This is a genomic window from Sphingobacterium sp. UBA7038 (assembly GCF_002494055.1).
GTDB lineage: Bacteria > Bacteroidota > Bacteroidia > Sphingobacteriales > Sphingobacteriaceae > Sphingobacterium > Sphingobacterium multivorum.
Map to the genome: position 1 here is coordinate 1 of NZ_DLAV01000015.1, position 57,671 is coordinate 57,671.

Consider the following 57,671-nt stretch of genomic DNA (forward strand, 5'->3'; position numbering starts at 1 on the left):
AACGTTTAGGACGCAAGTGATTAAAACAATACATTTGCACCATCTTAATAGGTGGTAGCACTTATGAGTCTTGTCTACGAAACCTGAGAAATTTCAAATGGAACAAGGCGATAAGTGGATCAAAACGCCCGTCGGTGATGGCGCGGCGTCCGCTTACTCGTTCCATAGGCTTCTCAGGGCCGCGTAGACAGTAGGTTGGATGCCGCGCCATTGTTGGTTTCTACACTTGCCACAAGACTCGTTTCAATAAACAAACGAGTTATGAACAGAAAACAAATTACTAAAAACAAAATCAGGCCAGCGGAGTAGCTCTGCAAGCAAAGTCATATGATGACTTCCTCTAATCTTGAAGAGCGTAGCGACCCTATTATTTACCTAGAAAATCTCAATCAAACGCTCTTAGGTTACAATTTATCAATCATTTTTTTATTTGTGACCTAAGCAAGGCTTGGGAGCAAAAGCGATGCGTTTGTAAGTATCAAAAGGAATTCTAATCCAAGCAGGTCACAGCCCTATTAATACCTTTAAAAATGACTCATTTTTACAAGGGTGGGAGTGAACTGCCTATTGGTACACAATGCTCTTGCCTACAACAGACTAAATCGAATTGCTTAAAATTGTCAATCCTTATCTGGGGGATTGTAATGTTTTCTATGTTTAGTTTATCAGCTCAGACGCCCCGCAAGGACAGCGGGGCCGATGGGCTTCAACTGATTAAACCACTTAAGATCGGGGATAGCATTCCCCAATGGCTATGGAACCATCCAGTGGGGGTAGCCAATCATGCTACTGCTAAAACCACGATCTCCCTTCAAGAATATAGAACTAAAAAACTAATCATTCTTGATTTTTGGGCGACATGGTGTGCTCCATGTATCGCGATGATGGATAAAACGGAACCACTCCAACAGGCAAATAAGGAGGATATTCAGATCATTCCTGTTACTTATGAGCCTTTGTCAAAGGTAAATCAGTTTGTAGATAGACGTATCCAAAATGATAAGAGTAAAACCAAACTCTTTACTGTCTACAATGAGACAACCTTGCAAAAGGCATTCCCCCATAAATTGTTGCCGCATTATGTGTGGATCAGTACCTCAGGTATATTTCTGGGGGCTTCAAATGGGGATCAGCTTACCCAAGCAAATATTGACAATGCGATAAATGGTATCGTCTCTTTTAGTCAGAAAAAAGATTTTAGAATCCCTTATCAATCTAAAAGAAGCATGCTGCAGGCAAACAATGGCTTAGAGGACGATGACCTGACAAGTTATAGCTTATTTGGGACATATAAAGCCGGGATGCCTGCCGGAAGGGCGGCTGGTCAATTGGATGATGGTAGGAGTAGGCTCACCTATATTAATGGTACGCTGTCTTCTCTTTTGGGAACAGCCTATTCTCGTCCCGATCGCTACTTTGGCCGAAATAGGATCAAATTTATAACAGGGGATAGCACAATGTATGCTATTCCGAAGAATGAAGACACCTTAAAGCAGTGGCGTAAAGATCATCTTTTCTGTTATGAAAGTGTAGGCAGAGGCTCGGTCAATGAGCTACGAAAAACAATGCAACAGGATCTAAAACGGCAATTCCCTTATTTGGATATCGATACCCAATCCGTCCATCACCTCTGCTGGGTGATGAAAGGCAATTCTACCAACCCCAAATTGCGGTCGAAAGGTGGTAAGCGTCGGAATATCGTCGATAGGAATGGATGCTCATTAAGGAATGCTTCACTTTTCGATCTGTTCTTTTCAATGAATTTCTACCTCCATCAAAACTCCAAAATCCCGTTTGAATATGAGATTGAAGGTGATGAAGCTGTGGATCTCGAATTCTTTACAGATATGAGGGATATGGATGCCGTTAACAAAAAACTAAAACCCTATGGGATCAGCTTTGTATTGGAACGACGCCCTGTAGAAATGGTAGTAGTGACTGACCTGAGAGAGAAAGGAGCAAACCATGAATAATGTATATAAAATAATTTGTCTCCTTCTCCTGAACTTGTATGCTGCCTGTGGAGTTTTTGCACAGGAGGGGAATCCATTTAAGCTTGTCGTCAGAGATAAGGAAAACGGAAAACCTTTACAGGGGGCGACGGTACGGTCATCCTCGGGCTGGCAGGTAAGTTCTGATGGCAATGGTGAGGCAACCGTAATATTGAGGCCGCAGGATAAGGCTGTCTATGTACGCTTATTGGGATACGAACCGGATACCATTTTATTGCCTGTCACCGGGAATAATTATACGGTCAGACTCGTGTCCAAAATAAATGCAATAGAAGAGGTACAGATCAATACGGGCTATCAGAGGCTTTCAAAGGAAAGATTGACAGGGACTGTAAACAAAGTGGATGAAGCTATTTTGAAAACTGTCGTTTCCACTTCCATTATAGATCGCCTAGCCAATAATGTCCCTGGACTGGTATTTAATAAAACGGGGGGTAATCCGTCCGATCAGACGCAGATAAGCATTCGTGGGCAGAGTACATTGTTTTCGCGACCTGATCCATTGATCGTACTCGATAATTTTCCGTACGATGGTGATCTGTCGAGCATCAATCCCGATGATATCGAATCCATCAGTATCTTGAAAGATGCAGGGGCTGCATCTGTCTGGGGCGCCCGGGCTGCAAACGGCGTGATTGTGCTGACCTCCAAAAAAGGCAGTGCAGCGTCTGGGCTGAAAATAGACTTGACTGCACAGGCAACAATCGGTGACAGACCGAACCTTAAATATGAACCGCGCATTTCATCTGCTGATTATATTCAGATCGAACGGGAGCTGTTTGATAAAGGATTATATAAAACGCAAGAGACGAACGCCAATAAAACTGTATTGACGCCTGTGGTAGAATTACTGATCGCCAATCGGGATGGCTTACTCGCTAAGGAAGACCTCGAGTCGCAGCTGCAAAGTCTTGGTCAGATTGATCTCGATAGGGAAATGAGCAAATATTTTCAGCAGCAGTCGCTCAATCAGCATTATGCGTTGAGTATAAATAAGGCAACCGCAGGGGGAAACTGGTTATTATCGCTGGGCGTAGATAAGAATAGGGACAACTTGGTCAAAAATGGCTTTGAAAGATTAAATGGGCGACTATTTATAGAGCAAAAATTTTGGAAAGATCGATTGACTTTTTCTGCCAATATCGCCCGAAATAATACAAATCTTTTTACGCCGAATCCGGGGACGCTCTATATGACAAATCTAAAGCAGTTATACCCCTATGCGAGATTAAAAGATGATCAGGGATATAATGCTGTGGTCAACAAGGATTTCAGAGCCACTTATTTAAATAGCGTGATGGAGCAAAATATTGGCCTGTTGGATTGGTATTACCGACCGCTGGATGAAGTGGATCTCTGGGACAAAAAGCGTCAGGATAGGGAGTACCGTATAGATTTTAATCTTGGCGTGAAGCTGATCGATGGGCTGCTGCTCAATACTTCCTATCAGTACGTAGACAGAGACCTCGAGGACCGGGACAATCAAAGCCTGAACTCTTATGGCGTCAGGAGCCTGATCAACCAGTTTACTACGGTATTGGATGACGGAAAAATCCTCCGGAATATTCCATTGGGCAATATATTGGATGTAGAGCGTCAATCCGTGGCCACCCACCGACTTAGGATGCAGGCGACTATTGACAAAACGATCTCAAATATATTTAATATCCAATCGGTGGTCGGAGCAGAGGTAAACAGGGCAGCAACCAGTGGCTTGCAAAATAGATTGTATGGCTACAATGCAGAGCGGGCAGGGATTAGCAGTGTGGACTATCTCACGCTTTTCCCAAGCTTTGTGAACCCCGCGGGTACCAATCTGATTCCATTCAAAGATGATGTCTCGAAGTTAACGGACCGTTTTGTTTCTTATTATCAAAATTCAAGCATATCCATTGCATCCAAATATGTGCTCACCGCAAGTACCCGATTTGATCAGAGTAATATTTTTGGTGTGCGTACCAATCAAAAGGGTGTACCGCTATGGTCTGTTGGCCTGGCTTGGTCAATTAACAAAGAAAACTTTTTCAAGGCTGATCTATTCTCGCAATTGAAGCTTAGGACAACGTATGGTCTCAGTGGTAATGTGAATAGGAACTTGAGTGCTTTCACGACAGCATCCTATATGGGCTTGGCTCCTTTTTCAAGATTGCCTTATGCGACGATCCAAAATCCCCCGAATGCTGAACTGCGATGGGAGAGGACGAAGGTATTTAATGTGGGGATAGATTTTGGTCTGCTCAAAAATAGGATCAATGGTTCATTCGATTATTTTCAGAAACGCGGGGTTGACCTGATCGGAGATGCGCCTTATCCCGCATCAAGCGGTGTGACCCGATATCGTGGCAATGTAGCGGCATCAAAAGGCCATGGCTATGAACTCTTGCTCAATGGACTTATCGTGGATGAAGCTTTTCGATGGAATAGTACTTTGATGTTGAGCCAGGCTAAAGATATCGTTAGTGATTATATGGATCTGACCATATCCGGTTTAAATATGATTCAAGGTACCAGCATAAATCCTCGTGTAGGTAAACCGCTGTATAGTATGTATAGTTTCGATACAGAGGGTTTGGATCCAGTGACAGGAGATCCCATCGGGATACTAAATGGCGAACAAAGTACTGACTGGAATGCGGTCATATCGAAAACTAAAATTGAGGATCTGCTCTATTATGGATCATCAAGGCCAACGACAAATGCTTCATTCCGAAATACCTTTAACTGGCGGAATTGGAACCTGACCACCAACATCAGTTACCGGGCGAACTATTTCTATCGTTTAAACTCAATTCGGTACACTTATAATAATGTATTGGATAACGGTCTCGAATCAAGGCATGCCGATTATTTGCGACGTTGGATAAATCCAGGGGACGAACAGCATACGACTATCCCGAGTGTTCCTACTACCGCAAATGGGAATCGTGATAACCTGTATCTCTATGGTGAATCTCTGATCCGGCGTGCCGACCATATCCGTTGGGAAGATTTGGCCGTATCCTATCGTCTGGCTGTTGCTAAGGATTGGTTAAAGTCAGTTGAATTCTCATTTTATGTCAATAATCTCGGTCTGATCTGGCGGAAATCAAAGGAGAAGATAGACCCAGATTTTGCTGGAATCGGACAGCGTCCTATGCCACGGACATATTCTTTTGGCGTTCGGTTAGGTTTTTAAAATAGAAATATACACAATGAAAAAGATAACAACCTTAATGCTTTCCTTACTTGTCTTTTGCGCTTGTTCGAAGGATTTTTTAGAAGAAAAGAGTAATCAAAAACTGCTGGTGCCCAATACGCTGGAAGATTTCCAGCTACTCTTGGATAATAATGGGATCATGAATAGGACTCCCGGACTGGGACAGATCGCGAGTGACGATTTTTATATTACAGCAGCTGGTTTTACAGGTTTGGACGAATTGAACAGATTAGCCTGTACCTGGCAATTACATAACACTAATGCGCTGGTCAGTTCGGATTGGAAAATACCCTATGAGCAGATTTTTTATAGCAATATTGTTCTTGATGGTTTGGCAACATTGGGCGATAACTCGGAGGCTGCATCACAGATCAGAGGACAGGCTTTGTTCTTTAGGGCATATGCGCTGTTTGGCCTGTTGCAGGAATTTGCCCCGATTTACGCGGAGGAAAATAGGACCAAGGATGCGATCCCCATACCACTTCAAAGTGATATAACCGCAGTTAGGCCTGTTTATAAGCTTGAGGATGCTTATGGTCAAGTTATTAATGATCTATTGGAAGCTGAAAAGAAACTGCCTAGGAGCCAAGATATAAAAACAAGGCCTTCGGCGCTAGCTGCTTTATCTATGTTGGGACGAGTTTACCTCGTTATGGGGGACTATGCTCAAGCTGAAATTTATCTGGGAAAGGCAAATGCAATATACAGTAAACTGATCGACTACAATTCGCTTTCAGCTACTTCTAAAAGACCATTTCCAACAGATTATCCGTCGGGTACGGGCAATGAAGAATGGATTTTTTATAGCCCATTGATCAACTATTTATTTCTATCCTATAGTAATACTGAAATAAGGGTGAACAGAGAATTTATTGATTCATACATTCCAAATGATTTACGTAAAGCACTTTACTACCAGGACAACGGCAATAATGGGTATAGCTTTAAAGGGTCTTACAGCGGGTCTAAGTTAACGACAATGTTTGCCGGTCTGTCTACGGATGAAAACTATTTGAATTATGCGGAGGTGCTGTTGCGAAATGGCAAAAGGAAGGAAGCGGTCGGAGTCATGAACAGGCTGCTCAAAACGAGGTTTAAAACTGGTACTTACGTGGATATAGAAGCGGATGATGCCGCATTTACATTGGATTATTTACTATCTGAACGACGTAAAAGTTTAATCGGGAAAGGACTGCGATGGATAGATATGCGACGGCTGAATAATGATAAACAATATTTTATCAATGCTAGGAAGGAGATAAATGGTGAAATCTATGAATTGAAATTGAATGATGAGCGGTTGCAGTTTCAACTTCCATATAATGAGTAAAGCGAACGATCTGGTAACAATAAAATAGAAGGGGCTGTCCAGTTGGATAGCCCCTCTCTATTAATTTGAAGAATGATCTTCATACTGGCCCTCTCGGATATTGCCATCCGGAGTTTGATTGGATGGCGATGGAGGTGTACTGAATTGACCAGAACAGATTTGTTCTTCTTGTTCGATACAATCCCAGCCATCTTCCAGATCCCCTTCTTTTAAAGGATCCAAAGGTGTTGATTGATACACCCCAGCAACCATAGGATAATAGGGATCAGTTTGTTTTTCTGATTTGTCTATACCTGCCGATGTTAATGATGACACAGTTAGACCCGCTGCGATACCTAATCCTAGGATCGACATAACGTTAACTTTGAAAATTTTTAATAGGTTCATAACCTTAATTTTAAATGGTAAATAATTTGTTTTTAACCGCCTGTAGCTGCCAATTTTTTCTGTCCGTAGCCCTCAGCAGGAATACAGGGTAATTCATGTCTTTTGGCAGACGCGCCCTTCACTCGGATAGCCTTGCATCAGAGATCCGCTGTTGCTTTTGGTGCTATTCTTTCGTATGCGTATGCTTACATTTCAGCCTATGCAGGGTTTCCCTTTTTTCATTTCTCCATATTGGGATCGACCAGGTGATTTTACTGCTATCTATTTTATTTCCTTTATCAGGGTTAAGTTTGGATTTTAATATCCACCATTGGAGTACAAAAGCCCAGCTGCTGATCAATAGCAGGAATACATTGAATACGAAATGCTTTTTCCAGCCGATCTGAATGATTAGACCGCAGTTGCACGGAAGCTTGTCACTCCACACATGTAATATAGCTAGGCCAACATAGGCTGTGAAAGCAGTCATTAATAATGCTGAAAATCCCAGCCCAAATAACCGGGTGCGATGATAGCCAATCAATAGTGCGGCAATAAGCTCACTGCCTGGTATAGCGTATGCCAAGAACACGGCAAAAGGTCTTGGGAATGGCTGACGTAGCATCCCTTCCATATTTTGTTCAAAACCTGTAAGCTTGTTGTAAGCGACGAAAATCCAGAGGCCCATCATCAGTGAGCCATAACAAGTCACCGCGATTTCTTTCCAATAAGCTAAGCAAAAGCGAATGACCAGCATCGCAAATCGCGACAATAATCGGATTCCCGCTTTCGCCAGCGAAGGGGTCTTTCCAATTTGAAAATCTTGTTGGCTGATCTGCCTATTTGTATTGTTCATCTGCTTACTAAGTTTACAACGCTAAATTAGCTTCTTATACCGCCCTAGTGTTAGGCCAAATTTGATCGAGCGATATGCCAAGTTTGATATCGATCTTCATTAGCCTTCATAATCTGAAAGCAGATAGGGGTAGCCTTTGGGGAACTCATCATAGACATGAAGGTAGGCCAATACAAATGGGCATACCCAGCGTCGGTTGAGTAGGTCGACAATTGACGATAGGTTAAGCGGATCAATGTAGGAGCTGTCATAACGCTCGAGGATTTCGCTGATATCAGATTTGATCTGCTGGCGCCGGCTATCTTTTTCTTCGTAGTCTAGATCCCCATACAAAATAGCCCAATACATATCTTGCAATTCTACAATGTAAAGTAATTCACCATGCCAATAATCCAGCTTAAAGCCATGCTTTTTTAGAATTGTAAACAAAAGTTCCAGACAGTGATGTACGTCCATCTCATCGAGATAGGGTGGCGGAAAGGCCGTGAAAGCGATATTAGCCCATTCTTTGTCGACCTGGTTATTGACATACGCCAACTGGATCATGATGCCTTCACATTGCATTTCGTCAAAATAGTAAACATCGAACTCATGGTCTCGATAGAGAGCAGAGCTAAAGGTAATTTCGATCAATATGCTGGATAGGATATAGAAGAGCTCCAGGTGATCATTGCCCAATGGAGGAAAGGTGAGGTAGAGGTATTCATCAAAACTTAGTGGTGGTTCGGAGCTGATTTCCTGATCCGTTTCCGATCGCCTGACGTCGATCCGGGGGGATAAATAGTCATCCATTTGGAGAAATTCATGGTAGAACTCATAGCGACAGACCATAAGCTCCTGATGGAAGGAACTTTCTCGCCAGCCTTGCGGAGCCAACAAGGTCATCAGTTGCGGTACGGCCTCATAAGCATCCTGAAGAATCTCTTGGGTGATTTTAGTGCCTAGTTTTTTGTTGTTGTTAAATTTCATGTTTAAGTTTATCGGTTATTTTTAGCGTTTGAGATTTTTTTCAATTTCGGCCTTAAACTGCGATGCAGTTTTGCCGGTCAACTTCTTTATAAACCGGTTGAGTTCGCTCGGACCGCTAAATCCGGTCTCATCTGCAGTAGCACCAAGTTTATCATGCTCCACGATGGTTAATTGTACGAAGGCCAGCAAGCGCATATTGCGTTCGTCTTGCATGCTAATACCGTAAAATTGATGGTATTGGCGGCTTAGAATCACTGGATCGACACCTAGGACCTGAGCAATCTCATGGATGCGCGTCTTTGCGCCTTCATGAAAGACTATCAAGTCGAGCAGTTCTTTCGCTTTCTGTGGGAGAGGTAGGATCGGATCCTCTACCTCGATAAGCTTAAAACGGCTGAGATGAACCAGGAAAATTAAATATCTGAGCAGGATATGCTCGTTGTTGAGCGTATTGGGGTTAAGCTTGCTAAATAGAATGCGCAAATATTTGATGGTTAGCGGGCCTACCCTAAAGTCTGCACTTTTAAGTGTTGCCGCAGACTGTTCCTTCTTAGCTTGAATAAGATGTCTGATAAAAGAAAATTGCTGTAGAACAGGTGGTCTGAACATGCCCGCATCGACAATAAAGCCAATCAAAATGTGATGGCCGACTGGCAGATGTAAGTTGTAAAAGCCTTTAGCGAGGTAAAAATATGCACCCTTTGCTTCTGACAGTTCGAAGGTAAAGGATTGATCCATACGTTTGCCGTAAATATGGCCTGTACTTAATTGAGGATAGATGAGATGCAGGTCGTTCATCGTGATCTCAACCTGCAGGTTCATGGCCTTTTGGATCCGGTACTCGTAGTAATAAAGATAAGCATACCGCCCATCGAAGATCTGCTCGCTGATCTGGTTGTCGGTAGATTGCCAGTGCATTTGCTCTGCATTGCGGATGGGGTAACTAAATGTTTGCTGAGGTTGGTTGACTGCGCTAAAATCCTCATTTAAAGAAAATTTGTAAGTTCTTTTCATCTCGGTTATATAAATAGTTAAAAGATGATTTTATGAAGTTTAATTAGAAGGAGCCAAATAAAATTGTACATAACTGATTTTTGCCTGTGACTGACTACCACGATTGGCTGACTGTATTTTACGCACTGTAAATAGCATATCGCTGTGGTAAATGGATTGCAACTGTCTATTTCCCGTGTATGTACATTTTTTTTTCAGATAGTTTTGTTTAACCAACATATTTGCGCCATTGGATCCAATATGGACTAGTTAATTTCTGGCGGAGGGAGGGTACAACCCGGCGACAGAAAATGGTGTAACATGTAGATACTATGAAATGGAATCAAAAAATGATCAAATTTTAAAAAGTATGGAACTGATTGAAGACAATGTTCAGACATTGACCTGGGAACAGTTGTTGCCGTTTATCGCTGAGGAAGCGTCTACCGGCGACAGATGTCCGATCTTTACCATCTAAAAAATGCAGCCTTATACCCGATAGGGAGCGGAGTTTTACCAAAGCATCGCTCCTTTTATTAACCAATTTAAATCATTCATGTTAAAAAAATACAATACCTGGGATTTCGCGCTATTTTCCGCACACCTCCATTATTATATGCCCTCTATAGCCTGGCATGATCATTACCAATTATATGACCAATGGAAATCTTATCATATTGCCAGGCCTTTCCGCCCAGTAGCACAATGGAGTGCTTTAGATCCAAACGTGTTAAAAGACGGAGGCCCTAAGATTATCTGCCTGTACCATTTAGGTTTTCATGCACAATTACCATGGGTGCTGGCCGATCAGGGGATTCAATTCGATATATTGATGGATAAAAAGGTATACCTGGCCCAAAATGGCGAGATGCAGGAAATGCAAACAGAAATGCGGTTAAGGGGATTAAAATTCCGTTACCTGATTAGTGATGATCCATCAGTACTATTAAAGGCCAGGAGTACTATTCAAGAGGGAAGGCATCTATTGATTTTTGCAGATGGAAACAGTGGCGTATCTGAGTCGAGGCATAAAAAAGTAGCCATTGATTTTTTGGCCAATCGGATCTATGTCCGTACCGGAATTGGCCTATTGGCTTACCTACTAAAGGTACCCGTTGTACCACTTTCCCATAGGATCATGGATGAGCGATATCGGCTCAGCTATGGAGCGCCTATTGTTCGTGATAAAAATGAGCAGCGAGAATTTTTTATCAGCCGCTGTATGCAAGGCCTCTATAATTTTCTGGCTATTGAAATAGACGACCAGCCCTGGAAATGGGAATGCTGGGGATATCTGCATGAAATGAATTGCTATGATATAGTTGCTTATACAGCGGAGCTAGCTCATAAAGATAAGGAGCAGACCTGCATTAAACTGAAATTAAATGGAAGGAAAGGTTGTTTTAATAGGAAATATTTTTGTTACAAATTCCTGTAAAAATAAAATGTAAGTAAATTCAGGTAGTTATACTGTATTTTTCATCATGAAAAACGTTTATATTTTACCGTCTTTGCATTTCTTTTGCTTCGTAGTTCTGTTTACGATCATAGGCGGACTAAATTACTTTCGTGATGACTATCATATTCCTTTGGTTCAAATTAGTATTGTCATTTCGCTGTATTTGGGTTATAGTATATTGATTTCCTATTTGATCCTGCAAGCTTGGAGTAGAAGCTTGTTTAAAATTGTGGTAAACGCGATAATCTATCTTTTCCTCACGTTCACGTTTATTCCCTTCATAGATTTTTTGGTGCATAGTTTTCTTCCACGGTTGGGTGTTGTTTTCTTTGAAGTTGGCTTACCTGAAAATTATGTTGCATTTCGCGCGCGACTCATTTCTGGTTATATGACGGCTAATTTATTTGCGATATTCGCCTGTCTGACTTATGGCGCAATCTATTTGGTAAGAAGCAAGCGCCAGCTCAACAAAGATCTAAAACAATACCGCGACCGCGCCGTGGCAATAAAATATACCTCGCATTTTCTGACCTCGGTTTTCGCCAATAAATTTGGTGAAATGCTGATTAACGACGTCCCTAAAGACAAAACGGCAAAACGTGATATTATTCAATTTTTAGCTTACTTGTTAGAAGTGGAACAGCTCAAGAAAACGGCTACAGTGGTGGATGAAGTGGATCATCTGGAATGCTTTGTGCGGCTGTTAAAAATGTATTATGGGGAGGGAACTGTATTATATAGCCGTGAGAGCGACGACAATATCCGCTATCCGGATATTCCGACAGGTGTGCTCTTCTTTCCGCTGGAGAATTGCCTAAAGCATGCCAATATTTCGGTCGAATATCCTGTTTCCTATAAAATTAGCTATACGGCAGCCGGCCTCGTTGTAAACTGTCACAACAGTTGGTCGCCAAAAGAAGGACTCGTTCATTCGGGGACAGGTTTTGCGCTGTTGGAGGCCAAGTTAGCCCTCGTAGATTATACCTCATCGATGGAAGCGAAGCAGGATGACGGCATTTTTTCTGTGCACTTGAAACTAAACTTTTTGAACTAATATGAACAAACTAAATTACCGCCTATTAATTGTTGACGATATGCCACAGTCTTTGGTGTATGTATTGATGTCGCTTAAAGAACTTCCTTTTATCAACGATGAGATTAAGATTATCGAAAATCCGATAGAGGCCATCACTTATTTAAAAGAAAATGAGGTCGATATTTTGATGCTTGATATGGATCTCAGCGATAGAGAAATAGATGGTATAAAATTGTCGAAACTCATCCCCAACCCACCGGTAATGGTGGCCTGTTCGGCACACACAGATTATGTTTTTAAAGCTAACGAAGCGGGGTTCTGCACCTATTTCAGTAAGAAGATTAGTTTCAATGCGTTAAAATCCAAAATGGAAGATGTAATTGAAATTGTGGATAGGAAATCGGATAGAAAAAATAGGGATGTAAAAAGTTTGAAAATAAAGAGTCTGGAAGGCGAAATGATTGACATCGCAGTGGAGCAAATTTATTATGCTAGTGTGGAGAATAATACAATTGATATTTTTTTGGAAAAAGAAGAATATCAATTTAGGGGAACTCTGAACGATCTGCAATCGGAACTTCCGTCAGACCGGTTTGCCCGGCCACGGAATAATACATTGGTGAATTTGGCCATGGTTGATCTTGTGCGTCCGGATGAATTGTATCTGGTAAAACCAAGGAATGGCTTCCGCATTGTTATGACAAGATACTTTAAAGATAATTTTAGGCATCAATATGAGGCCTATAAACAGAACAATAGATAAAAGGGTAGGGCTGCCCTCATTTCATGGTATTGACCAATGAAATTATGTATGAAACAATTAGACAAAATTGTTGACTTGTTGACTGAAATCAACGAAAGATTGTCCTTTACGGCCCATCATCTACTTCCCAAGGGGAAGCAAGATAAAGGTTGGAATGTGGACGAATTGATGACCCGCATGGCTGTGGTGTCAAGATTAGGCATCTCCGAACGAACCTACAACCGCTGGGTGAAATCAGGTGTCCTTAAGCCCATTTATCTGGGTAACAAACATTACTACCGCGAAGAGGATCTACAGGATGCGATCAAGCGGAGTATCGCTAAGGGACTAATTTGAGTTCTGGTCTTTAGAAGGCTGATCTTTTATGAAAAGGTTGGCCTTTTTTTATTCTCTTTTTTCATTGCTGATTTATGGCCAATTCTTTACTTGTTGTGGCGTATTGATTTGGTATTGCTAGTATACTGACCTGCTGTTTCCTTACTGATAGCTTACCTATACTAGGCTACTTTATTGCTTATCCTTTAGTCTTTCTTTGATATTTCTTTGCTTATCCGTTGGTATTTATTTGCCTGTTCTTTGGTGTTTCTTTGCCATTTCTCTGCCTATTCTTTGCTGTTTATCTGCTTAGACCTTGTCATATTGGCAATGCAGCAGCCTTTGGACGGCCTAAAAATAGCCACAAACTGACAAAGAATGTCGAAGCGAGAAGCACGTGAGTCTGTATCGACACCCCCCGAAAATACGGTATTTTCCGACCTATAGCTCGGTTTTTATGTCGCCATAAATGGCATTTTCAGACAAATGGCGCAAGATGGCGCCATTTGGCCAACCGCGCTTCTAAAGCACTTTACCTTAGTGTCATGATATCGATATCGTGGCTGCCTGCAGCGCCACATGATGGTTAAATATTTTAAAAAAATAATAGTATGGCAAGATTTATAAAAGGAATTCACGGATCATACCAGGGTAAAGTGGGTAACATCGTAGGTTCTTCCTGGCGGGGTATAGACTATGTACGCTCGCTTCCAAAGAAAAGTTCAAAGGCCGCATCGGAAGACCAGCTGGCACAGCGCATGAAATTTGGGATGACAACCAGTTTTCTCAAATCCATTAAAGATATCCTGATGCTGGGTTTTTCGGACAGCAAACAAAGAAACAAAACGGGCTACAATGTAGCTTTCCAAGAATTTATCAATAATGCGTTTCAAGGGGCTTATCCCAATTTTACGGTCGACTATAGTGTCGTAAAAATCGCAAGCGGCGGTTTGGCCGCTCTGGTAGGGTTGCAGACAGTTGAATCTTTTCCGAAGGTATTGTCTTTGACCTGGGATCCGATCGGAAACCGCTTCAATGCGTTTGATGATGATCAGGTCCTTGTGATTCTGTACGACGTAATAGAAAACCTCTTTTTTGCATTTGAAGGTGCAACACGACTTGATGCCGCAATGGATATTACGCTGCCAGACAGCTATACCGGTAAGACAATAGTCGGCTGGACATTTAACATCCATCGGGACGGAGTGATGACATCTAGCAGCCAGTATTTAGGTGAATTTGTGCTCACCTAGCTGTGTGGATTTATGGAGACTGCTCTTTCGGGAGCAGCTCTTTTTTTAAACGAATTGATTCGATTAGGTAAAATTTAAAATCAAACAAATGAAAATAGTACAACAACAATTGGTCGCAGATATCGAGGATATCTATTGGCCTTTGACAGGGAGATGGGTACTGGGCATTAGTCTGGTCTGTCTTATGGTATTTTTTATTGCTGCAGGCTTTCTGTTGCAAGCGATAGATCCCACGGCAGGGGTATTGGATATTGGTATTCTTTCGGTATTGTTCTTTGCCGTTTTGGCGGCACTATTGATTATCTACTGCTGCTTTTGGCTACAGGAGATCCTCTGGCAGCCTTTTAAGCTCTTTCGTCAGCAATTTAGTGTTCACTTTAATCAATTGACATCATGGCAACAATGCGTTATTTATTTTTCGGTTTTCTTTCTGTCGCTGTTTTCTTTCTTGGCGGTGCTGGCAATGCTGCTATAGCCGATAAGGAGCAGTCAGGCAGTTATGCTGAGCTCCCAAATACCAGCTCTGGGCTGGAGCAGGTGCATGACCCATCAGTGAAACGCTACGCCTGTTCGGGTGTACGCGAACGCATTGTCGATATTGCGGTACACGAAATTGGTGTGCAGGAAGCCAGAGGCAATAACGATGGCAAGCGGGTCGAGGAATACCTAGCGTATACTGGTCTTGGAAAGGGCCATGCCTGGTGTGCGGCTTTTGTCTCCTGGTGTTATGGCCAGGCGGGCCTTGCTGTTCCGCGCAATGCCTGGAGTCCGGCACTTTTTCCGTTGGCGCGTCGGTATAAAGCTGCACAGATCGCGCAGGGTAGCATCCGACAGGCAGATCTCTTTGCGATCTATAGCTCCAGTCTCCAGCGTATCAATCATGTAGGGATTGTGCGCAAAAAGGAGGGTAATTGGATCCTGACTGTGGAAGGAAATGTGGATAATCGTGTATTGTCCAAGCGGCGTCCCTTGACTACTATTTATGCGTTTTCAAATTGGCTGGACTGAAAGGAGGAAGGATGAAAACAAGGCTATGCCAGGTGATATTTTATGGGGGACTCTTATCCTTGCTGGTCTCCTGTAAGATCTACGAAAATAAAAAATATCAGAAACAACAAGAAACGGATACGCGGCGGCAGTATACCGAGCAACTCCGAAGGCTTTATTCTGACCATCAGGATACGCTTTCCCGCCTTTGGTACTTTTGGACGGACAGTGCTTTTCGTTTCTATCCCGATAGTGGTCTGTCTGCCCGGTCGGGAGGTTTAGTATTGCATGAGTCAGCCAAAAGAGTCAGTAAACAGGTACTGGAGCTGGCTGAAAAAAGGCAACAGGAAAAACAAAAGCAGGTCAGCCATGAAAAAAGCGGCATCCAAATGCGCTCTGCCCAGCAGGTTTGGATCATGGGCTTCGCCTTGCTCCTGTTTCTTCTTTGGCGATGGGGCCGATCTCACCTATTGCCCTAGTAAGCGTGGGAAGGAGGTCTGAAGAAAAGCTTCGACAGGTACTGTTGGGCTATGAAGGAGACACGAAGTAAAATCGTAGTCTCCTTTTTATGTGCCGGATGAATTCCTGCTATGCATGTTTGAGAAAAATCAAAATTTGTTAATCGTTTTAAATTTTTATTAAAAAAAGCAAAACCGTTTTAGTTTTATTATATTTGTTCGTAACCAGATTAAGGGAGTAATCCACAAATTACTAGACACAGTGCGTGAAAGACCAACTTATAAAATATTCCTGCATCATGTAATTGTTTTTTGTGACGCTTATTAGCTTGTAAGCAAATGTTAAGATTGGAGATCAATAACCGGATATTATAAACAAATAGCAATCTTTGCTAGTAATGAAAGGGTAAAACGTGACAATGTACGCACAAAAATACGACGATACTGAAGAGAAGTCTGTCTTGATCTCCCTGCGTTCTGGCTGCCAGAGTGCTTTTCGGCAGGTCTACAGTAGGTATAGCGGGCGTATTTATCTCAACATCCGTAAGATGGTCAAGTCCGAAGAAGACGCAGTCGAACTATTACAAGAAGTATTTATTAAAGTATGGGATAAACGGGAGTTGATTGATCCCGAGCAGTCTTTTCGATCTTATCTATTCCAGATCGCCAAATATACTGTCTATAATTTTATCCGGCGAAATAACCTCGAAAAACAAGTTCAGGCATATCTTAGCCTTCACAATACAGCCTTATACAGTCACGTCGAAGAAGAACTCTATGAAAAGCAATATGAAGAATGGTTGTCTCAGACCATTGACCAGCTGCCGCCACAACGCAAATTGATCTACAAACTTTGTAAAATTGAGGGCAAAACCTACGCCGAAGTAAGCGACTTATTGAGTATATCGACATCCACCATCAACGACCACATCGTAAAAGCTACAAAATATATCAAAGAGAAGCATGGGATCCTGGATAAATCCACATTGCTCATTATTTCTTTTATACTTCTCCAACAGCATTAACGCATCTAATTTTCATTGCACAGAAAAAAAGTAAAATAAATTTGCAGGTAGAGCAGATGACGTTTACCGCTGAAGTGTATTAGCTGAAAAGAGGATAACCAATTGTGGAAAAGAAAACACTTCGATATACGTTAAGGCGATATATACAGGGAAAACTTAGCGAAGAAAATTCCCGTGCGTTTTTGTCCTATGTAAAATCAGGCAGGGATAAAATATTACTTCAAGAACTCATCCAGGAGGTTTTGGACGATCCCGCCGATCAACATCTGTTGGACGATCCAACTTTATTGGCCGTACTGGATAATACCTGGGACCAATTGCATCTCCAGATCAATAAACCAAAAACAAAATCGCTATGGACTTGGAAACGTATTGGCGCAAGCGCAGCTGCTGTTATCGGACTATTATTTATTGGTCGCTGGTTTCTTACCATTGAAACTAAAAACGTATCTCCGCAAGCTGCACAACATGTGATATCACCCGGAAAACAATCGGCGACCTTAACGCTGGCCAACGGCAAGCAGATTCATCTACATGAAACACAAAACGGTCGGATTGCGGAAGAATCGGGTATAAGAATCTCTAAAACAACAGATGGCCAATTGATTTACGAAGTCAGCGATAATTCGCAGGGCGAAATCGAGCAAAATACCTTATCGACAACCAAAGGAGAAACCTATCGGATTAAGCTACCTGACGGTACACAAGTATGGCTCAATGCGGCTTCTTCGCTCAGCTATCCGGTTCGTTTTGCAAATCAAAAAAACAGAACTGTCACACTGACCGGTGAAGCTTATTTTGAAGTAGCGAAGGATTCCAAACACCCCTTTATTGTGCAGGCAGCAGATCAGCAGGTCGAAGTGCTCGGTACCCATTTCAATGTAAATAGTTATGCCGACGAATCGGCGGTACAGACCACCCTACTGGAAGGTCGTGTACAGGTCAGTTCCCACAGTCAAAAATTGTTATTAGCACCGGGTGAGCAGTCGAGCCTTACAGCTCATGGGGTGCTAAGATCCCGTCCAATAGATACTGCGCCGGTTATTGCCTGGACAAACAACGAATTTATGTTCGAGCGAGATGATATCGAAAGTGTCATGCGCAAGGTGGCACGCTGGTATAATGTGGAGGTCATCTATCAAGGTAAAAAAACGACCGAGAAATTTGGTGGCGGAATATCGCGTTTTGATGATGTTCAAAAAGTCTTAAGCCTGCTCGAAAAAACGGGTGCCGTTCATTTCAGAATCGACGGAAAAAAAATACATGTACTGCCGTAATAATCCGCTAAATAATTAATGACACAATAACCTAAATAAACGAACCGATGAACAAAAAACGACAAAACGAATAGCCACGAAGGGGGGTATAAAAAAGCAACCAAGATCCTGAAGGAGCTCGGTTGCCGTTTGGGACAATTAAATTTTAACTATCCAATCTGCAGTATGTTTCTGTTTTGGACGACTCGAATACACTGCAAATAAACCTTACAAATGTATCAAAATTATATCAGAAAAAAGGAGATAGCGTATCTGCTATTCCGTAAACTATGGCTTATTATGCGATTGACAACCATAATTATCTTGGTTACTTTTATGCAGGTTAGCGCTACCACCTTTGCACAAAAGGTAACATTAGAATACTCCAACATGAGCCTTAAGAAAATATTTAGGGAACTCAAATCTCAGACGGGATACAATTTTCTGTACACTGAACGGCAGATGGTAAACGCGAAGCCTGTTGACATAAAAGTTAGGGACCGTCAATTGTCGGATGTATTAGACCAGATCTTTAAAGATCAGCCCTTGTCCTACCAGTTGGATAATAAGACTGTGGTCATTTATGATAAGCCAAAAGCTTCCATAACGTCCGTACCGATGGAGTTTACGATTACCCCAAATCAAGTCCCCGTAAAAGGACGTGTGACCAATGAACGTGGCGAACCGCTCGCAAATGTCTCTGTGCGGGTCAAAGGAAATGAATCTATAGGTACTACCACCAATAGTGATGGTCTATTTACCCTCACAAATCTTTCACCCAAAGCAACCTTGGTATTCTCCTCTGTTGGTTATGATGCATTGAGCGGAGAACTGTCTTCCCTGGGGACCGATGGATCGGGGCAGCTCAATGTGATCATGAAAAATAGCAACAGTCAGCTCGAAGAAGTTATCGTAATCGGCTATGGTACCACGACACGTCAGCGTGTTGTTGGGGCCGTTGACCAGATCAGTGCGAAGACTTTCGAAAACCGACCTGTAGGCAATGTAACGCAAGCCCTTCAAGGAGCCTCACCCAGTTTGACCATCCAACAGAAAAGCATGGACCCCAATGATAATTCGATGAATATCAATATTCGTGGAATATCTACCATAAACAGTAATGCGCCGCTGGTGGTGATCGATGGAATTATTACAGAAGGCGGAACACTCAATAAGATCAATCCGGATGACATCGAAACGGTGTCGGTATTGAAAGACGCCGGTTCTACGGCTATATACGGTTCGAGGTCTGCAAATGGCGTTATTTTGGTAACCACCAAAAGAGGACGCCAAAATCAGCGGCCTGCGGTGACTGTCGGCACCCAGTGGGGCGTGCAAGAACCTAAGATTTTATTTTCACCTGTTGCAGGATATGAAAATGCGACCCTTCGTAATCTTGCACTGACCAACTCAGGAATGGATCCGCAGTTTTCACCAAAGGCTATTGCAGACTTATATGCCCATCAGGATATCGAGCGGTGGAACTTGCCGGAAATCATGAAAAACTCTTTCCAGCAAAAATATAATATCAGTGTGGCCGGGGGTGGAGATAAAAGTTCCTATTTATTTTCCGGCGGCTTTTACAATCAGCCCAGCAACTTTGTCGGACAGGACTTTGGCATTAAGCGGTACAATTTGCGGAGCAACCTCAGTACAGAGATCGGACGTTTTAAATTGACCTCAATCTTAGCCTATACCCGCAACAACAACATGAGCAACACGGCCGGAAGTGCCATTATCAATGCTTCCAGACTTCCGCCTTATTACTACTATCGCATGCAGGCTGATAATGGAAAATATCTTGTCAACAATGCACTTACAGATCAAAATCCTCTGGCCGAACTGAATGAAGGCGGCTATATTAAAAATGATAACGACTATTTTAATATCAACCTGAATCTCGAAGCAAAACTGTTCGAAGGTTTAAAACTGCGTGGTATCTTCGGAGCGGACATCTATGCCGATCACCGTTCTATCCGTAGAATCCAGGTGCCATTATATTCCAGTCCAGATGCCACGCAACCTCAGGTCTACGTCAATTCAGACCGCAATACCGAAGATTTTAACGAAAAAGCCTCGTTGTTAAACTTTCAACTCCTTCTGGATTATGACCGAAATTTTGGCAGCCATCATGTATCAGGTCTGTTTGGAGCATCCAACGAATCCTATACACGCCGACAAAACGAACTGAAAATGAAATTTACTGATCCTGTCCTCGGCACACCTACGACAGGGACAGTTATCGATCCCGTGAGTGCCCGTGTGACACCAAATGGGACACTGCAAAATAGTATCAATTCGATCTTCGGTCGTGCCGGATACGACTTTGCAAGTAAGTATTTTGCCGAATTTAGCTTTCGCTACGATGGATCTTCTAAGTTCTCGAAAGCTAATCGCTGGGGCTTCTTTCCTTCGGGATCCCTCGGATGGCGGGCATCCGACGAAGTATTTATGAATTGGTATAAACAACATGTCGGTAGCCTAAAAATCAGATCTACCTATGGTGTTCTTGGCAATCAGGCCGTAGACGACTATGCGTATTATTTTACCTATGAATCCTATCAGAACAGTTATGGATTTAACAACAAACCTGTTTCTGCTGCGGGATTTAATTATGCCAGCCTGGATCTACGCTGGGAGAAAACCTATAATTTCAATGTTGGGTTGGACGCCACCTTCTTTCATGATAAATTAACGGCCAGTTTCGATTATTTTAAAAAGCGTACAGTTGATATCTTGATGTCGCCTCAAATACCTTCCACATTCGGAACCTCCCTAAAAAATCAGAATTTAGGTGAAATGAACAATGAGGGCTGGGAAATCAACCTTAGCTACCGGGCTACAACAGGCGATTTCCACCATACGATCAATGCGAATATGGGCGATAGTCACAATAAGATTATTGCGATGCCCGGCGATGACCGTATTTCGACAGTCGATAACATTACTAAATTAACGCGTGTTGGGCTACCCTATAATTCCTATTATGGGTACAAGATGGCCAGATTCTTTCAAAATATAACGGATATTGAAACTTCGGCCTTGCCGAGCGGTATTACGGCAGCAGATCTGCGCCCCGGAGATGTAAAGTATGTCGACCGCAATAACGATGGAATTATCGATGCACGGGACCGCTTTGTGTTGGGCAATGGTTTCCCCCGCTTTACATTTGGTCTAACCTATAACCTGAATTATAAAGATTTTGATTTTAGTATGTTCTGGCAAGGGGTAGGCAAGCGCGATATGATGATCCGGGGAGAATTGATCGAACCATTTCATCAGAATTATTCATATACCATTTATCAGCATCAACTCGATTACTGGACGCCGACCAATATTGATGGACGCTGGCCCCGACTGACTGCAAATGGATCAACAGCATCGACCAACAACTTTGGGAAAGATTCTGATCTCTATCTTTTCAACGGGAAATACGCTCGATTGAAAAATATACAGGTAGGTTATTCGTTACCCAAAGAAGTCGTGTCGAAATTGGGATTGCAGCGTGTTCGCTTTTTCATCAATGCCCAAAACCTGCTGACTTTGAGCAAAAACTCCTGGATAGATCCCGAATCCTCCGAATTTGATTCTAACATGGGTGGTTCGGCCAATAGTGCCCGCAATTATCCGACGTTGAAATACTATGGCGGTGGATTAAATATTCAATTCTAACCTTTTATGTAATGAAACTATATAAGATACTTATTGGAGGCTTGAGTTTAATGGCAATTCTCCAATTAACATCCTGTAATAAGTTGGATACGCTGCCAACAGATCGCTTTACCGATGAAAATTTTTGGGACTATCCAGACAACGCCGAAAAAATGGTCAATATGGCCTATAATCAGCTGTATTCAGCAGATCGTATGTGGAATGATGAAGCCCTGAGTGATAATATTTTTGAGGGGCGCTCAAACACAGACCAGCGCGCAATTCGTAATGGAACCGCCGATCCAACACTGGGCCGTTTTGGGGCAGAGTGGTCCGATCTTTACGGTGGTATTAAGACCTGCCATGTCTATCTAGAGAATGTAGAGCGTGTACCCGGAATGGATGCGGCGCTCAAAAAACGCCGTATCGCCGAGGTACGCTTTATCCGTGCATTTCTCTATTTTAGACTTGTTAATTTCTATGGCGCTGTGCCTTTCTTCACGAAAGATATCTCACTGGAAGAGTCTAAGACTCTTCCTCGGACAGAAAAAGCGACTATTATGGCATTTATCCATCAGGAGTTGGATCAATGTATGGCCGATCTACCGAACAGAGATGCTTTACCGGTAGACGACCGTGGCCGGATTACCAAGGGGGCCGCTTCAGCCTTTCAAGCCCGGGCCTATCTCTATGAAAGCAACTGGAATAAAGTATTGGAATACTGTGAAAATCTGATGAAAAAACAAACGGAATTTGGCACTTACGCTTTATTCCGCAGTTATCCGGAGTTGTTTACTGCAGCCAATGAATATAATTCAGAGGTTATTCTGGATTATGCCTATGTACCTTTATTAAAAACCTGGAATAAGTTATATGATGCAGCACCAATCTCTGCTCAAGCACGTTTAAATGGTTATGCACCATTACAAAGTCTGGTCGATAATTATTTGACACTGGGCGGAAATACCATTGCTACGGATCCGCAATATAACGACAATAATCCCTATGTCAACCGCGATCCACGTATGGCCGCAACCATCGTTTTTCATGGTGGGCAATGGACTGATTTTGACGGTACAACACGTAAGATCTTTATCAAACCCGGCTCTGGTACAACAGATAAGGAACGGCTCGACGAATATCAGGGTGCAAGTGCCAACGCTTCCGCCACAGGGTATTACGTAAAGAAATACTACGATGTAACAGCAACGGTAAAATACGATGCAGGATTGAACATCATCATGTTTAGGTACGCCGATATCTTATTGATGTATGCAGAAGCAAAAGAAGCACTGGGACAACTGAATGCCGCAGTATGGGACATGACGATCAGACCTATTCGTCAGCGGGCTGGTTTTGAAGCTTCAAAAGCGTTAGACTTTCCGACTACCGGGGATCTGAAAACAATTGTCCGAAATGAGCGGCGAAGTGAGCTTGCTCTTGAGGGATTGCGTTACTATGATATCATGCGCTGGAAAGCTGGTAAAACCTATTTGGACGGCCAGGTATTGGGTGCTAAATATGGTGGTAACAATAGTAATATCAAACTGGATATCCGCCGATTTGATGAAAGTAGAGATTATCTCTGGTCGATACCACGAACTCAGATCGATCTAAATAAAAATTTATTGCCTAACAATCTGGGCTACTCAAACTAAATTTAATTCAAAAACTAGCGCAAACGACGCATTAAAAAATGTACGTTTCGAACCATAAATTAATGATATAGACATGAAATGGTATTTTAAAGTTATAGCAATGGTCGCATTGGCTGCGAGCATCGTTTCCTGTAAAAAAGACGATATGAAATACGCCGACGCAGAGGTGTCGGCTGTTGAGAACCTATATGCCCCTGCAGATGGAAAAGCTGTCAAATTATTAAGTTCCAGCTCAGCAGCGCTGTATTTTGAATGGGAGTCGGCATTGGTGGCCGATGGTGGGGCAGCTCAATATGAAGTTGTTTTTGATAAGCTCGATGGCGATTTTAGCAAGCCTCTTTATACAGTCACGTCGGATAATAATGGAAACTCAAACGGCGCCAATATTAGTCACAAAATATTGAATCAGGTAGCAACGAAAGCTGGGATTAACCCTGGTGAGAGTGGCGATGTGATCTGGTCCGTATATGCTATCCGTGGAATGAAACGGGTATTGAGCAAAGCAAAGAAAGTATTGAATATCAAAACACTGGAAGGCTTTGCAGAGATCCCCGATGAATTATTTATCACTGGAGAGGCGACTGAGGGTGGGACGGATGTTGCCGCATCTTTACCTTTTAAATTGGTAGGTAATGGTGAATATGAGATCTTTACAAAATTGGAAGCCGGAAAAAAATACACCTTTACGGATCGCAAGTCTGCTGAGGGACGTGTTTTCTATTCGGAAGATCAAACCAAAATAAAAGAAGGTGAAACCGGAAGTAACAGCATTGCCAAGACAGCAGTATATCGTATTCGAATTGATTTCAATGTGGCAGCAGTTACTTACACAGAGATCAAAAACATGGGCGTTTATTTTTCTCCATCCGGAGCTGTGGTGTTGGATCTACCTTATCAAGGTAAGGGAATTTGGTCTGCAACAGGTATCATCAATTTTAAACAGGAAAGTTGGGGCCGTGACCAACGTTATAAGTTCCAAATGGAAACCGTCAAGGCCGGAAAGGCTGAAACCTTACAGTTGGGAACTCAAAACGGGACGGACAGTCCGCCCAATAGTTCATCAGCTCCTTCTTATTATTTCGTCCGAATATTGCCCAATCTTTCACAATGGGACGATAAATGGAAATTTGCGGATGCAGTAGACGGCCATCCAACAAAAATAGCGATGATTTTACAAGGCGACAAAGACTATACGCATACTGTCGTACCAAATTAAAGGAGGAGACCCGATGAATAAAATGATTATACTGTCATCCCTATTGTTTCTACTCTTAGGATGCACCAAGATTGAGGACAGCTACCCCTATGACGACACTGTACAGGAAAGCTGGACAACTATTGCAACGCAGGTTTCCGATAAGATGATTGCCGGATTCTGGAATGAGTCCGGGTATTTTAACAATGCGATCAATCAATCCGATCTGGGATTTCAATATTGGCCCAATGCACATGCGATGGATGTTGTTATCGATGCCTATCTACGAACGAAGGACAGCAGATATAGTGCCTATTTCAGCAAATGGTTTGAAGGTGTGAAGATCAAAAATGGGAATACCTATTATAACGTATTCTATGATGACATGGAATGGAATGCACTGACCATATTGCGCTTATATGAAATTACCAAGGATCAAAAATACCTCGACACGGTATTGCTTTTATGGACAGATATTGCTGGCGCATGGGATGAGCAATATGCAGGCGGTGGATTGGCTTGGAAGAAAGATATGCGCTATAGCAAAAATGCTTGCTCGAATGGGCCAGCTAGTATTCTGGCAGCTAGACTATATCGTTTGACAAAAGATGAAAACTATCTGACCTGGGCCAAGAAGATCTACGAATGGCAAAAAGCAACACTGTACAATCCATCAACGGGCGCCGTTTATGACAATATTAATGGTCAGACAGGTAATGTGGATATGACAACACTGACTTATAATCAGGGGACGTTCCTTGGTACCGCAGTGGAGCTTTTTAAGATTACTAAAGATCAGCTTTATCTGGTTGATGCGCAAAAAATTAGTTATTACACAATCACACGTTGTATCGATGGCGGGAATAATATTTTGCGCGACGAGGGAAGCGGCGACGGCGCATTGTTTAAAGGGATATTTATACGATATTTTGTAGACTATTTAAATCAGGAAGGAATTGATGCAGCCTACCGCAGTAAGTTTGAGAAATTTCTGGTCAATAATGGTAAAATTGCCTGGACCAAGGGAACAAGTCTACCGACGCTGTTCTTTGGTCCATCCTGGGCGCAACCACCTATTGGCAATAGTGAAATTACTGCCTATGCAAGTGCTGCGATGCTTTTTGAAGGATTGGCAAGCTATGAAAATAAATTAAAATAATGGAATGAACACAAAGAAACCTTCGTGACCCAAAAGGTTCCGGGGGCTTCTTAAAATACATATGCTGATGAGACAAATCACTAAGATAACGACAACTGTGCTGCTGTCGGGTCTATGCTATTTAACAGGCTATGGACAATTCAATAAAGGACAGTCTGCCGAACGTGCCCAAAGAACGTTAGCTATTGTTTACGCTAAGTATGGAAATACCAAAAATCAACTGTTGACCGAGAAATATCCCTTCGACGAGACCTTTAAAGCGGATTATCTTGATAATTCCGAACAGGCGACCGTGCAAAAGAAATATGCCTACCTATGGCCATTCTCGGGGAGCTTTTCCGCTGTAAATACATTGATGGAGCTCCCAAAGAACAAAGCCCTTTATCAAAAGATCCTTGACCAGCGCGTGCTACCAGGATTAATGGAATATAGGGATCATTCCAGGGAGCCCGTTGGTTATGCTTCCTATATCAATTCTGCTCCGGCATCAGACCGGTTTTATGATGATAACGTCTGGTTGGGTATTGACTTTACCGATAGTTATCTGCAGACAAAAAAGGTCGATTATCTCAAGCATGCGAAAGAGATCTGGGCTTTTGTAAAAAGCGGTGCGGACGACAAGCTCGGTGGTGGAATCTATTGGTGTGAACAGAAAAAGGAATCTAAAAATACCTGTTCCAATGCTCCTGCGGCAGTGTTTGCACTAAAGCTATTTGAAGCTACTCAGGAGAAAGACTATCTGAATGAAGCGCGACATTTATATGAATGGACAAAGGCAGGACTGCAAGATCCTGCGGACAAGCTGTATTGGGATAATATTCAGCTCAATGGAAATATTGGTAAAGCCAAGTATTCCTATAATGCTGGACAGATGTTGCAAGCAGCAGCGTTGCTTTACAAATTTACCAAGGAAAAAAAATATCTGGTCGATGCCCAAGAGCTGGCAAAAGCTTGTCTAGCGTATTTTTTTCAGTCCATGGACCAAGATACTTTTCCAGTGTTAAAGAATAGTAATGTATGGTTTCATGCTGTAATGATGAGAGGATATATCAGTTTATTTGAACAGGATGGAAATAGAAAGTATCTGGACATTTTTGCGAAAAACCTAGACCGCGCATGGTATAAAATGAGGGATCACGACGGGCTGTTTGATGTCGACTGGACTTTGGAGAAAAAGCAAAAATCCAAGTGGCTGTTAGATCAATGCGCTTTTGTGGAGATGTACGGACGTTTGGCGCGAATAGGAAATTAAATTTCGAAAAATTTTTAAAACATTCTTGCGCTGACAGTGGTTTTTTTGGATAACTTAGGCAAGTTAGATTATTGTATTTATATAGGCTAGGGATTGGTTCCCTAGCCTATTTTTTTTCTTACTATTTTTGCATTGACTCATTGATGCAGAAAAATCTAGATCCCGCACAGAATTTTAATGTTTTCATGGGCTTCCCGCTGCTGGCTCAGCTGAATCTGGATCAAGTTTTTGGCCCCGATAGACAGCTTGTTTTCCTCCGCCAGCGCTTTTTCGTAAACCTCTCGGAACGCTGCCTCGCCGCGCTCACAATGCTCCAATAAATCTTGCATATTACCGCCCGATAATTTTGATTTGATCACCATCCACAGCCGAAAAAGCTCACCGCTTAATTTTGTCCGGTCAGTCGCGTATTGGCCAGCAAGCTCAACCAGTGGACTGAGTTCGGCAATAAACTTTTCAGACTGCCCGATCATCTTTCTGAACACAGCTTCCCGGGCACCTTCGCCCTGCTCGTTGGCCAGATCAATAGCCAGCTCGTATCCTTCGATGCGGTCATTGTTGATTTTAATAAGGTCATTTAATATATTCGGGTCGTTCTGATTACTTTTCATCTTTTCGTTATACTATTTTTTAATCTTGTATGCTGTTTAAATTTTATATGCTGTTTGTAGAGGAACAAGGAAGATTAATCATTAGTTTGCTTTATTTCTTTTATGATAATTTGTGGCGGCTTACTGCCTGATTTTGAGCGGACTTATTTCGTGTTTCCTCGCATAGGCTATGCTACTATGCAGGCAGAAAATGTATAACGCGAACTATATTTTCCTAAAAAAAACAAACGTTCTGGCCTATTTAAGAGTTTCTTTCTTATAAGACAAGACAGAATTTGAAAAATAAAGATTAAAAACACGACAGCAATGGATGTAAAAAAGGAAAAGACAAGCAAGCTACAGACCTATTGGACCATACTGAAAAATACGGTATCGGGATTTATCAATGAAGACTCCATGAAATACAGCGCTTCATTATCGTATTATACCGTTTTTTCCATTGGTCCAATATTGGTTTTAATGATCGCATTGGCCGGAATATTTTATGGTGCCGAAGCCATTCAGGGAAAGGTTTTTACCGAACTGAACGGTTTAGTGGGCAATAGCGCCGCCAAACAGATTGAAGAGGTTATTCAGAACCTTCAGCTGTCGGGCAAATCCAATATGGCGCTGGTGATCAGTATAGTGACCCTGATTATCGGGGCAACCACGGTTTTTGGCGATATGCAAAACTCCATCAATAAAATATGGCATGTACGCCCAAAACCAAAAAAGGGTTGGTTAAAACTAATTCAGGACCGATTGCTATCGTCTTCGCTCGTAATCGGCCTGGGCTTTCTGTTGGTGGTTACCTTGATCGTCAACGGCATTATTTTGGCCCTAACCGGGCAGCTGCAGCGCTATTTTCCGGAAATAACGGTCGTGCTGATGAACGTCATCAATTTTGTCATTTCCTTTGTGGTTATTGTCATCCTTTTTAGCGTGATCTTTAAAACCTTGCCCGATGTCAATATTCAATGGAAGACTGTTCGTGCCGGTGCCCTGTTTACGGCTATATTATTTGTTATCGGTCGTTACCTGATAGGCATCTACCTCGAACGTTCGGCCACGCAGGATACCTACGGGGCGGCAGGTTCATTTGTACTTATTTTGCTTTGGGTATATTATACTGCAGCGATTCTTTATTTCGGTGCGATTTTTACACGGGAGTATGCTACGGAAATGGAAATACCAATTGAACCGTCTGAATTTGCGGTCCATGTAGAGACACATGAAATCGAACGCAATGTCGATAAAATCCCGCCGGCGCCGCTCGATGAAGAAGAAACGACCATTGATAAAACGGAGTAAAATCACCGTAAATATTTTTTAACATTTGATAACATTTTTTTTAAACGATTCCAGCTGCAGGCTGTTCTATTAATAAAAAACGAAAGGAAAATTATTATGAGCGAATTAACATGGAAAGGTCGTTGGAACGAAATTAAAGGTAAAGTAAAACAGCAATATGCGGATCTTACAGATGATGATTTACTATATGCAGAAGGCAAGGAAGATGAGTTAGTAGGTAAACTTCAAAAGAAAACAGGTAAAACACAAGATGAGGTGAATAGTTGGTTGAACGGTTTGTAGAATAGTGTTTTCGTGTTAAAGGCGGATAGCAGCAATGTTATCCGCCTTTTTTTTAGGTCTTTTTTCTATAAATCAAATAACTGATCAGCAGGCAAAGGTTCACGAGAACAGCAAAGCTATTTGAATAGATAATCGGTACTTCGCTTTTCATTATGCCGTACCATACCCATAGGGAAAGTCCTATGATTAATGTTAGTAGCATAACCGGAGAAAGGTCATCCACATTCTTTTCCTTTAGCACTTTGATGAGCTGCGGCAGCATAGAAATACATGTGAGGATACCCGCAATAATACCCAGAAAGTTTTCATTGATCATAAGGACTTCGGTTTTATGTGATCATTACGTTGACATGACTAGATCAAAATGGATAACCGATCGCAAGATTAAACATCAGATTATCTTTTCGCCATCTTGAACTTCCAAAGTCGATATCCTTAAATACCCAACGCTCGCCCTTCGGTAAATAGGGGATACGGAACGGGATGGAAAAGTCGGTACGCAGGATCAGAAAGGTAAAATCAAACCGTAATCCCAAGCCGCCGCCGACGGCTAGTTCCTGCAGGAAATCCTTGCTGAATTTACCGCCTGGCTTGGTCTCATCGTCCCGCTGCAGCCATACATTCCCAGCATCGATAAAGGCGGCCCAATGGACAGGACCAGCAATTTTTGCCCGGTATTCGGTATTCAGCTCCAGCTTGATATCGCCTGTCTGATCGGCATAGAAAAGTCCATTGCCCAGCCTTTCCGGAGCTACTGTACCCGGTCCGATCGCACGTGCGCCAAAGGCACGGATACTATTTGGTCCGCCCACATAATATTGCTTAAGATAGGGCAGGGAACGCGAATTGCCATAGGAGTAGCTCATCCCTATACTCACCCGTGATGCGATCTGTGAATTTTCGCTGAGCTTGAAATAATGCCTGCCATCCACACTGGCTTTGATATACTGCGAGAAGTAGGCGTCAAAAAGTTTAAAAGTCTTGCCCTTATTAAAGTCTGCACCTTTGATCAGTCCCAGAATATTGCCCGAAAGGTCCAGGTTTCCCTTGAAATAAAACGTATTGCGCAGGTGCTTTTTCATGGTATTCTGAAAGGTGAAATTATAATTGGGCCCAATCGTAAATTGGGGATCGATTACATGCCGCAACGCCGGAATGGTATCCATCTGCATTTTGTAGCTTTCCGAAATGCCTCTTGGCTGTACATAGGTGATTTCCATCAACGCCAGGTCATGCTGTTTCTCTTCGTTCTCTTGCCAGCTGTAACCGTAGCTCAGCGCCATGGAATTGAGGGTATAGGCTTTTCGCCGGTTTAAAAATTCATAGCGTGCCTTGATATAGGTGTTCGGAATAAATTGGCGCGAAGGATTGATGGTACCAAATGGCGTCAATATCCTCGGAAAGGTTAAGGTGGCCTCGGTACCATACCGGAAATAGCTGGAGTTCAGGTCGGCATTGCCTCCCGTCTGCAGTTCGTAGCCGCCAAATACATTGATATTGAGCTTTTCGGCTCCTTTAAAAGCATTCCGTAAGGTCCAGTTGACATTGACCTCGGTCCCGTTGTAGACGGAAGCCATCTTGCCCAGCAGCTCTACCCGAATGGATTTCTTGGGCAGGGGCGTAAGGTAATAGTACACATCCAGCGCGTTGGGCACTTCCTTGCTGTCCACAAAGTTATTTTTGACAAATTTCCAGCTGTTCAGGTTCACCAAATGGCTGATGGTCCGGTTGTGGGCATCGCGGTTGTACAGGTCGCCCTGCTTGAAAAAGATGTGATTGGCAATAACAGGTTTGCGAAAGCTGTGTTTTGGATCGATAAAATAATAACTGCTATCAAAGGGTTCGGCATTCCGGGCCGACCGCTGGTAGCCTGCCCCGGTCTCCGTATAGTTGGGGTAGATATAAATCTTGTTGATTTTGGACGGTACCCGGGCCTGCTCAGGGGCTTCTTTTTTTACCGTGACATATAGATTGACCTTATGGTTGCCGATGGTGCTATCGACCTGCACCAGGATATAGTCGGGGCTAAAATAATAGTAGCCCTTATTTTTAAGGACATTGTCTATCCGGTCCCTTTCGTTGAGTACCACATCCAGGCTATAGTTGTTGTTTGGCCGTAGCAGGCTCTCGCCGGAAGTCCCCTGAATATCGCGGCCGAGTTGGGTCGAGCTGTCCACATCAAAGGTGACTGATTTAATGCGGTAGATCAGATTGGGCTTAGCGGTATAGTCTACCGTTGCTTTCTTGTTTTCAACGGTGGTATCGGAGGTCACTTCGGCATTGAAAAATCCGATATTCTCCAGCCGGTTGCGCAGCAGATTTTCATTGTACTCCCGGTTTACATCGCTCAGTAGTACAGGTTCCTCGCCAATTTTTTTGAGGAAACGTTTTATAAAGTTGCTGTTGGCGGTATCGCCCGCCATATTGTTAAAATAAAGCTTATAGGGCATGCCCAGCACCCGCTTATTGGGTTTGGGCCGCAGCGATTCGGCCAGGTAGGTCGCCAGTTTCTCCTTGTTTTTCTTCGAAATGGTATCGGATGCGATGTTCACGTTTCCTTTCACGTAAAGGCTCTCGTCTTCGGGTAGGTTTTTGGTCGACGAACAGGCCGCAATGATGCCGCTTATTATAAATAGGCCAATCAGCCCCTGTAGTTTAATTTGCATGGTAAGCCCTTTCTTCGTCTTCATTTTTAATTGCTGTGGTTTTGATCGTGTCTAATTGCTTCGGAGCATTATTTTTCCCTTTGCTGTTTGCTGTGCTGTCCACCTGCTGGCGGCGCTGCTGTTCTTTTTCCTGTTCTTCCATGCGTTTGCGGTATTCGGGGCTATGGAGCATCAGGCTGTCGCGGATGACGGTGCGGACGCTGTCCCGATAAGCCGAATCCTGTTCCATACGCTCTACATCAAAACGTTTCCTAAACTTCTTACTGCCTGTATTGTAATATTCCTTGAGTCTTTTGGAGCGCATAAAGATCTCCTTAAATCGGTTGTAATCCATGGTAATGATAAAACCGATACCCGTTTCAACAAACTGTCCCTGCAAAGTGACCTGGTATTGGTTTTTGCGGTAGAATCGCGCAAAGTAGCGCCCATCTTGCGAAAGCTGATAATCCAGCTGTATATCACCGGCAATATTATTGGCCGCCTCACCAGGGCGTGAATTTCCCTCTACTTCAAAGTTAGATCCGATATTGACTTTCAGGCGGTCGTTGAGCAGCATTTTGGACACACCGATGTTCAGGTCGGTACGCGTCTGGGCAGTTCCGGTGCTGTAATCGTCTGCTGAGGTCAGGTTGAAATCAAGTTCAACTCCCGTAATTAAATCGGAGGCCAGGCGGTTGAGCTGCGAACTCAAAAACGAACTGACGCTATTGCGTACCAGGGCTTCTGTACCACCGCCACCAGAAAGGCTTTCAAATGGATTGGCCGACATAAAACGCCCCAGCACTATCAGGGAAAAGACTTGTTTATTGAGGTCGGAAGGATTATCGCGTAAGGTCGTCAGGGCATTGTCTACCTTACTGATCACATCCTGCGATACGATGGCATTGTTGGCATTCAGGTCGATATCAAAATTGAGCTGTGGCTGAAACAGTTGGTCTGAAATTTTCAGCAACACGTCAAAAGGTATCTTTTGCTTATATAGGTTAGCGTTCTGTGTTCCAAGTTGTGGCGCTACCAGTTCTAGCGTAGGGGCTTTTAAGGTATATACTGCCGTAATATTTAACTGCGCGTCCAATGGATCGCCATTCCAGGTAATTGTACTTCCTTTCTGAAATTTGAAGTCTCTGCTGACGGGTCCAAAACTGAACGAATAACTTCCCCGCTCCACGGTAAAAGTGCCCGACATGGTTATTTTACCGCTGGCATCTACGCCCGCATTTAATTCGGCCTCGCCCTGAATATTTAGGGCATCCTGCGAGCCTGCATCAAGCAGAATCTTAAACTTGGCATCCTTATCGGTCTGCAGGTTCAGGTCGACATCTATGCCCGTCAGTTTGGTGACGGTCATGGAATCTAATCGGGCAAGGGCATTTGCGGTGGCCGTATCGCGTTTGTCTACAAATTCGACTACACCCTTCCGATCGGCCATACCGGGATCATTGTTGGGCATTACCATGGTAAAATCGGTACTGTCGAGTACTTTGATGGTACCGTCCACAACAGGTTTGTCTAGATTTCCACCGATCTGCAGATCGGTGCCCAGAAACATTTTTCCATAAAATAGATCGTTGTCTGCCTGAGTGGAATTGAGGACTTCAAAATTGTCCATGGCGATGCCGAGGTCAAATTCAAAATCGGTGTAGGTCTGTGTCTTGATAGAACCGCTGACCTGGGCAAAATTGCCTCTGCTGTCTTCGAGTTCAAATTTGGGGAATGATATTCCAGTTGGATCAAAACGGATCTGTTCGTCTTTTGCTTTGAACAGGGCATTGAGCATGGCTACATTAAATTCGGCTTTCCTGAAATTGAGGTCGCCCCTGATCTGTGGTTTCGAGGGTGATCCCTTTATTTTTAGCTGACCTTCGAGGTTGCCCTTCGCGTCTTTGAGGTTGCCCATGCTGAAGGCCTGTACGGTCTTCATCGTCAGCGGCGCAATATCCAACGTAAAGTCAAGCGCTGCATCGCCTTGAGGTGGATTGATAAAGTCTCCGCTCAGGACGAGGTTATTTCCGTTTTCGGTAATGCTTACGTTGGCATTGTAGGTGTTTTCGCGTTCATTATTGACTTTGATATTGACATTGCCCACGGTATCTTTTCCGAAGTAAAACTTGTCGACGACAAGATCGGCAACAAAAACAGGACTACTTTCCAAGCGGGAGAGCGTGGTTTGTCCGTTGATGCCGCCGCCGACATCCAGGCTGTCACTCATAATCATCTTGCTCAGGGTCTCGATACGGAAATTTTTAAATGCCACATCAAGCGGTGAGTTCAGGATGCTGTCCTTCGAAGCGATGCGCAACTCCTGTCCCTTGTTGCTGAGGATAAAATTATTAGCCAGCAGTCCTGCGCTGCCAAATTTTAAGGTGTTGTTGGGCGCCACATCCCACTTATCGTAGTTGAGCATGAGGCCGTCCTGCAGCAGGCTGAATTCAAATAGGCCATTTTTGGCCTCCATGTTGGCTCCCAGGTGGTACTGTTCTTTATCCTGCTTATCTTTGATCCAAAGTCCCATGTTGACGATGTTCTGAGCAACCTTACCACTGAAAACCGTATTGGTCAGCTCAATGCTGCTCATTTTAACCTTGTTGATTAAGGCCGAATAATAGAGGGCGCTATCCAGACTGTTGATATCCAGGGTCACATTGTCAATTGCTGTACCCGCATACACAATGCGTGGAGCATCCAGTTTGGCAGAGAGATTTTTGGAAGTACTATTGAAGAGACCGTCCAAGCTAATAGCTTTCATTTCTGTCAGCTGCGGCAGAAAATCCTGAATCAGTCTATTGCGGGTCAGCTGTGCCGAAAATTCGATGATCTGCGGTGAGTAGGCCGGAATCTTGACCGGCTTTTCGGGTTTGTAATAAACCTGAAGCAAATCTTTGACGGCACTTTGCAGCTCCAGAATTTTGTATTTGCCGACCAGGTGGGCATTCAGAAAATCAGAACGCAGTACCAGCTGATTGCGGCTGGTATCGGCCTTGGCCAAGAGTGAAACAGTATCCAGTGCGTAACGATCGGAGTTGTATCGGATCAACGAATTGGTAATATGCGCTTCACCATTCAAAAAGTTTGGATCTGCTGTGCTGAAGTTACCGCTCAGCTTACCCCGGTAGCTAACCGCATCCTGCATCAGGTGTAACTTTTGCAGGTTGATGCTGTCGACCAGCAGTTCGAATGCTACTTTGGGATAAGTCGATTTCATATTGGCGCTGGCATTCAGCTTAAGGTTGATGTTCGGATCGGGACTCAGAATGGATGCCTTCATCGCACCTTTATCGGCCGATATATCCATATCGATATCATGGTAGCGGTAGCCCATGGCATCCAGTCGGTTCACTTTACCGTCAAAATTGGCCATCAGTTTTTTAGGATCGGTACCCTTGCCTTTGATTTTTCCTTCGAAAGAAAGGATGCCCAGGGTACTGTCCATTTTCATGATTTGACCGATATTGAGGTCACGAACGCTGACTGCCGCATTGTATAGGGTATCGCGCTTGGTCATTTGGACCGTTCCATCGACTTTGGCAGTGCCTTTTTCGGTTACCAATGCAAGTTTCGTATTGAAGGCAGTCATTCCACCTTTAAAAGTTCCGCTCAGACCGATGGTATTGGGTAATTCGATTCCGGCAGGCAGCATCGATTTGGAAACCAGTTTTTCGATATCTGAACGGCCTGTCGTCAGTTTTTTCAGGTTGAGGTCTACCGACAATTTATTCATATCGGGTAGTCCTTTCAGATGCAGGCTGGCAATCAATCGGGTATTGGAAAGTGTCCTGAAGTCGATATTCGGAATATACAGGTCATCGACACGGCCGGTCACGCGGGTGTCGATATAAAATTTCTTGTCCAATAGGGGCTTCATCACCTGCATGGTGTCCAGAAAGGGCGCTAGAAATCGGATATCGCGCATATCGATATGGCTTTTTGTGATGTTGGCATTAACCGTGATCAGTTCTGGTTTTTTGGCGATGATATCCAGGGAAGGATAACTTAGCTTAACGTAATCGCGGATCAGGGTGCGAGGAGTTTCGGCATAGAGATTTTTGATTTCGGCACCGGTATTGGTATACTTAAAATCGGCCTTTAATTGCTTGATGACAAAGCCGGAGTGGTCGGCTGCCACGAGTTCTTTCAAGGATCCGCTCATGGAGTCGGCGCTGTAGTACAGATCGGTTAACCTGGTTTTAAGACCGGGCATTTGGATATTAAAATAATCGAAACCTTTGATGCGCGGCTGATTGTCGTCTTTAAAACGGATACTGGTATTGTTGATGATGATGTCTTTGGCTGAGACGACCCAATTCATTTTTGTGGCCGAACTGGTATCTGTTTTTGCAGTGTCATTCTTTTCTCCCTGGGTGTTTGATTTCTCAGTTTTTGCTTCCTTGTTTTTTGCGTTGGTTGTTGCCGCATCCACTGCTGCTGTGTTCGCTGTCGTTGCGTTGATTTTTGTCGCCTTGGCAGTAGTCTGTTGAATTTTTCCGAGCAGGACATTGTTGTCCGAGCCGTCGAGATCGAGCTTATTGATGTCGACAACCTGTTTGTTCAGATCGATCTTATTGATGTCGGCATGGAATTTTTTTAGGACAAACTGCGACTTCAGTGCACTGGACTGGTCCTCGTAGCGGACCAAAATATTATTGAGGTCGGCCACCTGTATACCCACGTCAGGAAGGAGCGAAGTCGTCTGTGCCGTTTTATCGGTGATACCAAAATCTTCTACCGATGGGCCTGCGCCTTCTATGGCGGGCTTCCACTGCTTGACCGTGGCATTTAGTCCGTCGATGTTGATTTTAGGTAGCTCAAAGGCCATGTTTTTGGTCAGGTCAAATTTCTTTATGTTCGTATTTAAACGACCAAGATAGACGTCGGCACTGGTGCCGATAACCTCGTCGGCATAGACCACATGTATTTTTGAAAACTTAACCTTATCCAGGTTAAACAGCAGTGCTGAAGTCGTGTCTGCGGTAGGCTCACTTTCCTTTTCAGAAGCAAAGGCCTTAACAATATAATCAAAGTTAAAGGCACTGTCTGGCAAGGTGCGACGTATTTTGGCGGTAATTCCATCGGCTTCCAGGCTTTGGATTTCCACAGTATTCTTTAATAGTTTCAGCATATTGATATCGACCGCAATGCTTTTACCAGCAACTAAGGTATCCTTACTTTGATCTTCGAGATAGATATCTTCCAAAACCAATTTTTTAGGAAAATCGATATTGATGTAACCAATTTTGACGGGGGTGCCGATCTTTCCTTCGACATAATGTGTCACTTTACCAGCGATATAATTCTGTATGGAAGGTAGGCGAAGCAGGAAAACGATAAGAATAAAAAGCGTAATTATTCCTCCAATAATCCACAATATTGTTTTTAAAGCAATTCGTGTAAATCTGTTCAAGGTGTTGTTGATTTAAGTTTACAGATATAACAACACAGAACTGCAAATGGTTTGGATATCGTGAATTGATATCTCTGCCGATGTATGTTTAGCTTACCATAACAACCAAGTTAGAATCGCTAGAAAGCCGCCACGGATGAGTAATTCCTGTGTGAGCTCCTCGCGGTCCAGTTTATACCAGCTATATTTTTCATAATACTTTCGGATTATTTGTCTATTCTTTTGGTTGACGATTTTATATGTTGCTTTCATAAGCGATTTGTATTGATTTTCTACAAATCATGCAATTTTAATGCAGTTTTTATGGCGGAAAAGGGATTTCAGTAGTAATTTGGTACGATAGGTTATAAAATACTGACGGTTTGGGTATTTACACGATTAAATTCAAGAAATACGGCATTTAGGGTTTGTCTATGCACGCTATAGTTGCAGTTATTTATAAATAAGCGGCTTAAATAACGCATATTATCTAAGCCGCTCAAAGTAGTTGTACGTGATTATACTAAAGTTCACTATTGTTGTCGAGTGTACCCGGCTCGTGCCCCGTCCCTTGCTCATGTCGTGCAGCCACTCTACGGGTGCGCTGTGTCTGATCTGTCGGAAGACTTTCGGTTCTTTTCCCGCCGCTATAGAACGTATCTTCGCTAAAGTGATAATGATCGTAGAATGCAGTCGGGTCATAGCTGTTAGAGCTTACGACGAAACCTACATCGCCAGTGCCTTCAAATACATGACGTGTAATTAACTCTGTTTCGGGCGTGACTTTATCCTGTTGGTAAGCAGGCAGTCGAATTAACTGATCTTCACTGACGGATATGACCACTACTTCGCCATCGTCGGCAGGATTATACAGATAATCTGTTGCTGGTTCTTCCGTCGGAATTTCGTCTACCGTAAGGATCACGCTAGGATCGATGGGCTCGACAGGTGGAACCAGCGTGGTTTCCTCATTGCTGGCCTGAATTTGTGTACCGTCATAAAGCGATGCTAATCCAATGGGGGCCAATACTTTCTTGTCTTCGTCAATAACAAAATCGGCGTCATGGAGATCAACGATGATATAACGGACTTGTAGGCTTTCAGGATCAAAGAGTAGATCATCCACCTTGCCGATCAATTGACCAGCTTCATTTTTCACTTTCCAGCCTCGGATATCTGGTTCGCCGTCGACAATTTCATAATCGCTTCCACCGAGTTCAATCAAATGATTATAGTTGTTTTCTTCTATTGCCATGTCTTTAATTTTATTGGTTATCAATTTTTATTTATTCCGAAAAACGACAATCTCCACATTGCGGTTCTGATTTCTGCCACTTGCAGTTTCATTGTTGGCGACTGGCGCTTTTTCACCACGAGAATGTATACTGATTTTTTTCTGAGCAATGTTGCCACGCTTGACGAGCCAGTCTTTGACAGCGGTTGCTCTTTCTACACCAAGCTGCTTATTGTGGGAAACTGTACCTGTGCTATCCGTATTGCCGAAAACGCCAACATAGGCTCCTTTAAAATTTTTATTTAAAGCTGCTGAAATCTGGTTGAGCTTCGCTTCAGCTGTACTTTCTAAGGTATTTTTATCGGTTGCGAACAAGATGTTTTCCCCTAACGAATAGATGGTATAAGCATCGCTCGAACGTACACGGATATCCTTATCCGTAATGTTTGGATCGGAAGATTCAGCACTGTTGAAATCAATTGAATTCCATTCTGGAACGGTGGTCGCAAGTGTATCTCCTTGTGGCGCGCTTGAATTAACGGTCGTATCGGAGCTGGTTTCATTTAACCTAGCGCCACTGTTAGAACGATTGATGAAATAGAGGACCAATCCCAATGCGATCAGTGAAAGAAGGAGCCATAACCACCAAGGTGCTCCATTTTTAGGTTTTACTTCTAAATGTGCCATATATACTTTTTTCAAACAGAACAACATTTATTGAGCTTCGTTTGAAAAAGTTTTGTTTAGGAAGGATTGCTGGTTAAATCATACCGCCTGGAAAACGTACAAAAGTCAGAATCGTACCTTCAGCGTACATGACCTGTTCCGGATCTTTGGGCTTTTAAAAATCTTTGCCGATAATTTCATAGTTTTACAGGCATGGGGTTTTATCGCTATTGTTTATATTTTATTTTGTTACTGCTCACTTCATGTGCAGCAGATACAAAACAGGCAAATTTTGCTACTGTTACAGAATGCTATTTCCGCTTGAGAAGATTGATTGGATAAGTGCTATTCCATTTGAAATAATTAAGTTTGTGGTATAGCGCTTATAAAAAATGCAATCTCTTTATTTCTATTGGTTACTTGTCTGTTCCTTCGTGGGTACGGCTGTTTTCGGGCAATCGCTGGATTATCCCTCTTTTCGCAATATTTCCTTGGGAACGAATGCAAATACAGTCCACTCTTTTGCACAGGATAGCTTGGGGATGCTTTGGCTGGGAAGTAACAATGGGTTATTTAATTATGATGGCTATGCGCTGCAGCCGCTCACTGGAACCAAATCTCCTTTTCAGACGTTCGTTTACTGTATTGCACTGATCGATAATAAATATTTCGCATTGGGGACAGGGCAGGGTGTGCTGCTCTATAACTATCAGTTCGATCGTTTTGAATCTTTTCCGACAGGGGGGCCTGGAGATGTCAGGGCTTTGCTGCTTGTTGGCGATACGTTGTGGATAGGTTCAATAAGTGGTTTGTATTGCTATAATACTAAAACACGCAAACTTATTGATTATCATAATTCATTTCCAAAGAATAAATCAAAAACCGCCGTGTATGCACTGGAAAAGGTGGGCGATAGAATCTTAATCGGTACGTATAATGGGCTTTTTGAATTAAGTCCATCAAAAAAAGATATTGTGCCTCTACCGATCCCAGATTATAGGCCGGGGAGTAATCAATTTGTGAATTCTATATTTTCTATTCCGGAATCGGCAAGTACCTTTGTTGGAACAGAATATGGCCTGTATCGCTATAATACGGAGAACCATACGCTTAAGAAGACTCCGGTATTACAAAATCATCCCATCAAAGCGATGGCTTCCAAAGATTCCAACACCTTGCTTGTCGGTACGGATGATGGTCTTTTTACGTATCAGCTGGATCAGCAGTTGGTCAAACGGATCAAACATGATTCCCGGAATAGAAATTCGCTGGCCAATAACATCGTGTGGAGTATCTTTAAGGATCGGTCGGAAAATATCTGGCTGGGTACAGACCTGGGATTTTCCTTATGGTCCAACCGCAAGGTGGAAAAAATACTGCCGATCTATCAATTGACAGCGAGCAGCGATGGCAACCGTTTTTATAAAATTAACAAGGATCGCAATGGCTGGTATTGGTTGGGAGGCGATAATGGTTTGATCCGTGTACGTGGGCTGGACGACAAGAATACGGAAAGCAGCTGGTACCGTATGGATGCCAAGAATTATCGTTTGGCACACAACCGTATCCGGGATATATTTGAGGATCATACGGGATTGGTGTGGATAGCTTCCGACGGTGGCGCCAATGTGTTTGATGCACATACGAAACAGTTTAAAACCTTTACAATTGTCGATGCCAGTGGAAGACGAAATGCGAAATGGTCGTACGATATCTTACAAGATGGACAGGATAATCTCTGGGTGGCCTCCTATATGGGGGGAATATTTGTCGTCAGCCGAAGCCGTTTATTGGAGTCGAAGGGCCCGGTCATAGCAAACCGTAATTTCAGTAAAGCTGACGGTCTTCTGGAAGATTTTGCCAATCAGATTGTTGACAACGGAAGGGGGAAGATATTAGCGCTGTTCTATAATAAGGGGATCAGTAGCATTGATGTGGCCACAGGGAAAATAACGGAGATTAAAGACAGCGCAGGGCATGCATTGGATCAGGCGACCTTTATGCTGAAGGATGGGCAGCAAACGGTGTGGGTAGGGGAACATGGCGAATTGAGGCGTATTGCTCCGGATGGGAAAAATACATTGGTTCGTTTTGATCCTGTTGGTAAAGGAGAAGTAACTGCCATGGCTGAGGTCAAAGAAAGCATCTGGCTGGCAACGAGTACTGGCGTGTGGCAGGTTAATAAGCAGAGTTTAAAAACTGAATTGTTAAGATACGGACAAAGAATATCCTCAATGTACTACGATGCCGAGCGGGAACAAGTGGTGCTGGGCGGAATTGATGAGGTGGTCCTGTTGCCCGCGCAAAATGAGCTAGCGGATCTGGATGGTTCCAAAAAGATTGTGCTCACCGCAATGTATGTCAATAATGAACGTTTCGGTAATTACGACTATGGCTTACGGTATAAAAACGAGATCACTTTGGCGCATGATCAGAATAACCTCCGGCTTGAATTTTCCGATTTGGATTATGGGAATCATTTGGGCTATCGCCTAGCTTATGCTTTTAAAGGAAAAAATGAAACCTGGATTCCGATGGAACGGGGTGATAACAAAGTGCTTCTGTCCAACTTAAGTTCGGGTAACTACGACCTTCAGTTGGCTAAAGTGGATGTCGCCGGTCATGTTGTGTCGGAGATTTATACCTACCATATTCAGATCCGTTATCCATGGTATGCAAGCTATTGGGCCAAAACTGTTTACGCCCTCATTGTTATTTTCCTGCTATTTTGGGTTGTCAATTTTTTCAGGGTTCGCAGTACGCTAAAATGGGAAAGGCGCGAACGGAGGAAGGTACTTGAGCTCACAAAGATGAAAATGGACTTCCTGACAGCTGTGTCGCATGAGCTGAAAACCCCGCTAAGTCTGATTTTGGCTCCTGTCAGCCAAATGATGCGGCAGACAAAAAACAGTGACAAAAAGAAGCAGTTGGACGGTGTTCATCGAAATGCCTTAAAAATAAGCCATCTCATTCAGGAATTGATGACTTTTGATCAGGTCGAGCAGCAGAAGACGCCCTTGCAAGGCTTGCTTACCTCTCAGGTGGATCTGGTCGCCTATAGCAGACAAATTATAGCTGACTGGCAGCAGATACCTGAGTACAGTACCGTCCATATTGGCTTTGTTACCGATGTAGAGAGCTTTTTTATACAGACCGATGTAGCCAAACTGGGATCGATTCTCAACAACCTCATCGCTAATGCTTGTAAGTATAATCGTCCGGAGGGTGGCGTGGAACTGCGGCTGAAAGGAATTGGTCCAGATGTCAAGCTTGTCGTTCGGGATACGGGAATTGGTATAGCACCTGAAGACCTACCTTATGTATTTAGCAAATTCTATCGTTCTTCCCTGAAAGAAGTGAGTGCTGTACAGGGCACGGGCGTTGGTCTGTACCTTGTCAAAAGTTATTGTGAACAGTTGGGCTGGACCGTTGATATAGCGAGCGATCAAAATGGCACAGCCGTAACGCTTAGTTGGAAACATGACCATGTAAACGATGAGGATGCGACCGATAGCATACCGGTAGGGGCTAAACGAAAACTACTGATCGTCGAAGATAATGCCGAACTCGCTGATTTTTTACGAAATGCCATGCAGCCACATTACGATTGCCGCATTGTGAGTGATGGTAGCGAGGGCTTACGCTTGATCGACGGACATAGTTTTGTGCCCGACATTATTCTCACGGATGCCATGATGCCCAATATGGGGGGGATTGAAATGGTGAAAAAACTACGACAAAATATCGTGACGGCAACTATTCCGATTATTTTGCTTACCGCACAAAACGATGAGCTGATCAGACGCGAGTGGGTTGCCGTCGGCATAGATGCTTATATGGCGAAACCTTTTGATCTGGACTTGCTCCAGATACAGCTCTTGCAGCTCTTGGATAGGAAAGATAAGATTGTCGCTCAGTTGCGTATCGACGAAATCAGTAAACCCACAGAAGCAATAGCTGTACATTCACCAGATGAAAAATTTCTGACCAATGTGACACGGCTGATCGAAGAAAATTTAGACGATTCGGAATTTTCGGTGCAGCGGCTCAGTGAGCTGACGGATGTCGCCGCCAGACAACTCCATCGTAAAATTAAGCAACTAACAGGCTATACACCGGTGGAGTATATACGCAGCATTCGTATCAAAAAAGCAGCGCTGTTATTACAGCAAAAAAAGTTTACCGTTTCCGAGGTGATGTATATGGTCGGATTCTCCAATGCTTCTTATTTTTCAAAATGCTTTCAATCGGAATTTGGGATGTCACCAAAGGTGTATATGGAAGGTTATTTGTAAGTGGTTGATTGTTAGTGCTGTTTGTTGTTTTAGGTGGTTGGGGATGTCCAATTTGTGTTGTTCTTTGTCCGATATGTGGCCTTAAAAAATAATCACGTTTGATAGGTTTGTAAGAGTAATAACCAAAAAATTATAAATCGATACAATCCATGCGTGTAATTATTTTATGCTGCTTTGCTCTTTTGGGCTATGTCAATTCTTACGCTCAATCGAAGGCGATTAAAAAGGTCCCTACAGTTTTTGTCGACCGTGAAGGTGTCATGCGCTGGTCCGACTCCAAAGCTGAAGCTTCATTTTATGGCGTCAATTATACCGTTCCTTTTGCCCATGCCTTTCGGGCTTTACACGATAAAGGCATCGATCGAAAGCGGGCTATTGATCGGGACGTTTACCACTTCGCCCGTTTGGGATATAATGCTTATCGTATCCATATTTGGGATGTAGAAATCTCCGATAAAAATGGTAACCTGATCAGCAATGAACATCTTGATCTATTGGATTATCTACTTTTTAAACTTCAGGAAAGGGGAATTAGGATCCTGATTACGGGAATGACCAATTTTGGTAATGGTTATCCAGAAAGAAATATAAATACAGATGCATTTACGTATCATTATGATAAGTGTGCGGTTCATGCTAATCCACAGGCGATAGCTGCTCAAGAAAAATACATTACCCAGTTACTTCATCATGTCAACCCGTATACCGGAAATGCTTATCAGACGGACCCTTACATCATAGGTTTTGAAATAAATAATGAACCTTGCCATACAGGTGCCATTCAGACGACGTCGGACTATATCGGTCGAATGGTGAAGGCTATGAAGAAAGCCGGGAATAAAAAACCGATTTTCTACAATGTAAGTCATAATATGGAACATGTTAAGGCTTATTTTGATGCTGATATCCAAGGGACAACCTATCAATGGTATCCTGTGGGACTGGTTGCTGGACGGGAACGTCAGGGGAATTTTCTTCCTTACATTGATCAGTACGATATCCCTTTTTCAAACTTGAAAGGCTTTGCCAACAAAGCGAAGGCGGTTTACGAATATGATCCTGCTGATAATCTCTACAGCTACATGCATCCCGCAATGAGCCGCACATTTCGTTCGGCGGGATTTCAGTGGATCACTCAGTTTGCTTACGATCCGATGGATATTGCAGCCTACAATACCGAATATCAGACACATTATCTCAATTTGGCTTATACCCCGGCAAAAGCACTGAGTACCATGATCGCTGCGGAGGTAGCTTATACGATACCAAGAAATAAAAAGTTTGAACAGTATCCTCAAGACACCCTATTTGGCGATTTTAGCGTCAGTTATGAGCAGGATCTCTCCGTGATGAATGCGCAGGATAAGTATTTTTACACCAATAATACGACAGTAAGGCCTTTAAATCCAACGAAATTGCAACATATTGCCGGTCATGGTTCATCACCTGTGGTGGAATACCGTGGATCTGGTGCTTATTTTTTAGATCGACTGGAAGATGGTCTATGGCGTTTGGAGGTTATGCCGGATGCAGAAAAAATCGCTGATCCTTTTGCTAAGCCATCGCTCGATCGGGAGGTGGTACATATCCTGTATCGGTCACAGATGATCGATATTCGGATTCCTGATCTAGGCGACCTGTTTACCGTCCGGTCACTGGTAGGAAAAAATGACACCGATGAAGCTATTTCAGTTGCTAAAACAAGTTTTAGCGTTAAGCCTGGAGTATATCTGTTAAAGCGTAAGAATATCCAGCTGAAAAATAGCTGGCTAGCTTCCTCGCCCTGGAAAAATGGCTATTTGGGCGAATATTACGCGCCAAAAACTGTAGCGCTGAAGCTACCTCTATTGATACACCAGCAGCCCAAAGTATTGGAAAAAGGGCGCTCTACCAAATTGCAGTTCCGTTATGTTTTTGAAAAACAGCCCGATTCCATTATTCTACAAACGGATCAGGTTTCGTTTTGGAAAGATCATAATCCCTACATCAAGTTGATCTCCAAAGATAACTGTACCTATGAAGCGGATGTCCCGGCATCCTTATTCGTGGGCAATGAATTGAAATATACAGCTACTGTGTTTGTGGATGGTGAAAAAATTACCTATCCTGATAATCAGACTGGAGCACCGCTGGATTGGAATTATCGTGTCAATAGTTATTGGACGGTGGGTTTAAATGAGCAGCGGGCGCCTATAGGGCTTTTTGAGTCCTTGTCCAAAGTCTCTTCTTTGGAAACTTTCGCTATTCCAGAAACGGCTTACATGACTGCGCAACGGGAGCATCATGATCTCAGTAAAGTTCCTTTTTGGACCTATACTTTTCATGCTAAGGATTCTGGGGTACAGTATTTTTGGGTAAAAGATATCAAATCGACAATTGCTGAACGGCCTGCGGGTATCGCTGCTGCCACAAAACTCTGTATACTCTTGAAACATGAGGGCGGGAATCCGCTACTGCATGCTGGGTTTGTTACAAAAAAAGGGTATACCTATGTGGAAAACATAGCTATTGGGACATCGGGCGAATCTTTGGTCCGTATGGATCTAGCCGACTTAAAGCTTGTGCCTACGGCTTTGCTACCTGCTCCTTATCCTGTATTTCTTGAACGGTTTTTTAAACCTACAGTTGAGGCTCAATTTGACAAAAGGGAGATCGAAAAACTAATCGTTTCAGGCGAAAAGATGGAAGGGGTGGTACTATCCATAGCTGCGATATGGCTCGAATAGCGATACAGCTGCTTAATGCCACCGATTAGTAGGGCATGGATAATAATCCGTCAGGCTGTAAGGATCAAGTTTTGGAGCAGGACGACGACCTGAAAAAACGACGGCGTTTTTTAGGGGAATGCTTAAATAAAGCGATAAGGAGTACAAAAAATATAATAAAGGGAAAGAAAACAATTATAAACACATCTAAATTTTAAACAATGAAGGGTTTTGCATTTAAAACAAGTTTATTGGGCTTGTCCTTGCTATCCTGTCTTGGGGAAACGCAGCTTTATGCTGCAACGAAAGGGGAAAGCAAGTGGATCAGGTCGATGCAACAACAGGATGTCCGTGGGGTGGTCCGCAACGAGCATGGGCAGGTGATGGCAGGTGTTACTGTATTGGTGGCCGGAACTACGGTGGGCACTTCAACAGCGAGTGATGGCTCGTACCGTATCTCATTGCCCAGGGGTAAATCCCAGCTTCTATTCTCTGTTGTAGGCTACAGTAGCCAAACCTTGACGGTTGTAGGGGGAACATCCGTGGATGTCAGCATGGTGCCTGCGGGAAATGTGCTGGAAGAGCTCGTCATCGTAGGATATGGTAGTACGACAAAAAAGGATCTAACCGGTGCCGTAAATACGGTTGGAAGCAAGGATTTTAACAGTGGACTTGTCGGCTCTCCCGAACAGCTGATCAATGGAAAAACAGCTGGTGTGCAGGTGATGTCCAACAGCGGTTCTCCTTCTTCCGGGAGTACGATACGTATCCGTGGGGGAGCCTCCTTGAGTGCCAGCAACGATCCATTGATCGTATTGGACGGTGTACCGCTAGAGACTGGTGGTATTAGCGGCAATAGTGGCAATTTTCTCAGTCTGATCAACCCGAATGATATCGAAAGCATGACAGTGCTCAAAGATGCATCATCGACAGCTATCTATGGTTCCCGAGCGTCAAACGGGGTATTATTGATAACAACAAAGAAGGGTAAAGGAGATGCTTTACGGCTTTCTTTCTCTTCAATCGTGTCCATGCAGCAGGCTATGGGAGTGGCTGATATGATGTCGCGCGATGAATTTGCCTCGCTCATCAATACCAAAGGGAGCACTGCCCAAAAGGCATTATTGGGCAATGCCTCAACAGATTGGCTGTCTGAGGTTTTTCAGGATGCCATGGGGACGGATAATAACTTAAGTCTACAGGGAAAGATCGGTAAAACCTTGCCTTTTCGTACATCGGTGGGCTATTATAATCAGCAAGGGACTTTGCGTACCGACAAAACGGAGCGCGTGACGGGCGCTTTGGTATTAAATCCCACTTTTTTTAATAAACACCTGACCGTAAATTTAAATGTTAAAGGTGCCCATAACAACAACGCATTTGCCAATACCGATGCGATATGGTCTGCTGTAGCGTTTAATCCTACGCAACCGATTTATTCTGGGGCAGATGCTTATGGCGGCTATTACGAGAGTTTGGATAATGCGGGTCTTCCGGCAACAGGTGCAAACCTCAATCCACTGGGATTGCTCAAGCAGGAAAAACACCGTAGTACAGTCAATAGAGCCGTGGGTAACCTTGACCTCGATTATAAATTCCATCCGCTGCCTGAACTGAAAGCGCACGTAACACTCGGATATGACTATGCCAAAGGGAATGGATCGAATCTTATTCCGGCAAGTGCGGCCAATAATTTTACGATTGGAGGCTCTTTTGACCGTTATGAACAGACGCTTAAAAATAAATTGTTTACAGGCTATCTAAACTATAACAAGTTCTTCCCGGAAATTAAAAGTACAATTGATGTGACAGCAGGTCACGATTATCAATATTGGAGTGCCCGACGGCCACCTATAGTATACTATAACGAAGCTGGTGATATACGCTCGACTGCTATTGCATCTGACGAACGACATACGCTGATTTCCTGGTACGGACGGATAAACTACAATTACGATAGCCGTTATTTATTGACCGCTACGGTCCGTAAGGATGGAACTTCCCGATTCAGTCCCGAAAACCGTTGGGGGACATTTCCCTCAGTCGCCTTGGCCTGGCGTCTTTCGCAGGAGTCTTTCATGAAAGGAATCTCTTTCATGGACGATCTAAAGCTCCGGGCGAGTTACGGTGTTACAGGGCAGCAGGAAGGAATCGGAAATTACGAATATTTGCCGGTATACAATTTGGGAACAGCCTATGCACAGTATCGTTTCGGCGATCAGTACCATCTGGTGTATAGACCATCGGTTTACAATCGGGACTTACGCTGGGAAACGACCAAAGCATTTAACTACGGCCTGGATTTCGCTTTCTGGAAAAACAGGCTGTCTGGTGCAATTGACTATTACACAAGAAAAACACATGATCTATTGGCCAATGTGCCTGTAGCCGCAGGAACCAATTTTGATCAGAACGCGACTATCAACGTAGGTAATGTTGAAAGTAGTGGCTTCGAATTTCAACTGAATACCGTGCCCATACAAAAGGATAATTTGCGCTGGGAAGTCAATTTCAATGCGACTAATCAGCATACAAAAGTAACCAATATAGCTTTGGTGCAGGATGCGAATGCCATAGGAACTTATGTGGGACCGAATGTCAGTGGCCGTGGTATACAGATTCTGACAACGGGGTATCAGCCTTACATGTTTTATGTCTACAAACAGTTGTACAATGAGGCTGGCAAGCCGCTCGAAGGTGTATATGCGGATCTGAATGGTGATGGAGCGATCAACGAAAAAGACTTGTATCGCTATCAATCGCCCGCGGCAAAATGGCTCTTTGGTTTCAATACGCAGTTAACTTACAAAAAATGGACAGCAGCAACGACACTACGCGCAAATTTGGGTAACTACGTATTCAATAATACCAAAATGAATCTTAGTGCTTGGGAAACAGTTCAATATGTGGATGCGTCGATCAATAACTTACATCGGGATTACTTGGATACCCAATTCCAGACCAGACAGTATTATTCGGATTTTTACGTCGAAAATGCTTCCTTCCTTCGGATGGAAAACGTGTCGGTGAACTATAATTTTGGTCAGGTGGGTAAGATCTCCAATCTACGTGTGGGTGCGGTAGCTCAGAATATTTTTATTGTGAGCAAATATAGCGGTATGGACTCTGAGGTTCCGAGTGGCTTCGACAGTTCGTTCTACCCACGCTCAAGAACTTTCTCCTTGAGTCTCAATATGGATTTTTAATGGCTACCTCAAAAAAGAAAACTTATATAGCGATGAAAAATATAAAAAGATATTGTTTTGGATTGTTGTGTTTAATCGCATTGCTGCAATCCTGTACAAAGGACTTAAACCAGTATCCCACTGTAGAAACTACTTCGGAGTCGGTATACACCTCTGTGGATGGTTACCGGGCTGTGCTTGCTAAATTGTATGCCTCATTTGCCGTTGCGGGCAATGGACGTGGTGATGCCGATCCGGATATGGCGGGCAGCACGGCTTCTTGGGGGTACCTTCGGGTGTACTTTAACTTGCAGGAGGTACCGACTGATGAGGTGATCTATACATGGGCAGGAGGCGACAATATGACCGATATCCAGTATATGACCTGGGGAGCTTCCGATACCTGGGTCAATGCCATGTATTATCGGATCTATTATACGGTAGCCATCTGTAATGAATTTCTACGGAATGCAACAACAGAGAAGCTGGCGACTTTTAATTCGGCCGAGCAGGCACAAATTTTGGAGTTCGCAGCCGAAGCGCGTTTTCTGCGTGCATTGGCCTATAGTCATGCCATGGACCTTTATGGGAACGTTCCTTTTGTGACTGAAAAGGATCCGGTAGCTGCATTTTTTCCACCACGGATGACACGGGCTGATCTCTTTGCATTTATTGAAAAAGAATTGACAGAGGTCGAAACGATCTTACCGGAAGCACGTCAAAATGAGTATGGCCGGGTAAGCCGTGCTGCCGCCTGGTCCCTATTGGCCAAGAATTATCTGAATGCGCAGGTCTATACGGGCACAGCACGTAATGCCGAATGCCTGAACTATGCGAAAAAAGTGATTGATGCCGGATATTCCTTAAATGCGAATTATAAGCAGGTATTTAATGCTGATAATGATAAGCGGACCAATGAAATTATTTTCCCGATAGAGGCCGATGTAGCGTATACAACGACTTGGGGAGCGACAACCTATCTTGTCAACGGCCCTATTGTTGGGAGCATGAAATCATCGGATTACGGTGTGCTTTCCGGCTGGAATAGTTTTCGTACACTTCGCGAATTTGTGGCACTCTTTCAGGTGGAAGACAAAAGAGGTGATTTTTGGAAAAATGGCCAGTCCCTGGATGTCGAAGATCCCGCTGCCTCGAGCCAGGGCTATGGGCTTGTTAAGTTTACAAATTTGAAAGATGATGGTACCTATACGACAGATGAAGGATTGGTCAGTACTGATTTCCCGATGATCCGCCTGGCCGACGTGTATCTAATGTATGCTGAGGCTGTACTGCGCGGTGGCGGAGGAAGTGTACAGGAAGCGATCAAATTGGTCAACAGTATCCGTCAGCGGGGATATGGTAGTTCGGCCGGAGCCATTGATCAGGCGCAGCTGACACTGAATTTTATCCTTGCAGAACGCGGCCGTGAACTGTTTTGGGAGTGTACGCGTCGCACAGACCTGATTCGCTTTGGGAAATTTACCGGTAGCGATTACCTCTGGCAATGGAAAGGTGGTGACATGAACGGCCGCTCTGTGGATGCGAAATTCAATCTGTATCCGATTCCAACCACCGATATGAGCGCTAATCCGAATTTGATCCAAAATCCTGGCTACTAGCGCTGGCTGGCATTAATAACTAAATCTATGGGGATATACTGCTATTTGAGCAAACATGCTGCGGAGGGTATCCAGGTATTCCCATATGGACTTTTAAAGATAATGATACTTATGAAACAATTGACACTCTATATTCTGGTGTTGCTTTTCGTTGCCTGTAAAAAGGAGGGTGGGACACCTGCTGTCAGTGGGATAAAACCTGCAGTGTTGTACAGCAGTACAACAGAACTGGTCTTAAAATCTACTGACCGCAAGACCGTAGCGCTGCAGCTTGTCTGGGATGAAGCGATTTTGGCCAGCGATGAACCAATGGCTCAGTCGGCTTTAAAAAATAAGATAGAAATTGCTGCTGATCCATCTTTTTCTGCTGTCACCAAAAGTATCGAGCAGGTAGCAAGCTCGCTCAGCTATACGCATGAACAATTGAATAACCTTGTCACGGGAATGGGATTTTTGCCCGATGAAAAGAACGTGTTTTATGTCCGTATTGCTTCACGATTGGGAACCAATACAGATTGGCTCTACAGTAATGTGATCGCCCTGACTGTGACCGCTTATCAGCCCGTGGAGGATGCTGCCTATCTCTACCTATCTAATAAAGAGTTTACGCAATTTCCATGGAAACTGTGTTCGAGAAAGGAAGATGGTTTTTATGACGGTTTTGTGCGTCTCGACCAATGGTATAATTTTTATTTAACCAATGCGGAAAGTGCGAGTGCACCGCTCATCTATGGTTCTTATCCCCTGGATGGTAGCCAATATATTTTGTATAGTGGAGCTGATCGCTGGAATTGCTGGACGAGTAAAGGTGGATACTTATACTTGACAGCCGATGTCAATAAGTTGGCCTGGAAAGAAACTTCCGTAGAATCCTTGACGGTAACGGGCGATTTTAATGGTTGGAGTGCGACAGCAACACCAATGGTATATGACCAGACGGTGAAGGTTTGGAAAGCAACCATCACGACAACGGCAGCCGAACAATGGGGAATTAAGGTATTGATCAATGGCAGCTGGACTTGGTTTTTTGGTGCAGCAGAGGGCAATGGAAACTGTGCTTTGTATACGGCCGATGGAACTGGCTTCGCTTATGATAAGATCGGTACACATACCTTGATTCTTGATCTAAGCGATCCAAAACAATTCAAATATCATGTGGAATAAAATAGATAGGGACGGGTTCTTAAATGAAATAATCGGATGAAAAAAATAAAAATAATGTTGGCCCTGATAGGCTTGTGTTTGGGCTTGTCTGGCTGCCACGACAAAGATAATCTTAAGGTGGATATACCTAAAACACATTTGGCAAAAGGTGCGGATGTGAGCTGGATTACCGAAATGGAAGCCTCAGGTATGCAATTTTTTAATGCAGGAGGCAGCGCAGTGGATGGGCTGAAAATCTTGCGTGGACTGGGGATGGATGCGGTACGTCTGCGTGTTTGGGTAGATCCCGAACAAGGCTGGTGCAACAAGAATGACGTACTGGTGAAAGCTCGTCGGGCGCATCATCTGGGCATGCGTATTATGGTGGATTTTCATTACAGTGACACCTGGGCGGATCCGGGACAGCAGACAAAGCCTGCCGCCTGGAAGAGCTTATCGTTTGATGGGTTAAAGAAGGCTGTTAGTGATCATACAATGGAGGTTCTTCAATTGCTAAAAGATAGTGGTATCTCACCTGAATGGGTGCAGGTCGGTAATGAAACGGGCAACGGAATGCTTTGGGAAGATGGAAAAGCCTCTGTCAGTATGGCTAATTATGCCACATTGAATAATGCCGGTTATGATGCGGTAAAAGCGGTGTTTCCGGCAGCAAAAGTGATCGTACACCTGCATAATGGATTTGACAATGACTTGTTTCGTTGGATGTTCGACGGTCTGAAAAAAAACGGTGGGAAATGGGATGTAATTGGGATGTCACTTTATCCGACCCCAGAAAACTGGGAAGAGCGCAATGCGGCCTGCATCAGTAACATCAAAGATATGGTTGCCCGATACAATTCAGAAGTGATGATCTGCGAGGTGGGGATGAGCTGGGATGAAGCAGATAGTGCTGAAATATGGTTAAAGGATCTTTTCAACGCGGTCAATAGTGTGCCCGATCAGAAAGTACTGGGTATATTCTATTGGGAGCCTTTGGCGTATGGTGGGTGGAATGGTTATACCCTAGGTGCATTTGACAATAATGGGCGCCCAACAAAAGCATTGAATGCGTTTAAATAAGGTATATTTAAACCGCTGAATGACAATGAAAAAATTGAACTGTAGACTATAAACACCTGATTTGATGATGAGATTACTGCGTACGACTTACTTTTTGTTTCTTTTATTCCTACTTGTTCCGGGCAATTCGTACGGACAGTCTGCACGGCAATCCTTCTTGTTGGAGAAAAACTGGCGTTTTTTTCAAGGTGAGGTTGTTCATGGGGAGTCAGTAGCATTGGATGATAAGGCCTGGAAAAAAGTCACGGTACCGCATGATTGGGCTATTTTCGGGCCCTTGGACCGGTCACACGATCTGCAGGATGTTGCCTTGATCGTTTAGGCAGGGGAAGAAAATCGGGAAGGATTCAGATAAAGGCGAAGTGCAAAGATTTAAAAGAGGGGGGTATTAACTGTACAGACTGTAAATTCTAAAACGTTTTGACCGTAGCTTTTGTTTAAATGATACCTTAAGTAAGTTAGTGAGTTGATTGTATTTTAACAGAAAGGCTAGATCGATATCGATCTAGCCTTTCTTGTGCATTATTTTCTCCTAATCTGTAGCTTGACACCTAGGCCGAGGCCAATATAATCATCAAATTTAAGATACTTTTTCTGTACGGCGCTAACGAGGTAAAGATCGCTGGTATGAAGATCATAATAGAATTTTACGCCTTCAAAATAAGAGTTGCTGGATTTTATTTTATAACTGAAGTCCTGTCCTACAAAGATATTGATGCGTAGCCTGGTCGAAAACCGATAATAGCTATTCGGGTATTTGTCAGGTTCTTTATACCAAAATTGTTTACCCAATGTCGTATTGAGATAAGCACCGGTACGCAAGGGATGATAAGTAAACTGTTTATTGAGTTTAATTTTCCACGGTGTATACGATTGACGCAGCGTTAAGGTAAGTTTAGCCCGGTCTGTATCATATTTCGGTACATAGCCAAGCAGGAAATCTGTCGACTGGAATCTCTGTTCGGGAGAAATGGAAGCAATCAGCAAAGGCGGCGCTACATTCTTGGCTAAGATGAGTCAATGATGAAGTCTAAACATAAAAAAATACCGAAGCAATATACACTTCGGTATTTTTTGTGAAAAAGAAAATTACAATTTAAAGTTAGATGGTTTTGCTGTCACGCAGCATCTTAATGATATTGTGCGCTTCAAGCTGCTTGCTGAGCTGCGTGTTGATCAAACTATGCACATTTTGCGAGAGTTCTTCCGATCCATCAGCCAAAGCGGTTTGATAGGTGGATTTGAATGCATCTTCGCCCTGCTCACAGGTTTCAAGCAGACTTCTTTCGTCATCTCCCGTGATATTCACTTTTATGCCCATCCAGGCGCGGAAAAGCTTACCGCTCAGCATAGTGCTGTCTGTCGGTTCTTTGCCCTCAAGCTCAACATAAGGTGTCAATTCGGCTATAAATTCTTCCGACTGTCCGATAAATTTTTGAAATGTTGGTACTAGTCTATCCAAGCCGTGGCTGGTTGCTAGATCAATTGCCTTTTTATAACCTTCGATGCGGTCGTTGTTGATTTTGATAATATCGTTGATGATCTCCGGATTGTTGATGTTGTTTTCCATAATATTGTTATTTGTTATCATTTTTGTTTATTCGAAAAACAGCAGGCGTTGCATGATCGTTTGCAGAATTCGAGATTCAGGTATTTAAATCGTAGCCCGTATTTATCCCATTTTTTATTGCAGGGGAATAAATCTGTCTAAAACTTTCTGCAATTAATCCTTGTTCTTAAAACCGAATACTGTCCACTAGGCAGGCAACGAAAACTATGCAACAAAACATTCATGTAGCCATTATCGGGGGTGGACCCAGTGGCCTGTTTATGTACAAAAGATTGATCGAAAGGAATATCGCCGGTCTCAAGGTATCTATTTTCGAATCCCGAAAACAATTGGGGGCAGGAATGCCTTACAGCTACGAAGGTGCCACACCGGAGCACTTGACGAATGTATCGGATCATGAAATCCCCGCATTGGTCACGACGATTGAGGATTATGTTCAATCCCTATCGGAGGCCACGCTCCGTACTTATGGAATCGATGTGGACGATTTTAATCGCTACAAAGTGGTTCCACGGCTGCTCCTCGGCCGCTACCTGTCGGAGCAGTTTATGTTGTTGAAGCGGATGGCGGATGAACAGGGCATTGAAACACAGGTTCACCTCGCTAGCCAGGTTACTGATATTATTGACCTCGAAGGCCAAGCGCAGGTTAAAATCACGGTGGGCAGCACTGATACCTATATCGTAGACAAGGTAGTCATCTGTACCGGACATAAGTGGCCAACCAAGTATGAGGGCAATGTCGAACATTATTTCGAATCGCCCTATCCACCGTCCAAGTTGGCCTTAAAAACCAATCACGCCGTCGGGATACGCGGTGCTTCGCTCACAGCAATCGACGCTATCCGTACGCTGGCTCGCCACAATGGTTCTTTTGAAGCCCTGGAGACAGGAGAGCTAAGGTATGAGATCGACCCGGGAAGCGAAAATTTTAAGATATTGATGCATACCCGCAGTGGGCTGCTTCCTGCGATCCGCTTCCATCAGGAAGAACCTTTCCTGGCCAATAACCTGGTGATCTCCGAAGAGGAGCTGATGCTTAACAGGCTAGAGAATGAGGGTTTCGTCTCGCTGGATTTTCTGTTTGAGCGCAATTTTAAAGCGCAGTTCAAGGAAAGAGATCCCGACTTTTATGCAGTCGTGGAAAAGCTCAGCCTGGAAGACTTTGTAGAGGCAGTACTCCATTTAAGGGAACAGAAAGATGCCTTCGAGGGATTTCGCCAGGAGCACGAACAAGCGCTGAAATCTATTAAAAGGCGCCAATCCATCTATTGGAAGGAAGTGCTTTCTGCCTTGAGTTTCACCTTAAATTATCCCGCCAAGTACATGTCTGCCGAAGATATGCTGCGTTTAAAAAAAGTACTCATGCCGCTGATTTCTATTGTCATCGCTTTTGTGCCGCAGAGTTCTAGTCGCGAGCTGCTCGCGCTGCACGATGCTGGTCGGCTGGAGGTGGTCAATGTTGGTACCGAAAGCCGGGTTGAGCCTGCGCACGATCGCGGCGCCAATTATTTTTATACCGATGAATCAGGGATCGAAATAAAATCGCATTATAAGACATTTGTGGATTGTGTGGGACAGCGACCGTTGAGCTTTGAAGAATTTCCATTCAAGAGTTTGGTCGACAATGGCCATGTCAGCCCAGCCTACTTACGGTTTCGCTCCGTGGAACAGGCCAAGGAACAAATGCTGGCAGGCAACGACCACATGTTTGTGGCACCGGATGGCGCTATTTTTTTGCAGGTACCCGGTGTAAAGATAGATGACAGCTTCCGCTTGGTGGATCACAGTGGTATCGCTAGCCAACGTCTTTTTATGATGGCCGTACCTTATATGGGGGGGTACAATCCGGATTATTCAGGCCTTGATTTTTGTGCTGCGACATCGGCTATCATTGCTGGGAAGATTGCGGAGAGCGGATAAATACGCAACTTTTTGTTAAAATACGGTAAGATGGTTGAGGGCAGGCGGCGCACGATGTAATTTAGACGTCCTATTGCTATATTTGGCCGCCATCTAGACCATCGGTTGGCATAGTCTTAACTCAATTGATGAAAAAGCATGCCTAAAACTATTTTAAGAAATCTGCAGATAGGTTTCGGAATATCCTTGTTGATCCTATTAGCGAGCTCAACGGCTTCTTATATTAGTATTCGTAAGCAGAGCCATAATAGTGCGATGGTCGACCACAGCCGGCGGGTCATGAGCCGCGTCAACAAAATTCTGCAGGATCTGCAGAATGCCGAAACTGGCCAGCGCGGCTTCCTGCTTACAGGTATGGACAAGTTTCTGGATCCTTACAAAACCGGCCTCCAGTCGCTGCCCCAATCGCTGAGTCGTGCGCACGATCTTACGTCCGACAATCCTGAACAGCAGCAGATAATCGATACGCTATCCACACTCGTGCAATCCCGACTGGCAAAGCTTGAAAACCTGGTCAATATCAAAAAGCGTGGTGGAATGGTCACCGTTTCGCAGCTTGAGGAGGGCAAGACTTATATGGACAGCTGCCGTTTGCTCATCAGCAAAATTATCGATCGTGAAGAACTTTTGCTCAATAAGCGTTCGGAAGAACTGAGCCGCTCTTCGGGCTATACCTCCATCTTTGTTTTGTTGGCCGCTGCTGTATCCTTATTGATTACCCTCTTCTTTTACTTCCGCCTGCGAGCGGATTTCTTTCAACGGGAGCAGCTGCAGAATGACCTGAAACGTAAAGATGAAGAGATCCAGCGGCGGCTGAGCATCACCCAGCGCATCGCA

The 57,671-nt window shown here is 43.6% G+C and carries 42 protein-coding genes (1 of these 42 running past the window's edge); 29 read left to right on the plus strand and 13 right to left on the minus strand.

The genetic code is table 11. From position 1 onward, the window contains the following. Window positions 1–653 precede the first annotated feature (653 nt). The 3 genes from B3H30_RS09065 to B3H30_RS09075 are packed head-to-tail and all read left to right on the plus strand — an operon-like array spanning window position 654 to window position 6,538. Window positions 654–1,973, plus strand: coding sequence for a TlpA family protein disulfide reductase (locus tag B3H30_RS09065; protein ID WP_286710031.1), 1,320 nt, complete (start codon window positions 654–656; stop codon window positions 1,971–1,973). After that, entirely contained in the window at window positions 1,966–5,187 is a 3,222-nt protein-coding gene (locus tag B3H30_RS09070) for a SusC/RagA family TonB-linked outer membrane protein (protein WP_286833976.1), read from the plus strand. Before B3H30_RS09065 ends, B3H30_RS09070 begins: the two co-directional genes overlap by 8 nt. Window positions 5,188–5,203: 16 nt before the next feature. After that, complete coding sequence (locus B3H30_RS09075) at window positions 5,204–6,538, plus strand: RagB/SusD family nutrient uptake outer membrane protein (RefSeq protein WP_286710033.1); 1,335 nt, start codon at window positions 5,204–5,206, stop codon at window positions 6,536–6,538. A 60-nt stretch (window positions 6,539–6,598) separates the two neighbouring features. On the opposite strand, the gene B3H30_RS09080 is transcribed toward B3H30_RS09075, so the two are convergent. From B3H30_RS09080 to B3H30_RS09095, 4 genes are all read right to left on the minus strand, one after another. Next, window positions 6,599–6,925, minus strand: coding sequence for a hypothetical protein (locus B3H30_RS09080; RefSeq protein WP_286710034.1), 327 nt, complete (start codon window positions 6,923–6,925; stop codon window positions 6,599–6,601). A gap of 163 nt (window positions 6,926–7,088) precedes the next feature. After that, the gene (locus B3H30_RS09085; RefSeq protein ID WP_286710035.1) at window positions 7,089–7,760 is read right to left on the minus strand and encodes a DoxX family protein; all 672 of its coding nucleotides are present in this window, start codon (window positions 7,758–7,760) and stop codon (window positions 7,089–7,091) included. Window positions 7,761–7,859: 99 nt separating this feature from the next. After that, window positions 7,860–8,729, minus strand: coding sequence for a hypothetical protein (locus tag B3H30_RS09090; RefSeq protein ID WP_286710036.1), 870 nt, complete (start codon window positions 8,727–8,729; stop codon window positions 7,860–7,862). A gap of 21 nt (window positions 8,730–8,750) precedes the next feature. Beyond that, on the minus strand, window positions 8,751–9,743 hold the full coding sequence (locus B3H30_RS09095; protein ID WP_286710037.1) for a helix-turn-helix domain-containing protein: 993 nt from the start codon (window positions 9,741–9,743) through the stop codon (window positions 8,751–8,753). A gap of 535 nt (window positions 9,744–10,278) precedes the next feature. On the opposite strand from B3H30_RS09095, the gene B3H30_RS09100 reads away from it, so the two are divergent. From B3H30_RS09100 to B3H30_RS09170, 15 genes are all read left to right on the plus strand, one after another. Beyond that, window positions 10,279–11,160, plus strand: coding sequence for a hypothetical protein (locus B3H30_RS09100; RefSeq protein WP_286710038.1), 882 nt, complete (start codon window positions 10,279–10,281; stop codon window positions 11,158–11,160). A 46-nt stretch (window positions 11,161–11,206) separates the two neighbouring features. After that, window positions 11,207–12,235 (plus strand): hypothetical protein, encoded by a 1,029-nt coding sequence (locus B3H30_RS09105; RefSeq protein WP_286710039.1) that lies wholly within the window; start codon window positions 11,207–11,209, stop codon window positions 12,233–12,235. A gap of 1 nt (window position 12,236) precedes the next feature. After that, the gene (locus B3H30_RS09110; RefSeq protein WP_286710040.1) at window positions 12,237–12,980 is read left to right on the plus strand and encodes a LytR/AlgR family response regulator transcription factor; all 744 of its coding nucleotides are present in this window, start codon (window positions 12,237–12,239) and stop codon (window positions 12,978–12,980) included. A 48-nt stretch (window positions 12,981–13,028) separates the two neighbouring features. Next, window positions 13,029–13,316 carry a helix-turn-helix transcriptional regulator gene (locus B3H30_RS09115; protein ID WP_286710041.1) on the plus strand — a complete coding sequence of 96 codons (288 nt, stop codon included), beginning with the start codon at window positions 13,029–13,031 and terminating at the stop codon, window positions 13,314–13,316. 590 nt (window positions 13,317–13,906) lie between these two features. After that, the gene (locus tag B3H30_RS09120) at window positions 13,907–14,548 is read left to right on the plus strand and encodes a DUF6266 family protein (protein WP_286710042.1); all 642 of its coding nucleotides are present in this window, start codon (window positions 13,907–13,909) and stop codon (window positions 14,546–14,548) included. 88 nt (window positions 14,549–14,636) lie between these two features. Continuing rightward, window positions 14,637–15,023, plus strand: a complete 387-nt coding sequence (locus B3H30_RS09125; protein ID WP_286710043.1) for a hypothetical protein — start codon at window positions 14,637–14,639, stop codon at window positions 15,021–15,023. Further along, the gene (locus B3H30_RS09130; RefSeq protein WP_286710044.1) at window positions 14,942–15,556 is read left to right on the plus strand and encodes a CHAP domain-containing protein; all 615 of its coding nucleotides are present in this window, start codon (window positions 14,942–14,944) and stop codon (window positions 15,554–15,556) included. Before B3H30_RS09125 ends, B3H30_RS09130 begins: the two co-directional genes overlap by 82 nt. 11 nt (window positions 15,557–15,567) lie before the next feature. Continuing rightward, window positions 15,568–16,014, plus strand: a complete 447-nt coding sequence (locus B3H30_RS09135) for a hypothetical protein (RefSeq protein WP_286710045.1) — start codon at window positions 15,568–15,570, stop codon at window positions 16,012–16,014. Window positions 16,015–16,412: 398 nt separating this feature from the next. Then, a complete protein-coding gene (locus B3H30_RS09140; RefSeq protein WP_286710046.1) occupies window positions 16,413–17,018 on the plus strand; it encodes an RNA polymerase sigma factor in 606 nt (201 codons plus the stop codon). 104 nt (window positions 17,019–17,122) lie between these two features. Beyond that, window positions 17,123–18,295, plus strand: coding sequence for a FecR family protein (locus B3H30_RS09145; protein WP_286833980.1), 1,173 nt, complete (start codon window positions 17,123–17,125; stop codon window positions 18,293–18,295). A gap of 213 nt (window positions 18,296–18,508) precedes the next feature. After that, window positions 18,509–21,946: a TonB-dependent receptor gene (locus B3H30_RS09150; protein WP_286710048.1), complete on the plus strand. Its 3,438-nt coding sequence runs from the start codon at window positions 18,509–18,511 to the stop codon at window positions 21,944–21,946. Window positions 21,947–21,957: 11 nt separating this feature from the next. After that, window positions 21,958–23,583, plus strand: a complete 1,626-nt coding sequence (locus B3H30_RS09155; protein WP_075993611.1) for a RagB/SusD family nutrient uptake outer membrane protein — start codon at window positions 21,958–21,960, stop codon at window positions 23,581–23,583. Between the two features lie 73 nt (window positions 23,584–23,656). Further along, window positions 23,657–24,799: a SusE domain-containing protein gene (locus tag B3H30_RS09160; protein WP_286710050.1), complete on the plus strand. Its 1,143-nt coding sequence runs from the start codon at window positions 23,657–23,659 to the stop codon at window positions 24,797–24,799. Between the two features lie 13 nt (window positions 24,800–24,812). Further along, a complete protein-coding gene (locus tag B3H30_RS09165; protein ID WP_075993609.1) occupies window positions 24,813–25,937 on the plus strand; it encodes a glycoside hydrolase family 76 protein in 1,125 nt (374 codons plus the stop codon). A gap of 67 nt (window positions 25,938–26,004) precedes the next feature. Beyond that, window positions 26,005–27,189 carry a glycoside hydrolase family 76 protein gene (locus B3H30_RS09170; protein WP_286710051.1) on the plus strand — a complete coding sequence of 395 codons (1,185 nt, stop codon included), beginning with the start codon at window positions 26,005–26,007 and terminating at the stop codon, window positions 27,187–27,189. Between the two features lie 155 nt (window positions 27,190–27,344). On the opposite strand, the gene B3H30_RS09175 is transcribed toward B3H30_RS09170, so the two are convergent. Then, window positions 27,345–27,800, minus strand: coding sequence for a PA2169 family four-helix-bundle protein (locus tag B3H30_RS09175; protein WP_159333186.1), 456 nt, complete (start codon window positions 27,798–27,800; stop codon window positions 27,345–27,347). A gap of 306 nt (window positions 27,801–28,106) precedes the next feature. Here B3H30_RS09175 and B3H30_RS09180 point away from each other — a divergent pair, with 306 nt between their 5' ends. Together B3H30_RS09180 and B3H30_RS09185 are read left to right on the plus strand one after the other, a co-directional pair. Then, on the plus strand, window positions 28,107–29,090 hold the full coding sequence (locus B3H30_RS09180) for a YihY/virulence factor BrkB family protein (protein ID WP_286833982.1): 984 nt from the start codon (window positions 28,107–28,109) through the stop codon (window positions 29,088–29,090). 96 nt (window positions 29,091–29,186) lie between these two features. Continuing rightward, the gene (locus tag B3H30_RS09185) at window positions 29,187–29,372 is read left to right on the plus strand and encodes a CsbD family protein (protein ID WP_046675215.1); all 186 of its coding nucleotides are present in this window, start codon (window positions 29,187–29,189) and stop codon (window positions 29,370–29,372) included. A gap of 52 nt (window positions 29,373–29,424) precedes the next feature. On the opposite strand, the gene B3H30_RS09190 is transcribed toward B3H30_RS09185, so the two are convergent. From B3H30_RS09190 to B3H30_RS09215, 6 genes are all read right to left on the minus strand, one after another. Next, a complete protein-coding gene (locus B3H30_RS09190; protein ID WP_286710052.1) occupies window positions 29,425–29,688 on the minus strand; it encodes a SemiSWEET transporter in 264 nt (87 codons plus the stop codon). 43 nt (window positions 29,689–29,731) lie between these two features. After that, the gene (locus B3H30_RS09195; protein ID WP_286710053.1) at window positions 29,732–32,062 is read right to left on the minus strand and encodes a BamA/TamA family outer membrane protein; all 2,331 of its coding nucleotides are present in this window, start codon (window positions 32,060–32,062) and stop codon (window positions 29,732–29,734) included. Next, window positions 32,028–37,436, minus strand: a complete 5,409-nt coding sequence (locus tag B3H30_RS09200) for a translocation/assembly module TamB domain-containing protein (protein WP_286833984.1) — start codon at window positions 37,434–37,436, stop codon at window positions 32,028–32,030. Before B3H30_RS09200 ends, B3H30_RS09195 begins: the two co-directional genes overlap by 35 nt. A gap of 93 nt (window positions 37,437–37,529) precedes the next feature. Continuing rightward, complete coding sequence (locus B3H30_RS09205) at window positions 37,530–37,688, minus strand: hypothetical protein (RefSeq protein WP_172462486.1); 159 nt, start codon at window positions 37,686–37,688, stop codon at window positions 37,530–37,532. A gap of 250 nt (window positions 37,689–37,938) precedes the next feature. Continuing rightward, window positions 37,939–38,670, minus strand: coding sequence for a PRC-barrel domain-containing protein (locus B3H30_RS09210; RefSeq protein WP_112375994.1), 732 nt, complete (start codon window positions 38,668–38,670; stop codon window positions 37,939–37,941). 27 nt (window positions 38,671–38,697) lie between these two features. Further along, window positions 38,698–39,336 (minus strand): OmpA family protein, encoded by a 639-nt coding sequence (locus B3H30_RS09215; protein ID WP_286833986.1) that lies wholly within the window; start codon window positions 39,334–39,336, stop codon window positions 38,698–38,700. A gap of 371 nt (window positions 39,337–39,707) precedes the next feature. Here B3H30_RS09215 and B3H30_RS09220 point away from each other — a divergent pair, with 371 nt between their 5' ends. The 7 genes from B3H30_RS09220 (at window position 39,708) to B3H30_RS09250 (ending at window position 53,664) form a co-directional block, all read left to right on the plus strand. Continuing rightward, the gene (locus B3H30_RS09220; RefSeq protein ID WP_286710055.1) at window positions 39,708–43,610 is read left to right on the plus strand and encodes a hybrid sensor histidine kinase/response regulator transcription factor; all 3,903 of its coding nucleotides are present in this window, start codon (window positions 39,708–39,710) and stop codon (window positions 43,608–43,610) included. A gap of 149 nt (window positions 43,611–43,759) precedes the next feature. Beyond that, window positions 43,760–46,336 carry a hypothetical protein gene (locus B3H30_RS09225; RefSeq protein ID WP_286710056.1) on the plus strand — a complete coding sequence of 859 codons (2,577 nt, stop codon included), beginning with the start codon at window positions 43,760–43,762 and terminating at the stop codon, window positions 46,334–46,336. Window positions 46,337–46,536: 200 nt separating this feature from the next. Beyond that, window positions 46,537–49,521, plus strand: a complete 2,985-nt coding sequence (locus tag B3H30_RS09230) for a SusC/RagA family TonB-linked outer membrane protein (protein WP_286710057.1) — start codon at window positions 46,537–46,539, stop codon at window positions 49,519–49,521. 32 nt (window positions 49,522–49,553) lie between these two features. Then, complete coding sequence (locus B3H30_RS09235; protein WP_286710058.1) at window positions 49,554–51,119, plus strand: RagB/SusD family nutrient uptake outer membrane protein; 1,566 nt, start codon at window positions 49,554–49,556, stop codon at window positions 51,117–51,119. A 111-nt stretch (window positions 51,120–51,230) separates the two neighbouring features. Continuing rightward, window positions 51,231–52,283: a DUF5111 domain-containing protein gene (locus tag B3H30_RS09240; protein WP_286710059.1), complete on the plus strand. Its 1,053-nt coding sequence runs from the start codon at window positions 51,231–51,233 to the stop codon at window positions 52,281–52,283. A 36-nt stretch (window positions 52,284–52,319) separates the two neighbouring features. Beyond that, a complete protein-coding gene (locus tag B3H30_RS09245; RefSeq protein ID WP_286833990.1) occupies window positions 52,320–53,342 on the plus strand; it encodes a glycoside hydrolase family 53 protein in 1,023 nt (340 codons plus the stop codon). A gap of 64 nt (window positions 53,343–53,406) precedes the next feature. Next, window positions 53,407–53,664 (plus strand): hypothetical protein, encoded by a 258-nt coding sequence (locus B3H30_RS09250; RefSeq protein ID WP_204991014.1) that lies wholly within the window; start codon window positions 53,407–53,409, stop codon window positions 53,662–53,664. 200 nt (window positions 53,665–53,864) lie between these two features. Here B3H30_RS09250 and B3H30_RS09255 read toward each other — a convergent pair whose 3' ends face one another. Then, complete coding sequence (locus B3H30_RS09255; protein WP_286710061.1) at window positions 53,865–54,329, minus strand: hypothetical protein; 465 nt, start codon at window positions 54,327–54,329, stop codon at window positions 53,865–53,867. Between the two features lie 115 nt (window positions 54,330–54,444). Continuing rightward, window positions 54,445–54,912 (minus strand): PA2169 family four-helix-bundle protein, encoded by a 468-nt coding sequence (locus B3H30_RS09260; protein WP_167450487.1) that lies wholly within the window; start codon window positions 54,910–54,912, stop codon window positions 54,445–54,447. A 206-nt stretch (window positions 54,913–55,118) separates the two neighbouring features. Between B3H30_RS09260 and B3H30_RS09265 the strand changes: the two genes are divergently transcribed. Both B3H30_RS09265 and B3H30_RS09270 read left to right on the plus strand, forming a co-directional pair. Beyond that, the gene (locus B3H30_RS09265) at window positions 55,119–56,834 is read left to right on the plus strand and encodes an FAD/NAD(P)-binding protein (protein WP_286710062.1); all 1,716 of its coding nucleotides are present in this window, start codon (window positions 55,119–55,121) and stop codon (window positions 56,832–56,834) included. Between the two features lie 138 nt (window positions 56,835–56,972). After that, window positions 56,973–57,671, plus strand: the start of a protein-coding gene (locus B3H30_RS09270) for a response regulator (RefSeq protein WP_286833993.1). Its footprint extends 2,916 nt past the window's final position; the window shows 699 of its 3,615 coding nt (coding positions 1–699); it begins with the start codon at window positions 56,973–56,975; the stop codon falls past the right edge of the window.

Excerpts from the sequence above, each read along its gene's own strand:
- B3H30_RS09065 (WP_286710031.1), top strand. The coding sequence starts at position 654 with ATGTTTAGTTTATCAGCTCAGACGCCCCGCAAGGACAGCGGGGCCGAT.
- B3H30_RS09070 (WP_286833976.1), top strand. The coding sequence starts at position 1,966 with ATGAATAATGTATATAAAATAATTTGTCTCCTTCTCCTGAACTTGTAT.
- B3H30_RS09075 (WP_286710033.1), top strand. The coding sequence starts at position 5,204 with ATGAAAAAGATAACAACCTTAATGCTTTCCTTACTTGTCTTTTGCGCT.
- B3H30_RS09080 (WP_286710034.1), bottom strand. The coding sequence starts at position 6,925 with ATGAACCTATTAAAAATTTTCAAAGTTAACGTTATGTCGATCCTAGGA.
- B3H30_RS09085 (WP_286710035.1), bottom strand. The coding sequence starts at position 7,760 with ATGAACAATACAAATAGGCAGATCAGCCAACAAGATTTTCAAATTGGA.
- B3H30_RS09090 (WP_286710036.1), bottom strand. The coding sequence starts at position 8,729 with ATGAAATTTAACAACAACAAAAAACTAGGCACTAAAATCACCCAAGAG.
- B3H30_RS09095 (WP_286710037.1), bottom strand. The coding sequence starts at position 9,743 with ATGAAAAGAACTTACAAATTTTCTTTAAATGAGGATTTTAGCGCAGTC.
- B3H30_RS09100 (WP_286710038.1), top strand. The coding sequence starts at position 10,279 with ATGTTAAAAAAATACAATACCTGGGATTTCGCGCTATTTTCCGCACAC.
- B3H30_RS09105 (WP_286710039.1), top strand. The coding sequence starts at position 11,207 with ATGAAAAACGTTTATATTTTACCGTCTTTGCATTTCTTTTGCTTCGTA.
- B3H30_RS09110 (WP_286710040.1), top strand. The coding sequence starts at position 12,237 with ATGAACAAACTAAATTACCGCCTATTAATTGTTGACGATATGCCACAG.
- B3H30_RS09115 (WP_286710041.1), top strand. The coding sequence starts at position 13,029 with ATGAAACAATTAGACAAAATTGTTGACTTGTTGACTGAAATCAACGAA.
- B3H30_RS09120 (WP_286710042.1), top strand. The coding sequence starts at position 13,907 with ATGGCAAGATTTATAAAAGGAATTCACGGATCATACCAGGGTAAAGTG.
- B3H30_RS09125 (WP_286710043.1), top strand. The coding sequence starts at position 14,637 with ATGAAAATAGTACAACAACAATTGGTCGCAGATATCGAGGATATCTAT.
- B3H30_RS09130 (WP_286710044.1), top strand. The coding sequence starts at position 14,942 with ATGGCAACAATGCGTTATTTATTTTTCGGTTTTCTTTCTGTCGCTGTT.
- B3H30_RS09135 (WP_286710045.1), top strand. The coding sequence starts at position 15,568 with ATGAAAACAAGGCTATGCCAGGTGATATTTTATGGGGGACTCTTATCC.
- B3H30_RS09140 (WP_286710046.1), top strand. The coding sequence starts at position 16,413 with ATGTACGCACAAAAATACGACGATACTGAAGAGAAGTCTGTCTTGATC.
- B3H30_RS09150 (WP_286710048.1), top strand. The coding sequence starts at position 18,509 with ATGTATCAAAATTATATCAGAAAAAAGGAGATAGCGTATCTGCTATTC.
- B3H30_RS09155 (WP_075993611.1), top strand. The coding sequence starts at position 21,958 with ATGAAACTATATAAGATACTTATTGGAGGCTTGAGTTTAATGGCAATT.
- B3H30_RS09160 (WP_286710050.1), top strand. The coding sequence starts at position 23,657 with ATGAAATGGTATTTTAAAGTTATAGCAATGGTCGCATTGGCTGCGAGC.
- B3H30_RS09165 (WP_075993609.1), top strand. The coding sequence starts at position 24,813 with ATGAATAAAATGATTATACTGTCATCCCTATTGTTTCTACTCTTAGGA.
- B3H30_RS09170 (WP_286710051.1), top strand. The coding sequence starts at position 26,005 with ATGAGACAAATCACTAAGATAACGACAACTGTGCTGCTGTCGGGTCTA.
- B3H30_RS09175 (WP_159333186.1), bottom strand. The coding sequence starts at position 27,800 with ATGAAAAGTAATCAGAACGACCCGAATATATTAAATGACCTTATTAAA.
- B3H30_RS09180 (WP_286833982.1), top strand. The coding sequence starts at position 28,107 with ATGGATGTAAAAAAGGAAAAGACAAGCAAGCTACAGACCTATTGGACC.
- B3H30_RS09185 (WP_046675215.1), top strand. The coding sequence starts at position 29,187 with ATGAGCGAATTAACATGGAAAGGTCGTTGGAACGAAATTAAAGGTAAA.
- B3H30_RS09190 (WP_286710052.1), bottom strand. The coding sequence starts at position 29,688 with ATGATCAATGAAAACTTTCTGGGTATTATTGCGGGTATCCTCACATGT.
- B3H30_RS09195 (WP_286710053.1), bottom strand. The coding sequence starts at position 32,062 with ATGAAGACGAAGAAAGGGCTTACCATGCAAATTAAACTACAGGGGCTG.
- B3H30_RS09205 (WP_172462486.1), bottom strand. The coding sequence starts at position 37,688 with ATGAAAGCAACATATAAAATCGTCAACCAAAAGAATAGACAAATAATC.
- B3H30_RS09210 (WP_112375994.1), bottom strand. The coding sequence starts at position 38,670 with ATGGCAATAGAAGAAAACAACTATAATCATTTGATTGAACTCGGTGGA.
- B3H30_RS09215 (WP_286833986.1), bottom strand. The coding sequence starts at position 39,336 with ATGGCACATTTAGAAGTAAAACCTAAAAATGGAGCACCTTGGTGGTTA.
- B3H30_RS09220 (WP_286710055.1), top strand. The coding sequence starts at position 39,708 with ATGCAATCTCTTTATTTCTATTGGTTACTTGTCTGTTCCTTCGTGGGT.
- B3H30_RS09225 (WP_286710056.1), top strand. The coding sequence starts at position 43,760 with ATGCGTGTAATTATTTTATGCTGCTTTGCTCTTTTGGGCTATGTCAAT.
- B3H30_RS09230 (WP_286710057.1), top strand. The coding sequence starts at position 46,537 with ATGAAGGGTTTTGCATTTAAAACAAGTTTATTGGGCTTGTCCTTGCTA.
- B3H30_RS09235 (WP_286710058.1), top strand. The coding sequence starts at position 49,554 with ATGAAAAATATAAAAAGATATTGTTTTGGATTGTTGTGTTTAATCGCA.
- B3H30_RS09240 (WP_286710059.1), top strand. The coding sequence starts at position 51,231 with ATGAAACAATTGACACTCTATATTCTGGTGTTGCTTTTCGTTGCCTGT.
- B3H30_RS09245 (WP_286833990.1), top strand. The coding sequence starts at position 52,320 with ATGAAAAAAATAAAAATAATGTTGGCCCTGATAGGCTTGTGTTTGGGC.
- B3H30_RS09250 (WP_204991014.1), top strand. The coding sequence starts at position 53,407 with ATGATGAGATTACTGCGTACGACTTACTTTTTGTTTCTTTTATTCCTA.
- B3H30_RS09260 (WP_167450487.1), bottom strand. The coding sequence starts at position 54,912 with ATGGAAAACAACATCAACAATCCGGAGATCATCAACGATATTATCAAA.
- B3H30_RS09265 (WP_286710062.1), top strand. The coding sequence starts at position 55,119 with ATGCAACAAAACATTCATGTAGCCATTATCGGGGGTGGACCCAGTGGC.